Source organism: Methanobrevibacter sp. (genome assembly GCF_051877095.1).
In the GTDB taxonomy this organism is placed as follows: Archaea; Methanobacteriota; Methanobacteria; order Methanobacteriales; family Methanobacteriaceae; genus Methanocatella.
The window spans coordinates 1-56,004 of sequence record NZ_JBJEIO010000002.1 but is presented as its reverse complement, the minus strand read 5'-3'; the positions used below and the strand labels follow the sequence as shown (position 1 = coordinate 56,004).

The 56,004-nt window shown below is 30.4% G+C and carries 76 protein-coding genes and 1 tRNA gene (1 of these 77 only partly in view); 13 read left to right on the top strand and 64 right to left on the bottom strand.

What is annotated here, in order from left to right; translation table 11 throughout:
- Both ACI389_RS01560 and ACI389_RS01555 read left to right on the top strand, forming a co-directional pair.
- Positions 1–850, top strand: the 3' portion of a protein-coding gene (locus tag ACI389_RS01560) for an aldo/keto reductase (RefSeq protein ID WP_439779794.1). It extends 158 nt beyond the left edge of the window; 850 of the gene's 1,008 nt are visible here — the last part of the coding sequence; its start codon lies off the left edge, out of view; its stop codon occupies positions 848–850.
- A gap of 2 nt (positions 851–852) precedes the next feature.
- Positions 853–1,665, top strand: coding sequence for a class I SAM-dependent methyltransferase (locus ACI389_RS01555; RefSeq protein ID WP_439779793.1), 813 nt, complete (start codon positions 853–855; stop codon positions 1,663–1,665).
- Between the two features lie 95 nt (positions 1,666–1,760).
- Here the strand turns inward: ACI389_RS01555 and ACI389_RS01550 are convergent, their stop codons facing one another.
- Both ACI389_RS01550 and hcp read right to left on the bottom strand, forming a co-directional pair.
- Entirely contained in the window at positions 1,761–2,090 is a 330-nt protein-coding gene (locus tag ACI389_RS01550) for a cupin domain-containing protein (RefSeq protein ID WP_439779792.1), read from the bottom strand.
- Between the two features lie 2 nt (positions 2,091–2,092).
- Complete coding sequence (gene hcp, locus ACI389_RS01545; RefSeq protein WP_439779791.1) at positions 2,093–3,400, bottom strand: hydroxylamine reductase; 1,308 nt, start codon at positions 3,398–3,400, stop codon at positions 2,093–2,095.
- Between the two features lie 116 nt (positions 3,401–3,516).
- On the opposite strand from hcp, the gene ACI389_RS01540 reads away from it, so the two are divergent.
- On the top strand, positions 3,517–4,299 hold the full coding sequence (locus tag ACI389_RS01540) for a TrmB family transcriptional regulator (RefSeq protein WP_439779790.1): 783 nt from the start codon (positions 3,517–3,519) through the stop codon (positions 4,297–4,299).
- 245 nt (positions 4,300–4,544) lie between these two features.
- Here the strand turns inward: ACI389_RS01540 and ACI389_RS01535 are convergent, their stop codons facing one another.
- From ACI389_RS01535 to ACI389_RS01440, 20 genes are all read right to left on the bottom strand, one after another.
- Complete coding sequence (locus ACI389_RS01535) at positions 4,545–5,366, bottom strand: nicotianamine synthase family protein (RefSeq protein WP_439779789.1); 822 nt, start codon at positions 5,364–5,366, stop codon at positions 4,545–4,547.
- A gap of 346 nt (positions 5,367–5,712) precedes the next feature.
- Positions 5,713–6,693, bottom strand: a complete 981-nt coding sequence (idsA, locus tag ACI389_RS01530; RefSeq protein ID WP_439779788.1) for a short chain isoprenyl diphosphate synthase IdsA — start codon at positions 6,691–6,693, stop codon at positions 5,713–5,715.
- 11 nt (positions 6,694–6,704) lie between these two features.
- Positions 6,705–8,048 carry an RNase J family beta-CASP ribonuclease gene (locus ACI389_RS01525; RefSeq protein WP_439779787.1) on the bottom strand — a complete coding sequence of 448 codons (1,344 nt, stop codon included), beginning with the start codon at positions 8,046–8,048 and terminating at the stop codon, positions 6,705–6,707.
- A gap of 3 nt (positions 8,049–8,051) precedes the next feature.
- Positions 8,052–9,098 carry a type 2 isopentenyl-diphosphate Delta-isomerase gene (gene fni / locus ACI389_RS01520; protein ID WP_439779786.1) on the bottom strand — a complete coding sequence of 349 codons (1,047 nt, stop codon included), beginning with the start codon at positions 9,096–9,098 and terminating at the stop codon, positions 8,052–8,054.
- Between the two features lies 1 nt (position 9,099).
- A complete protein-coding gene (locus ACI389_RS01515) occupies positions 9,100–9,900 on the bottom strand; it encodes an isopentenyl phosphate kinase (RefSeq protein ID WP_439779785.1) in 801 nt (266 codons plus the stop codon).
- 4 nt (positions 9,901–9,904) lie between these two features.
- Complete coding sequence (mvk, locus tag ACI389_RS01510; protein WP_439779784.1) at positions 9,905–10,867, bottom strand: mevalonate kinase; 963 nt, start codon at positions 10,865–10,867, stop codon at positions 9,905–9,907.
- Between the two features lie 11 nt (positions 10,868–10,878).
- Positions 10,879–11,727, bottom strand: a complete 849-nt coding sequence (locus tag ACI389_RS01505; protein WP_439779783.1) for an MEMO1 family protein — start codon at positions 11,725–11,727, stop codon at positions 10,879–10,881.
- Positions 11,728–11,736: 9 nt separating this feature from the next.
- Positions 11,737–12,339: a 30S ribosomal protein S2 gene (gene rpsB / locus ACI389_RS01500; protein WP_439779782.1), complete on the bottom strand. Its 603-nt coding sequence runs from the start codon at positions 12,337–12,339 to the stop codon at positions 11,737–11,739.
- A 12-nt stretch (positions 12,340–12,351) separates the two neighbouring features.
- Positions 12,352–12,546, bottom strand: coding sequence for a 4Fe-4S dicluster domain-containing protein (locus tag ACI389_RS01495; protein WP_439779781.1), 195 nt, complete (start codon positions 12,544–12,546; stop codon positions 12,352–12,354).
- An 18-nt stretch (positions 12,547–12,564) separates the two neighbouring features.
- Positions 12,565–13,812, bottom strand: coding sequence for a phosphopyruvate hydratase (gene eno, locus ACI389_RS01490; protein ID WP_439779780.1), 1,248 nt, complete (start codon positions 13,810–13,812; stop codon positions 12,565–12,567).
- A 135-nt stretch (positions 13,813–13,947) separates the two neighbouring features.
- Positions 13,948–14,145: a DNA-directed RNA polymerase subunit K gene (locus tag ACI389_RS01485; RefSeq protein ID WP_439779799.1), complete on the bottom strand. Its 198-nt coding sequence runs from the start codon at positions 14,143–14,145 to the stop codon at positions 13,948–13,950.
- A gap of 61 nt (positions 14,146–14,206) precedes the next feature.
- Positions 14,207–14,377, bottom strand: coding sequence for a DNA-directed RNA polymerase subunit N (locus ACI389_RS01480; RefSeq protein ID WP_439779779.1), 171 nt, complete (start codon positions 14,375–14,377; stop codon positions 14,207–14,209).
- A 45-nt stretch (positions 14,378–14,422) separates the two neighbouring features.
- Positions 14,423–14,824, bottom strand: a complete 402-nt coding sequence (locus ACI389_RS01475) for a 30S ribosomal protein S9 (protein ID WP_439779778.1) — start codon at positions 14,822–14,824, stop codon at positions 14,423–14,425.
- Between the two features lie 19 nt (positions 14,825–14,843).
- Complete coding sequence (locus ACI389_RS01470; protein WP_178785419.1) at positions 14,844–15,266, bottom strand: 50S ribosomal protein L13; 423 nt, start codon at positions 15,264–15,266, stop codon at positions 14,844–14,846.
- An 8-nt stretch (positions 15,267–15,274) separates the two neighbouring features.
- Positions 15,275–15,640, bottom strand: coding sequence for a 50S ribosomal protein L18e (locus ACI389_RS01465; protein WP_432644651.1), 366 nt, complete (start codon positions 15,638–15,640; stop codon positions 15,275–15,277).
- Complete coding sequence (locus ACI389_RS01460) at positions 15,640–16,443, bottom strand: DNA-directed RNA polymerase subunit D (RefSeq protein WP_439779777.1); 804 nt, start codon at positions 16,441–16,443, stop codon at positions 15,640–15,642. Before ACI389_RS01460 ends, ACI389_RS01465 begins: the two co-directional genes overlap by 1 nt.
- A 15-nt stretch (positions 16,444–16,458) precedes the next feature.
- Positions 16,459–16,851, bottom strand: a complete 393-nt coding sequence (locus tag ACI389_RS01455) for a 30S ribosomal protein S11 (RefSeq protein WP_305513389.1) — start codon at positions 16,849–16,851, stop codon at positions 16,459–16,461.
- 11 nt (positions 16,852–16,862) lie between these two features.
- Entirely contained in the window at positions 16,863–17,402 is a 540-nt protein-coding gene (locus ACI389_RS01450) for a 30S ribosomal protein S4 (protein WP_432644654.1), read from the bottom strand.
- Positions 17,403–17,466: 64 nt separating this feature from the next.
- Positions 17,467–17,916 (bottom strand): 30S ribosomal protein S13, encoded by a 450-nt coding sequence (locus ACI389_RS01445; RefSeq protein WP_069574669.1) that lies wholly within the window; start codon positions 17,914–17,916, stop codon positions 17,467–17,469.
- A 180-nt stretch (positions 17,917–18,096) separates the two neighbouring features.
- Positions 18,097–18,181 (bottom strand) — tRNA-Ser (locus ACI389_RS01440).
- A gap of 228 nt (positions 18,182–18,409) precedes the next feature.
- Between ACI389_RS01440 and ACI389_RS01435 the strand changes: the two genes are divergently transcribed.
- The gene (locus ACI389_RS01435; protein ID WP_439779776.1) at positions 18,410–18,967 is read left to right on the top strand and encodes a LemA family protein; all 558 of its coding nucleotides are present in this window, start codon (positions 18,410–18,412) and stop codon (positions 18,965–18,967) included.
- 14 nt (positions 18,968–18,981) lie between these two features.
- Complete coding sequence (locus ACI389_RS01430; RefSeq protein WP_439779775.1) at positions 18,982–20,742, top strand: DUF2207 domain-containing protein; 1,761 nt, start codon at positions 18,982–18,984, stop codon at positions 20,740–20,742.
- A 234-nt stretch (positions 20,743–20,976) separates the two neighbouring features.
- Here the strand turns inward: ACI389_RS01430 and ACI389_RS01425 are convergent, their stop codons facing one another.
- From ACI389_RS01425 to ACI389_RS01270, 32 genes are all read right to left on the bottom strand, one after another.
- Positions 20,977–21,942 (bottom strand): RNA-guided pseudouridylation complex pseudouridine synthase subunit Cbf5, encoded by a 966-nt coding sequence (locus ACI389_RS01425; RefSeq protein WP_439779774.1) that lies wholly within the window; start codon positions 21,940–21,942, stop codon positions 20,977–20,979.
- Between the two features lie 78 nt (positions 21,943–22,020).
- Positions 22,021–22,242 (bottom strand): 50S ribosomal protein L14e, encoded by a 222-nt coding sequence (locus ACI389_RS01420; protein WP_439779773.1) that lies wholly within the window; start codon positions 22,240–22,242, stop codon positions 22,021–22,023.
- Positions 22,243–22,764, bottom strand: a complete 522-nt coding sequence (cmk, locus tag ACI389_RS01415; RefSeq protein WP_439779772.1) for a (d)CMP kinase — start codon at positions 22,762–22,764, stop codon at positions 22,243–22,245. It abuts the gene before it with no gap.
- Positions 22,764–23,030, bottom strand: a complete 267-nt coding sequence (locus ACI389_RS01410) for a 50S ribosomal protein L34e (RefSeq protein WP_439779771.1) — start codon at positions 23,028–23,030, stop codon at positions 22,764–22,766. The genes cmk and ACI389_RS01410 overlap by 1 nt, the downstream gene beginning before the upstream one ends.
- A 114-nt stretch (positions 23,031–23,144) precedes the next feature.
- Positions 23,145–23,714, bottom strand: coding sequence for a DUF106 domain-containing protein (locus tag ACI389_RS01405; protein ID WP_439779770.1), 570 nt, complete (start codon positions 23,712–23,714; stop codon positions 23,145–23,147).
- 19 nt (positions 23,715–23,733) lie between these two features.
- Positions 23,734–24,294, bottom strand: coding sequence for an adenylate kinase (locus tag ACI389_RS01400; protein WP_439779769.1), 561 nt, complete (start codon positions 24,292–24,294; stop codon positions 23,734–23,736).
- Between the two features lie 42 nt (positions 24,295–24,336).
- Positions 24,337–25,698 (bottom strand): preprotein translocase subunit SecY, encoded by a 1,362-nt coding sequence (gene secY, locus ACI389_RS01395; RefSeq protein WP_439779768.1) that lies wholly within the window; start codon positions 25,696–25,698, stop codon positions 24,337–24,339.
- A 33-nt stretch (positions 25,699–25,731) separates the two neighbouring features.
- On the bottom strand, positions 25,732–26,169 hold the full coding sequence (locus ACI389_RS01390; protein ID WP_439779767.1) for an uL15m family ribosomal protein: 438 nt from the start codon (positions 26,167–26,169) through the stop codon (positions 25,732–25,734).
- A gap of 15 nt (positions 26,170–26,184) precedes the next feature.
- Positions 26,185–26,643, bottom strand: coding sequence for a 50S ribosomal protein L30 (locus ACI389_RS01385; protein WP_439779766.1), 459 nt, complete (start codon positions 26,641–26,643; stop codon positions 26,185–26,187).
- A gap of 11 nt (positions 26,644–26,654) precedes the next feature.
- Entirely contained in the window at positions 26,655–27,296 is a 642-nt protein-coding gene (rpsE, locus tag ACI389_RS01380) for a 30S ribosomal protein S5 (protein WP_439779765.1), read from the bottom strand.
- Between the two features lie 2 nt (positions 27,297–27,298).
- Positions 27,299–27,880, bottom strand: a complete 582-nt coding sequence (locus ACI389_RS01375; RefSeq protein WP_439779764.1) for a 50S ribosomal protein L18 — start codon at positions 27,878–27,880, stop codon at positions 27,299–27,301.
- A 2-nt stretch (positions 27,881–27,882) separates the two neighbouring features.
- The gene (locus tag ACI389_RS01370; RefSeq protein WP_439779763.1) at positions 27,883–28,338 is read right to left on the bottom strand and encodes a 50S ribosomal protein L19e; all 456 of its coding nucleotides are present in this window, start codon (positions 28,336–28,338) and stop codon (positions 27,883–27,885) included.
- A 129-nt stretch (positions 28,339–28,467) separates the two neighbouring features.
- Positions 28,468–28,797 (bottom strand): 50S ribosomal protein L32e, encoded by a 330-nt coding sequence (locus ACI389_RS01365; protein ID WP_069574683.1) that lies wholly within the window; start codon positions 28,795–28,797, stop codon positions 28,468–28,470.
- A 14-nt stretch (positions 28,798–28,811) separates the two neighbouring features.
- Positions 28,812–29,348, bottom strand: coding sequence for a 50S ribosomal protein L6 (locus ACI389_RS01360; protein ID WP_439779762.1), 537 nt, complete (start codon positions 29,346–29,348; stop codon positions 28,812–28,814).
- Between the two features lie 8 nt (positions 29,349–29,356).
- Positions 29,357–29,749 (bottom strand): 30S ribosomal protein S8, encoded by a 393-nt coding sequence (locus tag ACI389_RS01355; protein WP_439779761.1) that lies wholly within the window; start codon positions 29,747–29,749, stop codon positions 29,357–29,359.
- Positions 29,750–29,760: 11 nt separating this feature from the next.
- Positions 29,761–29,904, bottom strand: coding sequence for a 30S ribosomal protein S14 (locus ACI389_RS01350; RefSeq protein WP_069574686.1), 144 nt, complete (start codon positions 29,902–29,904; stop codon positions 29,761–29,763).
- 9 nt (positions 29,905–29,913) lie between these two features.
- Entirely contained in the window at positions 29,914–30,426 is a 513-nt protein-coding gene (locus ACI389_RS01345) for a 50S ribosomal protein L5 (RefSeq protein WP_439779760.1), read from the bottom strand.
- Complete coding sequence (locus ACI389_RS01340; protein ID WP_439779759.1) at positions 30,423–31,151, bottom strand: 30S ribosomal protein S4e; 729 nt, start codon at positions 31,149–31,151, stop codon at positions 30,423–30,425. The genes ACI389_RS01345 and ACI389_RS01340 overlap by 4 nt, the downstream gene beginning before the upstream one ends.
- 1 nt (position 31,152) lies before the next feature.
- The gene (rplX, locus tag ACI389_RS01335) at positions 31,153–31,503 is read right to left on the bottom strand and encodes a 50S ribosomal protein L24 (protein ID WP_439779758.1); all 351 of its coding nucleotides are present in this window, start codon (positions 31,501–31,503) and stop codon (positions 31,153–31,155) included.
- A gap of 8 nt (positions 31,504–31,511) precedes the next feature.
- Positions 31,512–31,910 (bottom strand): 50S ribosomal protein L14, encoded by a 399-nt coding sequence (locus ACI389_RS01330; protein WP_067043685.1) that lies wholly within the window; start codon positions 31,908–31,910, stop codon positions 31,512–31,514.
- Positions 31,911–31,915: 5 nt separating this feature from the next.
- Entirely contained in the window at positions 31,916–32,233 is a 318-nt protein-coding gene (locus ACI389_RS01325; RefSeq protein WP_439779757.1) for a 30S ribosomal protein S17, read from the bottom strand.
- 11 nt (positions 32,234–32,244) lie between these two features.
- Positions 32,245–32,523, bottom strand: a complete 279-nt coding sequence (gene rnp1, locus ACI389_RS01320) for a ribonuclease P protein component 1 (RefSeq protein ID WP_439779756.1) — start codon at positions 32,521–32,523, stop codon at positions 32,245–32,247.
- Between the two features lie 80 nt (positions 32,524–32,603).
- On the bottom strand, positions 32,604–32,942 hold the full coding sequence (yciH, locus tag ACI389_RS01315; protein ID WP_069574692.1) for a stress response translation initiation inhibitor YciH: 339 nt from the start codon (positions 32,940–32,942) through the stop codon (positions 32,604–32,606).
- Positions 32,943–33,149, bottom strand: a complete 207-nt coding sequence (gene rpmC, locus ACI389_RS01310) for a 50S ribosomal protein L29 (RefSeq protein ID WP_432644677.1) — start codon at positions 33,147–33,149, stop codon at positions 32,943–32,945. It lies immediately after the preceding gene.
- A gap of 34 nt (positions 33,150–33,183) precedes the next feature.
- The gene (locus ACI389_RS01305) at positions 33,184–33,903 is read right to left on the bottom strand and encodes a 30S ribosomal protein S3 (RefSeq protein WP_439779755.1); all 720 of its coding nucleotides are present in this window, start codon (positions 33,901–33,903) and stop codon (positions 33,184–33,186) included.
- Positions 33,903–34,367: a 50S ribosomal protein L22 gene (locus tag ACI389_RS01300; protein WP_439779754.1), complete on the bottom strand. Its 465-nt coding sequence runs from the start codon at positions 34,365–34,367 to the stop codon at positions 33,903–33,905. The genes ACI389_RS01305 and ACI389_RS01300 overlap by 1 nt, the downstream gene beginning before the upstream one ends.
- A gap of 12 nt (positions 34,368–34,379) precedes the next feature.
- Positions 34,380–34,790 carry a 30S ribosomal protein S19 gene (gene rpsS, locus ACI389_RS01295; protein ID WP_439779753.1) on the bottom strand — a complete coding sequence of 137 codons (411 nt, stop codon included), beginning with the start codon at positions 34,788–34,790 and terminating at the stop codon, positions 34,380–34,382.
- A 15-nt stretch (positions 34,791–34,805) separates the two neighbouring features.
- Positions 34,806–35,531 (bottom strand): 50S ribosomal protein L2, encoded by a 726-nt coding sequence (locus tag ACI389_RS01290; RefSeq protein ID WP_439779752.1) that lies wholly within the window; start codon positions 35,529–35,531, stop codon positions 34,806–34,808.
- 12 nt (positions 35,532–35,543) lie between these two features.
- Positions 35,544–35,804, bottom strand: a complete 261-nt coding sequence (locus tag ACI389_RS01285; protein WP_439779751.1) for a 50S ribosomal protein L23 — start codon at positions 35,802–35,804, stop codon at positions 35,544–35,546.
- 22 nt (positions 35,805–35,826) lie between these two features.
- The gene (gene rpl4p / locus ACI389_RS01280; protein WP_439779750.1) at positions 35,827–36,591 is read right to left on the bottom strand and encodes a 50S ribosomal protein L4; all 765 of its coding nucleotides are present in this window, start codon (positions 36,589–36,591) and stop codon (positions 35,827–35,829) included.
- 2 nt (positions 36,592–36,593) lie between these two features.
- Entirely contained in the window at positions 36,594–37,604 is a 1,011-nt protein-coding gene (rpl3p, locus tag ACI389_RS01275) for a 50S ribosomal protein L3 (protein WP_439779749.1), read from the bottom strand.
- A 338-nt stretch (positions 37,605–37,942) separates the two neighbouring features.
- Complete coding sequence (locus ACI389_RS01270; RefSeq protein ID WP_439779748.1) at positions 37,943–38,770, bottom strand: putative RNA uridine N3 methyltransferase; 828 nt, start codon at positions 38,768–38,770, stop codon at positions 37,943–37,945.
- 335 nt (positions 38,771–39,105) lie between these two features.
- On the opposite strand from ACI389_RS01270, the gene ACI389_RS01265 reads away from it, so the two are divergent.
- Positions 39,106–40,581, top strand: a complete 1,476-nt coding sequence (locus tag ACI389_RS01265) for an acetyl-CoA carboxylase biotin carboxylase subunit (RefSeq protein ID WP_439779747.1) — start codon at positions 39,106–39,108, stop codon at positions 40,579–40,581.
- A gap of 27 nt (positions 40,582–40,608) precedes the next feature.
- Positions 40,609–41,526, top strand: coding sequence for a biotin--[acetyl-CoA-carboxylase] ligase (locus ACI389_RS01260; protein WP_439779746.1), 918 nt, complete (start codon positions 40,609–40,611; stop codon positions 41,524–41,526).
- Here ACI389_RS01260 and ACI389_RS01255 read toward each other — a convergent pair.
- From ACI389_RS01255 to ACI389_RS01235, 5 genes are all read right to left on the bottom strand, one after another.
- A complete protein-coding gene (locus ACI389_RS01255; protein WP_439779745.1) occupies positions 41,516–42,670 on the bottom strand; it encodes a TIGR03576 family pyridoxal phosphate-dependent enzyme in 1,155 nt (384 codons plus the stop codon). The two genes, ACI389_RS01260 and ACI389_RS01255, sit on opposite strands and share 11 nt — an antisense overlap.
- Positions 42,671–43,000: a hypothetical protein gene (locus tag ACI389_RS01250; protein ID WP_439779744.1), complete on the bottom strand. Its 330-nt coding sequence runs from the start codon at positions 42,998–43,000 to the stop codon at positions 42,671–42,673. It lies immediately after the preceding gene.
- Positions 43,001–43,078: 78 nt separating this feature from the next.
- The gene (locus tag ACI389_RS01245) at positions 43,079–43,600 is read right to left on the bottom strand and encodes a FumA C-terminus/TtdB family hydratase beta subunit (protein ID WP_294005745.1); all 522 of its coding nucleotides are present in this window, start codon (positions 43,598–43,600) and stop codon (positions 43,079–43,081) included.
- Between the two features lie 243 nt (positions 43,601–43,843).
- Complete coding sequence (locus tag ACI389_RS01240) at positions 43,844–45,106, bottom strand: MATE family efflux transporter (RefSeq protein WP_439779743.1); 1,263 nt, start codon at positions 45,104–45,106, stop codon at positions 43,844–43,846.
- Between the two features lie 349 nt (positions 45,107–45,455).
- Entirely contained in the window at positions 45,456–45,803 is a 348-nt protein-coding gene (locus ACI389_RS01235) for a DNA adenine methylase (RefSeq protein WP_439779742.1), read from the bottom strand.
- Positions 45,804–46,091: 288 nt separating this feature from the next.
- Here ACI389_RS01235 and ACI389_RS01230 point away from each other — a divergent pair, with 288 nt between their 5' ends.
- From ACI389_RS01230 to cas1, 3 genes are read left to right on the top strand one after another with little or no spacing between them, the layout of a single operon-like run.
- Positions 46,092–47,264, top strand: a complete 1,173-nt coding sequence (locus ACI389_RS01230; protein ID WP_439779741.1) for a chloride channel protein — start codon at positions 46,092–46,094, stop codon at positions 47,262–47,264.
- A gap of 38 nt (positions 47,265–47,302) precedes the next feature.
- Entirely contained in the window at positions 47,303–47,578 is a 276-nt protein-coding gene (gene cas2, locus ACI389_RS01225) for a CRISPR-associated endonuclease Cas2 (RefSeq protein ID WP_439779740.1), read from the top strand.
- 1 nt (position 47,579) lies between these two features.
- Positions 47,580–48,575, top strand: coding sequence for a CRISPR-associated endonuclease Cas1 (cas1, locus tag ACI389_RS01220; RefSeq protein ID WP_439779739.1), 996 nt, complete (start codon positions 47,580–47,582; stop codon positions 48,573–48,575).
- Positions 48,576–48,779: 204 nt separating this feature from the next.
- Here cas1 and ACI389_RS01215 read toward each other — a convergent pair whose 3' ends face one another.
- From ACI389_RS01215 to ACI389_RS01205, 3 genes are all read right to left on the bottom strand, one after another.
- Entirely contained in the window at positions 48,780–49,079 is a 300-nt protein-coding gene (locus tag ACI389_RS01215; protein WP_439779738.1) for a hypothetical protein, read from the bottom strand.
- Between the two features lie 85 nt (positions 49,080–49,164).
- The gene (locus tag ACI389_RS01210; RefSeq protein ID WP_439779737.1) at positions 49,165–49,572 is read right to left on the bottom strand and encodes a hypothetical protein; all 408 of its coding nucleotides are present in this window, start codon (positions 49,570–49,572) and stop codon (positions 49,165–49,167) included.
- Between the two features lie 63 nt (positions 49,573–49,635).
- Positions 49,636–49,836, bottom strand: a complete 201-nt coding sequence (locus ACI389_RS01205) for a hypothetical protein (RefSeq protein ID WP_439779736.1) — start codon at positions 49,834–49,836, stop codon at positions 49,636–49,638.
- Between the two features lie 256 nt (positions 49,837–50,092).
- Here ACI389_RS01205 and ACI389_RS01200 point away from each other — a divergent pair, with 256 nt between their 5' ends.
- Positions 50,093–51,199, top strand: a complete 1,107-nt coding sequence (locus tag ACI389_RS01200; protein WP_439779735.1) for a TMEM175 family protein — start codon at positions 50,093–50,095, stop codon at positions 51,197–51,199.
- Between the two features lie 100 nt (positions 51,200–51,299).
- On the opposite strand, the gene ACI389_RS01195 is transcribed toward ACI389_RS01200, so the two are convergent.
- On the bottom strand, positions 51,300–51,593 hold the full coding sequence (locus ACI389_RS01195) for a hypothetical protein (RefSeq protein WP_439779734.1): 294 nt from the start codon (positions 51,591–51,593) through the stop codon (positions 51,300–51,302).
- 228 nt (positions 51,594–51,821) lie between these two features.
- Here ACI389_RS01195 and ACI389_RS01190 point away from each other — a divergent pair, with 228 nt between their 5' ends.
- Both ACI389_RS01190 and ACI389_RS01185 read left to right on the top strand, forming a co-directional pair.
- Positions 51,822–54,518: a hypothetical protein gene (locus ACI389_RS01190; protein WP_439779733.1), complete on the top strand. Its 2,697-nt coding sequence runs from the start codon at positions 51,822–51,824 to the stop codon at positions 54,516–54,518.
- A 269-nt stretch (positions 54,519–54,787) separates the two neighbouring features.
- A complete protein-coding gene (locus tag ACI389_RS01185) occupies positions 54,788–55,021 on the top strand; it encodes a hypothetical protein (protein WP_439779732.1) in 234 nt (77 codons plus the stop codon).
- 176 nt (positions 55,022–55,197) lie between these two features.
- On the opposite strand, the gene ACI389_RS01180 is transcribed toward ACI389_RS01185, so the two are convergent.
- Positions 55,198–55,701, bottom strand: coding sequence for a hypothetical protein (locus tag ACI389_RS01180; protein WP_439779731.1), 504 nt, complete (start codon positions 55,699–55,701; stop codon positions 55,198–55,200).
- Positions 55,702–56,004 lie beyond the last annotated feature (303 nt).

The following is a 56,004-nucleotide window of genomic DNA, read 5'->3' as shown; positions in this document are numbered from 1 at the left end:
AAGCAAACTTGGAAAAGCATTTGAAGATGTTCGTGAAAACATTTATATTGCAACAAAAACTGGAATGGAAACCACAGAAGAATTTTGGAATGATTTAGAAACCTCCCTTAAAGAATTAAAAACTGATTATATCGACTTATACCAATTCCATAATATCTCTTTTTGTCCAAAAGAAGATGATGAATTATATAAAGCAATGATTGAAGCTAAAGAAGAAGGGAAAGTAAGACATATTGGAATTACAACCCATAAGATTACACATGCACATGAGGCACTAGACAGCGGGCTCTATGAAACACTACAATACCCATTTTCATATTTAAGTGGTGCTGAAGAATTAAGTCTTATTGAAAAATGTAAGCAATTAGATGTTGGTTTTATTGCTATGAAAGGAATGGGTGGGGGATTAATTAAAAATTCTAAAGCTAGTTTTGCATATATGAATCAATTTGATAATGTTTTACCAATATGGGGAATCCAAAAACTAGAAGAACTTGATGAATTCTTGTCTTATGATGCTAATACTATTTTGACTGATGATTTAAAAGAGATTATCCAACAAGATAAAAAAGAACTTGGAGTAAACTTCTGTAGAGGTTGTGGATACTGTATGCCTTGTCCAGAAGAAATTAATATTAGTTTATGTTCAAGAATGTCTCTATGGATTAGACGCTTTCCTACTGAACCTAATTTAGATGAAAAAACTCAAGAAATCATGGCAAAAACAAAAGACTGTGCAGAGTGTTATTCTTGTGTTGATAAATGTCCATATGAACTTGATATACCTGAACTTTTAAAAGCAAACTATGAAGATTATCAAAATGTTTTAAATGGAAAAACAAAGGTGTAAATATGAAACAATGTATTAATAATCCAAACGATGTTGATTGGGCTAACTTTTGGGCAGAACGCCTAGAAAATAAAGTAAACAAAGATTGGGATAAAGCTGCGCCTGGCTTTTATAAAAGAACAAAAAAAGATGACTATCAAAATGCATTATTTGAAAAATTAATACTCAATAAAAACGATATTGTTTTGGATGTTGGGTGTGGTGAAGGATCAGTCACTATTCCAATAGCTAAAAAAGTTAAAAAAGTAATAGGAATTGATTCATCCCAAAAAATGCTAGAATATCTTAGAAAAAGAGCTGATGAAAACAATTTAAACAATATTGAAACCATTCTAAAACCAATTGAAGAGATAAGTTATGATGAAATTGGAGAAGTTGATACAATAATTTGCTCAAGGTCACTGAATGGTATTATCCCTATTGAAAATACACTCTTACAACTCAATAAAATTGCAAAAAAATATGTTTTCATAACTGTCTTTGGACCTGAAAACAAAAAGATTGAAAAAGACTTTGAAAAAGAAATTGGAATTAAAACTGAAGATTTCCCTGATTACAACTATTTCTTTAATATATTATTTAATTTAGGAATTTATGCAAATATTGAAAGGTTAAACCTACCTAACTATCGTGAGTATAATAGTATCGAAGAAGCCATTGATAATGGTAAATTTAGACTTGATTTGTATAATGATGAAGAAAAAGAACTTCTAAAAGAATACTTAAAACAAATTCTCACATATGATAAAGAAAGTAAAAAGTATTATAATGTTAAAGACAAAGCAGACTGGATTTTGATTTGGTGGAAAAAATAACATCTATAAAGATGATAATAAATTATTAATTCGTTTAAAGATGAATATGGAAAAATTCATATTACATATTTCCATTTCATCTAAAACTTCCTTTTTTACTCAGATTTAATCATAGTCAAAATCATTTTATATTGACTATTTTCCGCTTGAAGTGCATGTGGCTCATTTGCAGGCATTATAATTATTTCACCTGCTTTTACTGTATTTTTTTTACCAGAAATTGTGATTTCTGCTTCACCATCAATTACTTGAACCATTGCATCAAAAGGAGCAGAATGTTCAGATAATCCTTGACCTTGATCAAAAGCAAAAAAAGTAACAGTACCTAACTCTTTTTTGATTACTTCACGACTAACAACACTATCTTCTTGATAATCCAATAATGATTGGATATCTAATGCTTTAGATTTAATATCTTCATTCATAATTATTCACCCATGATTTTTTTAATGTCTTCTAATGCATTACCTGAAATTGGAGTTAAATTGTAATTTTCTACTAAAACATTTAGGATATCCTCATTACACCATGCAGGGAGTACTGGACCTATCCACATGTCAGTTTTACCAAGGTAAAGCAAAGCCCAAAGTACAGCTGCTGCTTTTTGTTCCATCCAACTTAACACAATTGTTAATGGTAATTCGTTTAATTCCATATCAAATAATTCGCATAAAGCTAATGCAATGTCAACTGCAACAATAGTGTCGTTACATTGACCTACATCCAATAATCTTGGAATTCCTTCAATATCACCTAAATCTAAATCATTGAATTTATATTTTCCACATGCTAAAGTTAAAATAATTGTATCTTTAGGTAAGTTTTCTACGAAATCTCTGTAGTAGTCATTTTGTTTTGTTGCTTTATCACATCCACCTACAACAAAAAATCTTCTTATTTTACCTTCTTCTACTAATTTTTTGATTGCATCAGCATGCTCAACAATAGCTCCTGCACTCCAACCAGTAGTGATAGTAGTTAATTCTTCAGGTTCTAATGATCCTAATGATTTTGCACATTCAATTACTTCAGAAAAATCATAATTTTCAATGGTTTTTACTCCTTCAAGTTTAGCTACATCCATAGTAAACATTCTTTCTTTATATTCATCAAGTGCTGGTAATACACAGTTACTGGTTCCAACAATAGCTGCATTGTATTTTTTAAAGATTGATCTTTGATCATGCCATGCTCCACCTAATTGACCAACTAAATTTTTATATTTATTAAGTCCAGGATATCCATGTGCAGGTAACATTTCAGAGTGAGTATAAACATTAATATCAGTTCCTTCGACTTGTTTTAATAATTCTTCTAATGCTTTTAAGTCATGCCCAGTTACAATGATTGCAGGTCCTTCTTGTGCACCAACTTTTACTTCTACAGGTTTTGGCTCACCATAGGCATCAATATGTGCATCTTTAAGTAATCTCATTACATCAACACTGACTTTACCTGCTTCTAATGCAAGAGCAACTAAATCTTCAGCATCAAAATTAACGTTAGTCAATGTAGTGTATAAACCTTTAGTTAAAAACGCATCAATTTCAGGATTATATTTTCCTAACACATTCGCATTATAATTATATGCACTAATTCCTTTCATAGTGAAGATTAAATTATCTTGTAATCTTGCTATTGTTGGTTTTTTACCACAAACTCCAGATACTGTACATCCAGTACCATGAGCAGTCTGAGAACATTGATAACAAAACATATCTAATTCATTTGCCATAATAATTACCTCTCATATTGTTAGTTAAAAATATCTCCAAAGAATATATAAATATTTTGTCACTTTATAAGTAGTAATAGTAAGTATTATAATTTAAATATCATAATATAACAACTATGGATGAAAATATAACAGTACTTAAAGAAATAGGTCTTACTCTATATGAAGCCAAAGCATACATAACACTCACTTCACTAATCTCATCAAATGCAACAGAAATTTCTAGAAAATCAGGAATTCCCCGAAGCAAAATATATGATGTTCTAAACGGATTAATCGAAAAAAAATACATAGATATTGAAGAAGGAAGGCCCATAACTTATAATGTTAAATCACCTGTTGAAGTATTAACCCTTGAGAAAGAAAGATTAAACTCCAAAATAGATGACACAGTAACCAGACTAACAAACATATACGAAAATGGTATGAGTCAAGTCCAAGCTCCCATTTGGAGAATTTATGGTGTTGATAAAATCATAAACAAAGAATTAGAAATCATAAACCGTGCCAAACATTCAATTAACATGAGAATCGGATTTTTATTTGAAGGTGAAGGAGAAGCATTAGTAAAAGCATTTAAAAAAAGAAGAAATTTAAATGTGAATATTTTATCCGCTCCAACATGTTACATTAACAATGAAACATTTAATATTATTGAATTTTTCAAAAATAATAATATACTTGTTCATAAAGCAGATATTCCCTTTGTAAAAGTATTAATCTGTGATTCCAAAGAAATGATGCATACATATACCAAATTTAGTGAAGATACGCGAACAGTTCTTCCAGAAACTGCAATTGGAATTTGGAATAAATACGAAGACATCTCAAGAAATTATGATGAAAGATTCCTGAACCAACTATCAAAAATCAAAAATAAAAAGAAGAATATTACATAACCTCTTCCTAATCAATTAAAACATTAAATAAATCATGAGTCAAACGATTGTTTAAATTAAATAGAATATTTTTTAGAATTTATCAATACTGAGACAATATTACCTGAAATAGCTACTTATGTATGCCTCTCCACGATTGTACCTAAAATACCATTTATAAAATAATATTATAAAAGAATAATCAATAAATATCTAAAAAAAGTAAAAAAAGCCTATGTATCCATAGACTAGATTATTTAAAAAAACTAAACAATTTTTCTAATTAAAACAGAAGTATTGTTTGTATTACCTGTTGGTAAAATCATTACTTCCTTATGAAATCCTCTTGTATCTTTATCCAAAACAGGAGAATATAAAATTGCTCTCATTCCAGTGTAAGTTCTATAGATAACCGGAGTTTTTTCATCAACATATTGCCAGATATTTGAAAATACTCTATCTTTCGGTTCTGCAAGAGCTGCAACCATTAAAATATCATAATCCAATGATTCAAGTGTAGTTTCATTTCCAACAATGATCTCTATTTCATCTTCAAGACCTAATTTCTTTAAAAGTTTTCTTGAAAGTTCAGCGACATCTTCTTGTTGTTCTATTCCAATACATTTACATCCAAATAATTCATTAAACATCATCAAAGTAATTGGAAGAGGACCTGAACCTAAAAATACAAATGTTTTATCTTCATTGAATTTAGCTAATTGACTTTCATTATTTAATAATCCAACATAACGATCATAAAACTCAAATGATTTTAAGTCTGTGTCCATATCATCAGCTTCTAACATTTCAATTGCTTTTTCAGTTTCAAGTCTTGCACCGACATAAACATAAAATTTTCTTATTAATGTTAAAGCTTTATTCATTTTTTCATCATCAAGAATATGCTTTGCTGAATCAAAATCTATTGTGTTATCATGAGCAATAACTTCAACATCATCTAAAATTTCAATGATTTCATTAATATCAACATTATCTAATGCAGAATCACCATACTTATCTAAATCACCATATGAGGCTAACTTATTAGCAATTTCTTCAATTTTGCCCCAGTATTTATAACAACTCATATTTTCACCTAAATAAAAATTATATTATTATCTTATTAGTTTATCTAAGTTCAAATATTTAAATTTTCACATCATGTTGAAATAATATCAATTTATTTTTATACAAACAATATTACATATACATTTCATCTTTTAAATTTATTAAATTTAACGAGTTTAAATCAAAAAAACATATAAATAATTAAATTATTATTAAAAGTACAATTGAGTAAATAAAAATAACAATAACTAGAAATATAAATTATTTTAATCAAAAATTAAAGGCTATAAATTAAAAAATTATTTAACCTAATTATCTATGTAAAAAATATGAAAATATTAAAAAATAAAAAAAGTGAGAGAAAAATTATGCACTTCTCTCAAGTACAAAATCTGCAATATCAACAAGTACTTGTTTGAATTGAGAATCATCTAATATTTCAAGTGTTACTTTTGCTTGACTAACAGATTCTAATGCTAAATTACGAGCATATTCAATAGCACCACAATTTGTTAAAATATCAATTGCTTCAGCTATATCATCTTCTGAGTTTTCATCATCTTTTAAGATTTCCAGTAATCTACCAGTATCATCACTAGCTAAACCATTAATTGCAATAATAGTCATTTTACCTTTACCAATATCTGACCCAATTGGTTTACCTAATGTTTCTTCATCAGATGCTAAATCAAGATAATCATCTTGAATTTGGAAAGCAAGACCAATTAAACGACCATATTCATACATTGCATTAATGACTTCATCTGATGCTCCACCCATAATAGCTCCAACTTTAGTAGCTGCTGCAATTAGAGCACCAGTTTTTTTGAAAATCATTTCCATATACTCATCTTCAGTAACATCAAATCTTTCCTCAAAACCCATATCCAATGCTTGACCTTCACAAATTTTTACACAAGCATCAGCAACAGTAGCTAAAGATTTATTGTTTTGATCTGAAGTAGTTCCTTCATTTCCAATAATAATTCCAAAAGCTTTTGAAAACAATGTGTCTCCTGCAAGAATTGCTACATCATCACCCCATACATTATGAACTGAAGGCATTCCTCTTCTCATATCATCTTGATCCATAATATCATCATGGATAAGTGAAAATGTGTGGATTAATTCAATAGCTGCAGCAGGTTTTAATGCAGATTCACAAGCTCCACCAACAGCTTCAGCAGCAATTAATGTTAAAGCAGGTCTAAGCATTTTACCACCAGCTCTTGTAAGGTAAACTGATGCTTCTGCAAGATTATTAGGAGTAATTACTGCCAATTCTTCTTCTATTGTTTTTGTAATATCCTTAGAATAATTTCCAAGTATTTTTTTTACATCACTCATATACATACCTCTTAACTTTTAAAAACTTGTGCTTGAGCATTCCTTAAGATATGGACATCATATCCAATTCTGTATCCTTCTTCTTCTGCAAGTTCAGCATAAGCTGCAAGCATGGTTAAATCTCCATGTGCTGGTATAATATGTTGTGGTTTTAACATACGTAAGAATTCTCTGTGGTCTTCTCTTCCAGCATGTCCAGAGACATGAGCATTAGGATAAATTCTTGCACCTTTTAACTTTAATCTTCTTTCCATAATATGTCTGTTTGCAGCATTTGTTGGATTTGGAATAATTGGTGCTGAAATAATTACATTATCTCCTTTTTTAATGTTAAATGGAGTTCTTCCATTAGCAATCCTTGGGAGTAATGCATCAGGTTCACCTTGGTGTCCTGTAGTTACAAGTAAATAGTTAGCCCTATCTTCATCAGCTCTCATTAAAGCTTTATTAATTGCTTTAGGAGATCCGTAGATACTTGCATTTTTAGGTAATTTTAAGATACCTAACTTTTGTGCAATACCACAAAATCTTTCCATAGATCTACCTAAGAAGAATATTTCTCTATGGCTTTTTTTAGCAATATCTGCAATAGCTTGCACACGCTCAACGTGAGATGAAAATGTAGTAACTATCATACCAGTTTTTTCTTGAAGAGGTCCTCTCATTACATCTTCTAAGATATTTCTAGCAACACGTTCAGAATGAGTTTTAACTTCATTATAATTAGTAGCGTTAGTAGTTTCTACAATTAAAGCAAGTACTCCTTCCCTACCTAATTCTCTTAATCTCTTATAATCAGGTGGTGGAGATACTTTTTGATGATTATCAAACTTAAAATCCAAAGCATAAACAATGAGTCCTTCCGGAGTATGTAAAACTGGAAATACTGCTTGTGGAATACTGTGAGTTGATTGAACAAACTCTAAAGTAATATCCTTTGAAAGTTTTAATTTACTACCAGCATTTAAAGGTCTAATTGGATTATTTACTTTAAATTTACGTTCTCCTTTAATTTGTTTCTCAATTAAAGCCGCAGTATATGGAGTTCCAATTAACGGTGCATCATATCTATGTGCCAATTTAGCAACAGCACCAATATGATCTAAGTGACCGTGTGAAAAGATTATTCCTTTAACTTTACCATCAACATCTTTCATTAATGTATCATCAGGAATAACTCCTCTTTCAATTAAATCTAGACTATGCATTCTATCAATATCAGTATCTTCATGCATACTAATTCTATCCAAATGAATACCCATATCAAAAATGATGACATCTTCACCAATTTTAACAGCAGTCATGTTCTTCCCAACTTCTTGGTATCCTCCAATAGCGATTACTTCAACGCTCATGTTCTATCTCCTTGAATAATTTTTTGTGTTAATACCTCTTTCATTAAGCCACTCCCTTGTTTTTCCACGAATAACTAGCTTAGATTCTTTTAATTCTTCAATATTGCTGGCACCCACTAAAAACATTGCAATTCTTAATGAATCATTAAATCTTGAAATAAATTTGTTTAATTGTTCCTGTGAAGTAGCATTTTTTAAGAATGGTAAAGCCATACCTACAGCATCTGCTCCAAGGGCAATTGCTTTTGCTGCTTCAAGACCATTGCGAATTCCACCAGATGAAATTAATGAAACATTAACAGCACTAGCAACTTCAGCCGTACTAACTGCAGTTGGAATTCCCCAATCCCAAAATATTTCACCTAAATATCTATCTTCGGCTCGGTATGTTTCAACAGCAGCCCAACTAGTTCCTCCAGCACCCTCAATATCAATAAAATCAACACCAGCATCAACTAATACTCCTGCAGATTCTGCTGAAATACCACAACCAGTTTCTTTTGCAACGATAGGAATATCAACAGAACTTGTAATCTGACTAATTAAATCAAAATATCCTCTTGCATCCAAATCACCTTCAGGTTGTATTGATTCCTGAAGAGGATTTAAATGAATTGCTAAAATATCCGCATCCAATATTTCAACTGCTTTTTCAGCTAAATCCAATTGAGGTGCACCAATATTACCAACAAGTAAACAGTTAGGCGCATTTTCACGAACAACCGTATAAGTATCCTCAAGTTCAGGATGTTCACATGCTGCTCTTTGAGATCCAACACCTAATGCAATATTATTATTCTCAGCTGTAATAGCTAATTGCTTATTAATTTCTTTTGCAGCAGGGTGTCCTCCAGTAATAGCTGTAATAAATAAAGGTGAATCTAATTTTTTACCAAAAGCAGAAGTGGATAAATCAATTTCCTGTTTGTCAATTTCCGGTAAAACATTATGGATTAATTCAATGTCCTCAAAACCAGTAGTTTTATTTTTAAATGAAACATCATAATTTTCACAAATCAATAAATGCTCTAATTTTCTATCTGAAATCATGTTAATTTCCCCTTGAAATTACAGTTCCTTTTACATCTTCATTTTCTAATACTCTAAAAATATTATTCTCAACTTCAGCATTTATTATTTTGGATTCAATTCCTAAATCCGCCAAATATAACAATTCTTTAATTTTTCCAACCATTCCACCTGTAACATCTATATTTGTAGTTCCTTCTAATGTTTCTAAATCTTCAAGAGAAGAGAACTTATCAAAAAATACAGCGTCATCATGTGTTTTTGGATTTTTGTTATATACACCATCAACATCAGTTCCAAGAATTACTTGGTCAGGGTTTAGATTCCTTGCTAAATATTGGATTAATTGATCACCAGAAATAACACAAATTTCTAGTTCATCATCCAATACAACATCACCATATATTACTGGAATAAATCCTTTTTTTAAATAATTTTTAAATGAATCTAAGTTACCATGAGTTATTCTTTTATTAGTAGCTGTCATAAAACTTGAAGCTGGAATTGCAACAACAGGTAAACCTTGTTCAATAAAGGCTTCACAAACATGCATATTCAATTTTTTAACAGCATTCTGAGTTTCACAAAATCCTATCCTTTTTTGCGGATACTCAGAGTTATCAAATACTTCACCAATTTTATATTTTTTAGCAGGAGGATGTCCAAATGATCCAGCACCATGGACAATAATTAATTCTTTTGGAGAATTATTTAAAGAAGATTTAATCTCTAAAGCAATTCTTTCAAGACTCTTAAAATTAACTTCACTTTTAGAAGAGTCCTTATTAGTTAAACTACTTCCCCCAATTTTTAAAATAATCATGAAATCACTTATAAACCCTTGAAGACACTCCTCTTCTAGTAAATTTAACTTTTAGAATATTATCATCACGAGCAATAGCATTTGCAACTTCCTCAACTTTACCCGGACAAAGTGCAATAATACTTCCTCCACCACCAGCACCAGTAGTTTTAGAACCTATAGCTCCAGCTTCTCTTGCATTATACACCATACGAGATAATTCTAATGTATTAACACCAATAGCATCTAAAAATCCATGATTAATATTCATTAATTCACCAACTTTATTATAATCCTTTTTCAAAATAGCTTGTTTTGCATAATTAGTTAAATTACCCATTGCAGTAATTGTAGGATTAATAATTTTTGGATTCCTATTTTTTAAATTTTTAACATCTTTAACCATTTTTCCAGTATTTCCATGCTTAGTAGTATACCCTACAACCAAAGGAGCATTAAAGTTTACTTTAAAATGTTCAACTTTTTTATTTCTGGATAAATAAACAAGTCCACCATAAGTAGAAACTAATGTATCAAGAGGACTAGCTATACCCTGAACTGCCTGCTCTACCATATGAGCTTCATGTGCTAAAGATTTTTTATTAAAACGAATATTATGATATCTATATAATGCAGCAAGTGTAGCTACAGTAACTGCTGCTGATGATCCAAGTCCCGAACCAATAGGGACATTTGATGATAATGTTATATCGATTGGAGAGTGGTCATGTACTCTGTAAAGAGCTTCTAAAATATATCTAATAATACCTGGTTTTCCCCTTGTTAAAACATATTTCTTTTCTTTTAAAAGTAACTCTGCTTCAAAACCTATATCTAAAGCTCTAAAAATAGATTTATCCGATTCAGACTCTTTAATTGTAACATATGCCCTTTTATTAAGTGCCCCCGCAATTGCAGGTTCATCATAAACAACTGAATGTTCACCAAATAAAATAGTTTTTGCCGGAGCAGAAGCTTTTGCAATCATGAAAAAACACCTTATTTAAATACTCCTGAAGCATATCCCACAACAGAATTAAAATCACCAGTAACATCACCACTAGTTTGATATGCTAATATTTCACAAGATTTTTTCCCACATCTTTTAGAAAGTGAAATATTGGTCATTACAGGACCATAACCACACATTGTAATATTATACTGAACAACTTCTTCAAATAATTTGAATTCATTCATTTCTTCAATATCTTCTAAAACAAAACCATCAACCTTATTAGCTTTTTCCTGATTATTAAAATGAGATAAATCAGTACTTGCAATAACACAATAAGATTTATCTAAATTATTCCCCGCTTCAAAAATAGCATTAGCTAAATCATTTGAAGTAGTAAAAGTTTGTGTTCCCATAGTAATTGGAACAATTTTAAAATCAGAAGAAAAATATTGAAGGAAAGGTAGTTGGACTTCTATGCTATGTTCATGAACATGAGCACTAAAATCTGAACTTGCAATATCTGAAATAGAAATTATTTCATCTGCAAATTCACTGTCAACTTCCACATTCCCTAAAGGTGTTATCCATTCACCTTCATTAAAAACAGAAATTTCACTACCAAAACCCGTATGATTTGGACTTATAATAATAAAAACTTCAGGAAAACCATTTTTAACAATATCACAATAGCTATAAGAAGCTATTGTACCAGAATATTGATAACCTGCGTGTGGAACAATAACATTAATAGGATAATTTTTGCCCTCAAACTTAATTAACTTAGGCAATAAACCAACGCCAGATTCATCTAAAAAACAACTCTCAATTAGCCTTTTTAGATCTTCAGCATTATTCGGATAAAATGATCCAGCTACAGCAGGTTTTCTTAACATTTAACTCACTTAAAATTTAAGTTCAAAGTCAGTAGAATCAATATCTAATTCACCATCTTCAGGAATTTCTCCCCTTTCTCTTAAAATTTGTCTTGCAAGTAACCAGTAAACTAAAGCAATAGCTTTTCTACCTTTGTTGTTAACAGGTACTGCAATATCAACAAAACTGAGTAAGTTTTCAGTATCACATAATGCAACAACAAGAATACCATTTTGTTTAGATTCTAAAACTGCTTGTGCATCAGATCTTGGGTCAGTTACAACAATAACTTTTGGTTCAATAAATTTAGCATAATTTGGATTAGTCAAAGTACCAGGGATGAATCTACCAGGAATAGTTTTTGCACCAGTAATTTCTCCGAATTTTTTAACAGGAGCTTGACCATATTGTCTGGTAGCTACTACTAAAATATCTTCTGGATCATATTTTGCTAAAAGTTTTGCAATTTGTCTGATTCTTTCATCAGTTTTTTGAATATCTAATACGTATAAACCATCAGATCTTACTCTGAATATATATTTTTCCATATCACTGGTTTTTTGTTGAGTACCAATATGTAAACCAGCTGCTAAATAATTATCTAAATCAATTAAAAGTTCATCATTTGCCATTTTATCACCTATTTAAAAATCATCTTCAATTTTAACACAATCATTTGGACATACATCCATACATACTTCACAATAACTACATTCTTCAGGATTGACAATTTCAATTTTGTCTCCTTTAAGAACTAATACTTCCATAGGGCAGACGTCAGAACATTCTGCACAGTCTGCACCATCACATTTATCATAATCAATAGTTACTTTAGCCATAATTATTCTCCCCCAAAACTATTTAAATTTACTCATAGTTGAATTTGGAAGTTCCTCTTCAATACGAATTAGTTCATTTAATTTAGCTATTCTTTCCCCACCAATAGCTCCAGTTTTAATCAATGGAGATGAAAAACCAACTGCTAAATGAGCAATAGTTTCATCAGTAGTTTCACCAGACCTATGTGACACAACAGGGATTATATTATTTTCTTTAGCTAATTTGACAGTAGCATAAGTTTCAGATAAAGAACCAATTTGATTAGGTTTGATAATGATAGCATTCGCAGCATTCATCTTAATACCTTTGGCTAATAATTCCTTATTTGTTACAAATAAATCATCACCACAAATAAGACATTTATCTCCAACTTTCGCAGTCAATTGAGAAAACCCTCCAAAGTCGGATTCATTAAATGGATCTTCTACATAAAACATATTGTAAGTATCAATAATATCTTTTACGAAATCAATTTGATCTCCAGTATCTCTTTTAATACCATCTTGAGCATAAATATATTTTTGCTCATCTGCATTCCATAATTCAGATGCAGCCATATCAAGAGAAGGTCTAATTTCAATACCTAATTCATCCCCTACTTCTTCACAAGCCCGAGCTTGAATTTCTAAAGCAGCATCATTTGAAATATTAGGTACCCAACCACCTTCATCACCTTTACCTCCAGTAAAGTTTGAATCCTTAGTTTGAATTAAATCTTTTATTCTTTTATGAACAGAAGCATTTGCAAAAATTGCATCACCAATATTAGTAGCTCCAACAGGAACAACTAAAAATTCTTGAATATCTGGTGCATTAATACCTGCATGTACTCCACCATTCATCATATTCCCTAAAGGAAAAGGTAATTCATTTACTAAATTCCCACCAATGTATTTAAATAATGGCATGTTATAAGATGCAGCTGCAGCTTTAGATACTGCCATTGATATAGCAACAGTAGTATTACCTCCAATAGCAGATAAATCATTTGTTCCATCAACTTCCTTTAATACTTCATCAATAGCTGCTAAATCATCAGCATCCATCCCGATAAGTTCAGAAGCGATTAAATCTTCCATTTCACTAACAACCTCATCGATTCCACCTTTAGGATATGGTACTACTTCTCCTGAACCAGTACTTGCTCCACTAGGTGCAGCGGCTCTACCCTTACTATTCCAAGTAATTACATCTACTTCAATAGTAGGATTACCTCTGCTGTCCAAAATCTTTCGAACTTGGACATCCTCTATTATACTAACCAAAAAAAACACCTCAGTGCCAATTAATTTATTACCAACTAACCTATACTCCGAAAAAATCAGTAAGTTAATTTATAGAGTTATATTGGTATTTTTTATTTTTTTTAAATAAATATTAGGAATAAATAGATACACTATTTATTCATATCTGATAACATCTAATGGTAAAACTCCAGCTTTAAGTTCTTCGTAAGCTATATCAATAGGGTCTAAAGAATCTTTAATTTCAACTAGAGGTTTAGCACCCATTGATATTTGAATTGCTCTAGCTCCGAGAAGTCTAGCTCTTTCAAACCTTGTTAATCTTTTTTCAACATCCATGAATATTACTTCCATTTTAGGCATATATTTTACCAAGATTATATTTTATTAAAAAAATATCCCTACACATGTAAAATTATTCCCATGTCTCAACATGAGAAATTAACATTCTTCTACAACAATATCTAGTTAAACCTAAATCATCTAAAACATCTTTAGATTTCTCACCATCAGCAACTCTTTTGTTATATTCATCAAATACTGCTGATACAGGTTTTCCACAACTTAAACACCTAATAGGAATCATTATATCATCTTTTTAATTTAAATAAAATATAAAAGTACAGAAAAATTATCTGTAACTTTTTTGTTTACGAGCTCTTGCACCAGGACCACCGTATTTTTTAGGTTCGGAACGTCTTGGGTCACCAACTAACATAGTTCTGTCGTATTGAATGAATTTATCTTTTAAATCCATATCTTGTGACCATTGAACAAGTCCTTTTGCAATAACCATACGTGCAGCTTCAGCTTGACCCATTACTCCTCCACCAATAACATGAATATTAATATCCACTTCATTAGCCAAGTCGCCAGCTAAGGTTAATGGTTCTTGTAATTTTAAGTTAGCAAGCTCTGGAGAATAAAGTTCTAAAGGAACTCTGTTAATTCTAACTTTACCAGTTCCTTCACGAACAGTACCTCTTGCGATAGCTGTTTTACGTTTTCCACTAGTATGAATAACTTTAACCATAATTACACATCCATTTTATCTAAAAGGTAGCTCCTAAAAGTTTGGAGATTTCTCCTAATTCTATACCTTTTTTAATGTTTTTGTATTCTGCTTCAGGAACTGCTGTGAGTTCTGCATCTGCATATTCAGCAGGTACGCCAACGAATGCTTTTAATCCTTTGAATGCAGTTTTACCTTTAGATTTTTTGAAAGGTAACATACCTCTTACAGTTCTTCTAAAAATATCATCTGGTCTTCTAGGATATTTAGGACCTAAATCACGAGGGTTAGAGATACTTGCCCTGTCAACTCTTTGTTTATATTTAGCATAAGCCCAATCCTTATTACCAGTCAACATGATTTTTTCAGCATTAATAATAATTACTTCTTCGCCTTCTAAAAGATTTTTACTAGTTACACTAGCTAATCTTCCTAAAACGCATCCTTCTCCATCAATAATCATAATAACACCTATTCCATAATCCTAATGTTTGATCCTTTAGGATTAGATTCGATTATTTCATCAATTGCGATGCATTCTCCACCAGCACTTTCGATTTTTTCTTGTGCTTTAGCTGAGAATTTTAATGCTACAACATCTACTTTTTCTGTTAAATTACCATTTGATAAAACTTTACCTGGTACTAAAATAGTTTCACCAGCTTCAGCATGTCTTGCAATATCAGACAAATTTACTTCAGCGGTTCTTCTATTAGACCTTTCAAGCCTTTGTGCAACATCTTTCCAGATAGCTACATCTTCGTTTCTTGATTGTTCATAAAGTTTATTAATAAGTTCAATAAGGTTAGGATTAGTTTTTATAATCTTTTTAGCCATTATTTACTTCCTCCTTCTTCACTAAATCTGATAAACTTATCTGCTTTTTCACCTAATACTTCACAAGCTTTTAATAAAACTTCTTTAGGAGGCATTGATCCATCAGTTTCTATTCTAAATATGAAATCATTTTCACGATACCCTACATTAATGTATCCATTAGTTGAAGCTCTTACACAACTCTTACACATAGAACAGTTTTCAATGTCTAAAACCTTAATCTTTTTAGATCTTTTATCAGATTTTAAAACACCTCTAGGACATGCAGATGCACAATCATAATCAATTTCCAAATCATCATTGAAAGTAATTTCAGGATATTGTTTATAAGCACAAACAGTAGTTGGCATCCATTTTGCATGATCTTTTCCGTATCCAACTTTCGCAACAGCTTCAATATTAAGTTTCTCATTAGCTTTAAGTTTTACTAAAGGAATGGTATCGTATACTGGTTTAATTTTTGAGTCTGAAGATATTAAATCCTTTGAATAAACTACTTTAGGTCCTTCTTCATTTAAAGTGAAAATAATCCCATTAGTGTACTCTTCCCAATCATCATCTTCCGGCAAAGATAATCCTTCAAGAGCATCAAAATCAGAAACTAAAGGAGTTAAACCAAGTCTATGAGCAAGTACCTCATTAAACATAGCAGAATCATTTCTAATGATATTTACATCTTCGATAGCTATTTTTGGAACATTAACCATAGCGCATCTTCTAATTGCATTAACAAAAGGTACTTCTGCATCACGAACAATGAATACAATTTCATCATCCTTTTGACTTTTAACTTCTATCTCCATATTAAACCCTTCCATCTAAACTCTTCTTCCTCTTTTACCACCAGGTCTTCCAGTACCATCGTGAGGAATAGGAGTAATATCTTCTATTTTTCCTATTTTAATTCCAGCTCTTGCTAAAGCACGAATAGTTGCTTGTGCACCAGGACCTGGACTTCTAGGTCCATTTCCACCAGGAGCTCTTACCTTAATATGTAAACCAACGAATCCTTTTTCTTTTGCATCATCAGCAATTCTATTTGCTGCAGCCATAGCTGCGAAAGGTGAAGCTTGTTGTCTATCTGCACGTACAACTTTTCCACCAGACCATTGGGAAATAGTTTCAGCACCAGTAATATCTGTTACAGTAATAATAGTGTTATTGAATGATGAGTAAATATTAGCTATACCCCATTTTTCATCTTTTGCCATAATTACACCCTCTATTCCTCAGTATTAACTTTGTCAGCTTTATTATTGTTGTACTCTTCAATTTGTTTAGCTACAGGTGAAGAACGGTAAAATCCAATATCATCTTCTTGACCTTTTAAAACAACATAACTTGGTGAATTAATTTTCTTACCATTTAAAGCTATGTGTCCATGTACAACAAACATTCTTGCTTCTTTAGGAGTACGAGCTAAACCTTTATTATATACAATAGTTTGTAATCTTCTTCTTAAGATATCTTCTACATTTAAATCTAAGATTTCTTCAAGAGCAGCACCTTCAGGCAAAATACCAGTTCTAGCTAAGTGTCCTAATAATTCTAATTTTTCATCTTGCATTTGATCAGTAGCAAAACCGAGTAAATATCTTGCTTCCCTACTGTATCTTCTGACTAAAGTATCAGCTTTCCAAATTTCTTTTTTATTTTTTAAACCGTATTTAGCCATTAATTTATTTTCATTTTTAATTCTTTCCGCATTCCAAGGATGTGGTGGTGTATTATACTTTTTCCTTGATTTTCTAGGTTGTCCCATTAAAACATCTCCTTTATAAAATTGAATTTAAAATATTAAATTTCTTAAAAAAAAAGTTCCATGTCTATCCGCGTGAACGTTTTACACCAACTGAAGAACTTTTTCTGAAAGTAGATTTTGTTCTTTGACCTCTAACAGGTAAACCAACTTCGTGTCTTCTACCTTTGTAACTTCTGGTCTTTTTCATTCTGTTTAAATCATCTCTTAAAGTCATATCAAGATCAGATTCAATTAAGTGAATGTCATCACCAGTTTCATAGTCTTCCCTACGGTTTAACATCCATCTAGGAATATCAAATTTTTGAGGGTTTTCTAAAATTTCTTCAATTCTTAAAACATCTTCGTCAGCGATGTATCCAATTTTAGCATCTAAATCTAAGTCCAAAGTACGGCACATAGTTTTAGATAAAGAGATTCCTACACCTTTAATTTCAGTTAAAGCTTGTTCAATGGTTTTATTACCATTTACGTCCTTTCTTGAAATACGCACTAAATGCTTAAAATCGTCTTCCATCAAATAACCTCCATTTATAGAGCGAACCTACGAGACGTGAATTATAGATTCGAATGTTTTGATTAACAAAACACAGTTCTTTCAACAGTATAAACTTAGTTAACAATAACTAAGAGTGCAAAAATATCAGTCTAACAAGTATTTTATAAAGTTAAAAAAATATAGTTAAAAACTAATAAACGCCGAGACTGGGATTTGAACCCAGGAGGGCGAAATGCCCACGAGATTTCCAGTCTCGCGCCTTACCAGGCTAGACTATCTCGGCATAAAATAGTCAGCAAAATACTTGCAAATCGTATTACCTAGAATGATACGATAGTAAATTATATCTATATTCACATATATAAATGTATTGTTTTTTGACAGTAAATTCCCAATAAAAATTAATTTGTGCAATATTTGCATAATAGATAATAATGATTTCCTCATTAATAAAGGTTAAACAAAAAGAAATTATATATATAATATATAAAAAAGTAAAACTAGTGATATTATGGATTGGATAATGATAATAGTAACAGTAATAATAGTAATATTTATTGTAGGAACATTAATTCACATGTACAACAATCTTGTTGGACTTAGAAACCGTGTGAAAAACAGTTATTCCCAAATAGATGTACAACTCAAAAGAAGAAATGACTTAATACCTAACCTTATTGAAACAGTCAAAGGTTATGCTACTCATGAAAAAGAAGTACTCGAAGAAGTAACAAAAGCAAGAACTAACATTATGAATGCATCTTCCATTGAAGAAACCAGCACTGCAGATAATCAATTGACTGGTGCATTAAAATCACTCTTTGCCGTTGCTGAAAATTACCCTGACTTAAAAGCAAATACTAATTTCCAGCAATTACAAACTGAACTAAGTGAAACTGAAGATAAAATTTCTTACGCAAGACAATTCTACAATGATGTTGTCTTAAAATACAACAATACTTGTCAACAGTTCCCAAGTAGCATCCTTGCAAAAATATTTGGTTTTAAAATAGAAGAGTTCTTTGAAGCATCTGAAGCAGAAAAAGTAGTTCCAGAAGTTAAATTTTAATAAAATTGATTTATATGAATGTTAAAAGAGCATTTTATATAATTCTACTTTTCTTAATATTATTTTCAACAGTGACAATGGTATCAGCTGATGACGATGATAAAAGTTACAGCATTGATCATGCATTCATTGAACTGACCGTTGGAAATGATGGTCTACTACATGTAGATGAAAAGTATAATTATTCATTTAATGGGGAATTTAATGGAGTTTATAGAAACATTCCATTAAAATCTGGAGAAAGTATTGAAAACATTAGAATATCAGCAGATGGTGCTTATCCTGTTTTAGAAGAAAGTGACACCAATGGCAATAAACATTTGAAAATATACTTATATGCAGATGCTGCACATACAAAAAAGATAAAAGATTGTGATGTAACAATACATATAACTTATGATATGGTTGGCGTTGTAACTCTTTTTAATGATGTTGGTGGACTCCACTATAAACTATGGGGCGAACAGTGGGATGTTAGTGTTGAAGAACTGACAACAGTTGTGAATTTACCTGGAGACAAAGACAATCAATATTATCTAAATCCCCAAGAATACAACAAAACCTCAGCAATAAACGGGACTACCATAACCTCTGAAAGCACATCCATCCCAAAAGGAGAATCATATGAATTAGTTGCTTTAATGCCTATTGATGACTTTAATGATGCGCCCTATGCAAAACATGTAAATAAAGATGGTCGTGAGATGACCTTGAAAAATTTAGAGGAAAGTATTAACGAACATAACTTTTGGAATACAGCATATCTAATCTTAGGATTGTTAACTATCTTAAGTCCTATTTGTGCAATAATAATATATATCAGGTATGGTAGAGAACCTGAAGTGACATATGATAGAATTTATGAAAGAGATTTACCCACAAATGATCCGCCAGAAGTCGTTAATGCATTTGTCGAAAATAAAGGATATATTGGAACACCAAATATAAAAGGATTTGAAGCTTCCATAATGAATATTATTGATAAAAAAGCAATAAAATTAAACACTCATGAGAATATAGATAATGACCTTAAAGAGTTAATTCTAACATTCAATTCTAAAGACGGATTAAGTAAAAGTGAACAGATTATTTTTGATACACTGAAACATTTTTCAACAGACAATACTTTAAACCTTTCATCGTTTAGAAAAATATTATCATCAGAAACAAATGCCCAATGGTTTATTGATAAATTCAATGAATGGAAAAAGTCTGTTGAAGATGAAATTGATAAAGACAGATTCTTTAATGATACTGGTGCTATTTTAATTAAAATCCTGGCGGTGGTAGGAATAGTATTTGGCACAATACTAATAATTCTCGGAAATATGACAAACCTCGCAAGTGGAATCTATTCTCTAATGGGAGGAATATTCCTAGTAATATTTTCAGCAATACTCCTCCCTGCTAACGATGATGTTTTTGGAAAATGGACTGAAGAAGGTAGATTATATACATTAAAATGGGAAAATCTTAAAAAATTTCTTAAAGACAATAGTTTAATTAAAGAACACCCACCAGAATCAATAGTTATTTGGAAGAAGTACTTAATTTATGGTGCTGCTCTTGGAATAGCAGATAATGTCTACAAGTCCATGAAACTGCAAGTCCCAAATATGTCAGAATATGATGACGGAGTATTCATGTATCATTATTATGGAGGATATGATATGATATATTCTGCATACAATACTGGTATAAGCACTACATCTGATTCCAGTGACTTCGGTACCGGCGGAGGAGGATCAGGAGGTGGAGGTGGAGGAGCATTCTAACTTCTCCATTTCTATTATTTTATATAAAATTATTATTTTAATACAAAATGGTTTTGTTAAACCATACCAATTTTTTTAAAAAAAAGAAACAAAAAATAATTCTCTAAATATACATTAGACAAAATAATTTTTATCTATTGTTTGTAGGATATTAATCATTAAATAATCCAGCACCAAAATAAAGCAATCCCTTAATTAATTAAGAAATTTTAGAATTTTAATAGAAGAAAAAAATTATTTCCAAAATCTCGGATAAGTATCAGGTTTCATAAATACCTTAGAAACAGTAACTGCAAAACCGGAATCTGCTTCTAAAATTTCATTAGAAGTCAACAATGAACGACCCGCACCAATTAACTCCCCTTTAAGAGTTTCAATTGTTACAATATCATTCTTTTGAATATTATCTGCCAATTCTGCAATACCACCACAAGCTAAATCCGCACCATGACAAATCGCATCTACTGCTGAATCCTTAACCCTGATTTTTGGCAAGTAATCTGCTGCCCTTTCCATCGGCATTATAGTATTACGTAAAAATGATTCATCACCATCTTCAATATAAAAATGATATGCATCAGTTACATCCTGTAATGTTACTAAATTATTTTTTTCATTAAATGAACCTACTTGAGTCCTTCTAAGTTCTGCCATATGAGCTCCAACACCCAAAGCTTCTCCAATATTATGACAATAAGTTCTAACGTAAGTTCCTGCTTCACATCCTATTCTAAATAAAACATCTCTACCTTCAATTTCATAGATAGTTGCATAATAAACATTACGTGTCCTTAATTCACGTTTTACAGCAGATTTTACAGGTGGAAGTTGATAAATTTTGCCTATAAACTCATTAAATACTTCACGAATTCTTTTTTCTGCAACATCCTGATGTAATTTTAATAAACAAACATATTCCTTAGGAGCAGTTAATAATAATTGAATGGCTCTTGTAGCATCATTTAAACCAACAGGTAAAATTCCAGTTACCTTAGGATCAAGTGTACCACCATGACCCGATTTTTCTAATGGTAAAATTCTTTTAACCCAAGAATCAATTTCATGAGAAGTCGGACCAGATGGCTTATCTAAATTGATTACACCTTTAGAAATATATTCAGAAATCTCTCTTTCCTCCGGTTTACATCCAAAATCCGGAGAAGTAAAACTTTTAGACTTGATTACCATATTAAACTTCATGAAAAAACCCTTGAACAATAAATAAAAAAAATAGTTAAATAAAAAAAGATATGAATAAATTTAATTATTCATTTAAATTTATAAGTCAGCTAAAGCTACTTTGATAGATTCTGCATCACCAGAAACATCGATGGAATCTGCAGTTGGTTCTAAGTGAGCAATGTTACATCTTCTGTTTCTTACAGCTTCACCAATTACTTCTACAAAGTTTTCATCAATAATTTCAACAATTGCACATTTTTTACCTGCTTCTCTACCAGCAGTTTTAACACATACTCTACCTACTTCGATTGATGCCATTTATATCACCTTTAATGTTGTTGTAATGATTTCTGATATACTTTCTGGATCAAAGCTATCAGTATTTATAATTAAATCATAGATTTCCATATTATTAATATCAATATTATGGATTTCCTTGTATCTTAAAGCTTCACTTTCTTCACGAATAATAATTTCGCTTTTAGCTACATCTACAGATTTATCTTCTCTTTGAGCTATTCTTTTAGATCTAACATCAAATGGTGTCATTAAACAAATTCTTAAATCAGCATTTTCAACAAAAAATGCAGATAATCTCCCTTCGAGAATTAAATTATCTGAAGATTTAGCCTTTTCAGCTTGTCGCTTATCAATTTCTTTATCAATTTCATCATTACCTTCAGCAAATTCACTGAATTCAAGAACACTCATTCCTCTTTCAGCAGCCATCTCTCTAAAGATGAAACCTGCAGAAATATAAGGAACATTTAACTTTTCACTTAGCACTTCAGCAAGTGTAGTTGTTCCAGTTCCAGCTAATCCGCCGATTGTAATTATCATTATTTCCTAGCCTCGTTTTTGAAATGTTTACGAGCACAAGCTGAGCATAAGTACCCACCGTATGGACGACTAGGTCTTTTAGCTGTTTTTGATAATTTTCTAATTTCATATGGACGTCCACGAGGAACACCATGTAATATTGCACCACATTCAGCACAAACATGCTTAGATGGTTTTTTCTTTTTGTATCTTAAAACATTTTCTCCACCAGGAGTGTTTTTACGAACTCTTTTATATGATCTTGATCTAAACCTATTAGCAGGCATTTAATCACCTATAATAATTTTAATAATTTAATAATTGTGTAATAGCGTATTCAAAATAGAATACTATAATATATATTTCTCATTATTAATAAAGGTATAGTTTTTTAGAGTTATTCAGAACCCTTGTTTGAATCCTAAGAATTTTCTTAAAATTTGACTCATACCAAATGTACAAATCATATACCACAATAACCAACCAATTCCATATGGAATTGTAGCTTGACCACCATAGAAAATACTACCAACAAAATGCCAAAGAGGAGTCAAAGTAACCCAATAAACAGTGGATGGCAATATAATTACCAAATCATGAATTGCAGATGTTCTCATCCAAAAGAATATTAAAATAATAGGAACAAAAGTAACAATCACTGGTTTAAACTGTTCAGACATCATTGCAGTATTCTCTTTCATCATTTCCGCTTGTTTAGCCTGAAGTTCAGCCATTTTTTTACCGTCACCTCTTTTTTGAGCATCTCTAAGCTCTTTATTAAACTCTTGCATTTTTGCTTGTTTTTCATTTAAAGCATCTTGGTCAACTAAATACTTATTAGCAATAGTTGTAATTAAAGATACAATAAATGCAATAATCAATACAGTTAAAGCAGGATTGCTTGGGTTTGGATCCATAGCAAGAATTGGATTGAAAATTGTATTCAAAGCATCATAAATAATCTCAAACATATTATACCTCAATAATAATTTATAACTCTAAAACATCAACTAATTTTGAAACAGAAGAATTTAAATGATTATCATGGTTTTCAACTATTTTAACAGTAGCACCAGTTAAAGTAGCATAAGCCATGGAAGTTGCTCTGTTCATTTCTTGATGTAATTTAATTTCTTTAGCTTTTTGAACATCTCTTTGACGAGATTCATCATTTAATCTTCTATAAATAATTTCATCAGCATTAGCTTCAATTAAAATAAAAAGATCTGGTTGTAATTGTTCTAAAACCCAAATTGGAAGTCCTGGTAAAAATCCAGCAGGTGTATTAATAGTACAATGAGTATCTACAATAACATTATCATTTTCAGATCTTTGTTTTATTTCTTTTGCTGCTTTAGCTTGAATTTCTTTTTGTGTTTCAGCTGGTAATTTTCTTAAAGAATCCCTATCTTCAACAATATTTTCCTTAATTGCAATTTCAGTCATTATGTCTCCATAGTTTAAATGCACATAATCAACTTGTTCTAAAGCTTTATTAAGTAAAGTTGTACTTCCAGAACCAGGAATACCAGTTAATACTACTAATTTCAATTTAATCCCCCACATATCGTTAAAAGAAAAAAAGGAGAAATATTAATCTCCTCCTAAAACTTTCCTAAGAACAGGATTTGCAGACATAAGTTGTTCTTGAGCCATTTCCTCATAAAGTTTATGAAGAATACCTACAGTAAGTAAAACACCAGTACCTCCACCTAAAGCACCAGTTAAATCTGCAAGGAAAGCAATAAGTCCTACATAAATACCACTAATAATAGTTAGTGCAGGAATATACTTTTTCAAAATTTTATATAATTGACGTTTACTACTTCTGAATCCAGGTATTTGAATACCTGATTTATATAGTTGCTCAGAAATCTTTTTAGCATTTAATCCACTAATCTCTACCCATAAGTATGAGAATACTATACAACAAGCCAAGAAGAATAATGCATATACAAGAACATGAATTGGTTCTGTGACAAACATGGATAAATTAGGTGTGGATAACAACCAAGCAATACCATCAACAGCTTTACCATTTTCAAGATGTCCTAAAATTGGGACTCCAACTTTTTGGAAAATATTTGCAAACAAAGTAACATTCACAAGTAATGCACTTGTTAAAATTACGGGCATATTACTTGAGTAAACAAATTTCAATGGATATTTACCAACAGATCCTCTAATCCTACCATGACCTTTAACTTGACCATGAGAAATAGGAATTTCTACTTTCATTGCTTCACCATATAAAACAACTATGAATACAATGATAGTTGCTAATAATGGAACTAAAATAGATAGATCTATAGTACCGCCAGCAGCGAGTTGGATGAATTTAGGAATAATCCCTGCAAATAATCCATCTGCACCATTTAAGAAACTGAAAGTACCTACAATAATAGCTTGACATACACCTGCTGCGATGAACAAACCAATACCACTACCAAATCCCCATTTTGAAACAACTTCATCAAGGTAAATAATTACTAATGCACCAACAACAAGTTGAGCAATTAATATTAAAGTATAAGAACCATCAATTGGTAATAAGTTACCAGTTAATACTAAAACAGCTGCTTCAAAGACTGTAAAAACAATAGAAAGAATTTTTTGAGTAGCTTGGAAATGAGATTTATCCTTATGAGAAGATAAATCCAAATCCAAAATGTTTGAACCAACTAATAATTGTAAAACAATAGACGCAGTAACAATCGGACCAATACCTAAAGTAAGAATAGAACCGAAGCTTCCTGCCATAACTGCTCTCAACTGAGCAAATGAATCAATAGCTCCAGGAGCTAACCCATATAATGGGATTTCAGTCAATATAAAATATAAAACTAAAACAAGAGCAGTCCATTTAAGCTTTTCATTAAAATCTTCTCTGTGAACAGGAGATTTAACTTCAGGAATTATTCTAAAGACCGGCTCTAAAAATTCTAGTGATGACATTTTTTTCCTCTAATAATATAAAAGAGAAAAAAGCTATAATTCTATAGCTTCTCCTCCTAATTCTTCAATTTTTTCAACAGCAGATGCTGAAAATTGAGGAGCTGAAATTTTGAAAGTTTTGGTAATTTTACCTTTACCTAAAACTTTGTCGTAACCTAATTCAGTTACATCAATCACAATAGCATCACCATCTTGAGATGCTTTACCATTTGCAATTAACTTATCAGCTTGTTCTTCTAAATAATTTAAATTAACAGCATTAATTTTATTAATCATTTTTTGAGGTCTTTTGAAACCGTGTTTACCAAAGTGGTTAGGGTCGTGGATTACAGTCCAGGTCCAATGTTGTTTACCCATACCTGCTTTTCCTTTTCCACCTTTGTTACCTGCACCTCTACGTTTTTTAGTACAGCCTCCACCGTTGGATCTAGAACCTCTTTGTTTGTTAATTTTACGTTTTGTTCTAATCATAAATACACACCCGGTTTAAAGCATTTTCTTTGCGAGTTCTTTAATATTTTCTCCCCTGTAACCTAAGGATCCACCTTCTTGTACAGATAAACGAATATCTTCATATCCTTTTCTAGGAGGGTGTAAACGGAATACAGGTTTAATTCCAACATCAGCTAATTTAACTTTAGATTCAATTACAGCTTGAGCTAAATCAGCGATATCTTTGTAATCAGTATTTTCAGCAACATATTCATCAGTGACTTTTACATTACCTGGGAGTCTTCCTCTTTTAGTGATGATAGCAGATAAAGTTTCTGCATCAATTTCACCCCAAGTGATGTAATCCTTAGATTTTTGAAGCATACCTTCAAAACTAGGATTTTCTTCAACGAGTACTGCATGGCTGATTCTGTTAAGTCTTAACATATCTAAGGTGTCAGCAATATTCTGAATAACACCAGTAGTTCCTCTAACTCTAATAACTAAAAACATATAATCACCATTTAGTAGTTAACGCCCATTTTTTTGAGGTCTTTTTGACTTGCTTTTACATTACTTAATTCTTTTAAAGCAGCAAATACTGCATTAGCGAAGTTTACAGTAGTTTGAGTTTGTCCGAAAGATTGAGACCATACATCATGAATACCAGCAAGTTTCAAGATAGTTTTACCAACATCACCAATCACTAAACCTACTCCTGCAGGTGCAGGGATTAAGTTTACACTTACACTACTGGTTTTACCTTGTACTTTAAATGGTACGGTGTGTTCTCTTCCACATACACAACCCCAATCTCCACAACCTCTTCTAATTTTAATAAGATTGTATTTAGCGTTGTCTACAGCTTTTCTAATAGCAGGACCAACCTCTTTAGCTTTACCTTGGCCTAATCCTACATAACCATTTTTGTTACCTACAGCAACAATTACTCTGAAATTAACTTTTCTACCAGATTTATGCATCCTTTGAACTAAGTTAACATCCATTACTTCTTCTTCTAAATCAGGAATTAAGGCATCAACTATTTCTAATTCCATAATTGGAAGACCTTTTTCAAAGATTTCATCGATATCAGTAATGGTTCCATCTTTAACTAATTTACCCAATTTAGTTTTAGGTTCCCACTCATCAATATTAAAACTCATAGTTATTCCTCTGCCTCATCAATATTCTTAATAGTTTCTTCAAAGTTTGCAGGTAAATCTTTAGGATCAAGACCTCTTTCAAAATACTTTGAGAATTTTTTAGCAACTTCTTCGGAGTCTAAAGATTCAGCATATGCAGCAACATGTCCTCCATTAATACGGTCATCATCTGGGAAAATAGAATCACCGTGAGGAACTTCTAAACCTGCATCAATAGCACCTTTAAGAGCTGCGAAGATTTTTGATCCTTTAATTGGAGATTTTAAACCAATGTCTAAAATTGCATCTTCAACACCTTGAGCTAAAGCTCTTTTAGCACAAAGATAACCAGTTAAGTAAAATGCACTAATGTTACTAGTGTGTCCTAAGTAACCATATTTAGCTAATTGTTTACTTACAGCTGAAGCAACAGTTAAATCTCCTTCAGGAGCATAATTAATAACTTGAACAGTAGCTTGAGCGTTAGAAACTCTAACAACTAAACGAGCTTTGTCATAGCTGACTAATTTCATTCTTGCTGCGTAATTAGTTTTACCTTCTCTTCTTCTTCTGAAAGCTACTTTATAATTAGTTCCTTGTGCCATGTTTACTCATCTCCTTTAATTAAATCATGGTCACGGGCATAGTTTCTCATGTAAGATTTACTTCTGAATGCGCCACCCTTAGCCATTTTGTATAATTTACGGTAGGTAGTAACATCAATTATTTCATCTTCACGCATTTCTTTAAGATCTTTTCTCAAAGCTCTAATAGTAGTCATCCAAGCTTTTTTCTTAGGATTACGAGCTTTTTTAGCTCCTTTAATACTACCTCTACCTTTTCTTTTTCCTTTTGCTTTTTGTTCTTTAATTTTTTTAGATCTGTAGCTACTAATACCTTTTTGAGGTTTTGCTTTAATAGCACCATCATTAATTAACTGCTTTACTCCTTCCCTAGTAATTGCCATAGATACTTCTTCTAATCTTTCTGGATCAATCCAAACACGATTAAGACCTACTTTGAGTATACTAGCAGCTAATCTTTTTTGAGTTGTAAGATTCATATATATAATCCTCCATACAGCATAGCTGTTAAATTTAGATATAATCTAAATTCCCTTATTTTAATTTAATTTAATAACCATTTCAATTCATAAAAACCCGGAATTGACTGGCCTATAATTATGATTTATTTATTTATTTAAAACTTTAATACCAAGTTCTAATGCTTTTGCGAGCATTAAATCTTTTTTCCTTTTCCCGATAGAAGCACTTATTCTTGCAGCTTCAGTAGCTGGGTCTAAGTCTTCTAATTCTTGCATATTATGAACAAGAACATCTTTGAATCCTGAAGGGTGTAAATCCCTAATAGCTCTAGGGGTTCTGTAACCAATTGCTGGCATGTCAGGTTTACCAGCTTCATATCTTCTCATTTTACTGGTTTTACCTCTAGGGCGTCTCCATTTGATTCCAAGTTTTTTATAACGAGCATATTCTTGTCTTTTAAATCTTTTATTAGCCATTTAAATCACCAAATTTATTCTTTGCTAATTAAGTATATTCCATCTTGGAATACTCTAGGATCTCTTCCTTTAATCTTAGTTGCTTGTTCTAAGTTAGCCATAGTTTGACCAACATGTTCCTTATTAACACCAGTAATTGTTACCTCATCACCTTTAACTGCTACTTTAGCAGAACCTACAATTTTAGCAGTCCTTGGGTGTCTTTCCCCAAGGAAGTTGTCAATTACAACAGTATCTTTTTGAACTTTTACAGTCATTGGAAAGTGAGCGAATACAATTTTCATATGGTAAGTAAAACCATCAGTTACACCAACAATCATATTGTTAATGTGTGCTCTTGTAGTTCCAATCATTGCTTTATCTTTCTTTTTAGGGAATGCTGTTTCTAAAATAACAACATCATCTTCTTCCTTAATACTTACATTAGGATAAGTAAATTTTCTGGAGTCTTCCCCATTAGGTCCTTTTACAGAGACCTCATTATTTTCAATTATAACTTCAACGCCTTCAGGGATTTCAATTTCTTCCCTTATAGCTGCAGCTACTACCATTTTATCACCTAATACATGTAAGCCAACAAACGTCCACCAATTCCTCTTTCTTTAGCCTCATTGTGAGTCATAATTCCTTGAGGAGTAGTGACAATTAAAATACCAAAGTTTTTTGCTGGCAAATATCTTTTTTCAAATCTTTCAAATTCATCTTTTTTAACAGCATGACGAGGTTTGATAACACCACATTTGTTAATGTTACCGATTAATTCAACATTGAATTTACCTGCCCTATTGTCATCAACATATTCAAAATTACCAATATAATTCTCTTTTTGCATTGTGCTTAAAACTTGTCCAATTAATTTGGAAGCAGGAGAAATAACACAAGAATCATTTACTTGTAATTCATTATTTCTAATATTAGTTAAAGCATCAGCAAGAGGATCCATAAGACTCATAGTAATTACCTCTAATTATATTTTTTAAATCCAATTTTAGGAGCAATTTCCCTAAAACATTGTCTGCATAAGTTTAATCCATATCTACTAATCATAGCAGAGTGATCTCCACAACGACTACATTTTTTAGCAGCTTTTCCGTATTTTCTTGGCAAAATATCACCTTATTCAGTTATATAATTAACTTTAAAGTTTTCTTCCATAAATTTCATAGTTTCTTCTTTAGAAATTCTATGTTTTTGAGGAACTTTCTTTTGTTGGATTTTTCTTTTAGATATTCTATAACCTGGTTTTTCAAAGGTAATAGAAACATTCATACCAAAAATACCAATATCTGGATTATATCTCATACCTGGAATGTCAATATGTTCTTTAATACCAAAAGAAAGGTTTCCTTGTGCATCAAATTGAGTAGGTCTAATATTTCTATTAATACCATCTAAAACCATATTAATAGCTTTTTCTGCTTTTTCCCCACGTAAAGTCAATTTACATGCGATAGGTTGTTTTTTCCTAATTCCCCATTCTGGGTTAGTAACTTTGGAAAAAGTTTTAACAGGAGTTTGATCGAACATACTTTCTAAAAGAGTAATAGCACGAGATAATTTTTCACCTGCTTCACCAACACCGATACTTACAGTAGCTTTTTCGATACGTACTTCATTCATTGGGTTCATTTATTAACCTCCAATAAATCGATTACTGGTGCATCATTACCAACTACAAATGCATATTCTTTTAAAGTTAAGAATTCATCTTTAGCACTATTTTCAATAATAATAGTGTTAGGGTTAGTAGATTTATTTTCAATAATTTCAGATACAGTACCTAATTCACCTGTGTGTTTACCACCAGTAACAAGAACAGTAGCTCCTTTTTCTAATGAATATACATCAACAATTTCTTGTTCAGGTACTTTTAAACAAATTACATCTCCAACAGAGTAAGCATCTTCTTCAATGATAACATTTTTACCATCATGAAGATTTAATTGAGTTTTTCCACCTTTAATAGTGGTTTTATTAACAATTTTAGATAATTTAGCACTTGCGTCTTCGATTAATTTTAATTGTAATCTTCCTTTTCTATCTAAAAGAACTCTATAAGATTCCTCAGTTTTTGGAATATCAATAACATCCATAAATCCTACTGGGAATTTATAATCTTTAACAACAATTCCATTAATTAAAACATTACCAGAGTTGATAATCCTTTTTGCTTCTCTAGCATTATCAGCTAATTTTAAAACATCTCTGATAACTAAAGTTAATGGAATAGAATTGTTAATGGAGTGAGAACCTGCGGAAGGTTTTACAGTCCAAGTATCTTCTTTAGGATGAATAGGCCAAGATTTAGGTGCTTTATATCTTTTAAGATGTTTTCTAGATCCCATTTTAGCCATATTAATTATCTCCTTTATTTTTAATTCTTCTATCGTCTTTTAAATCTGCTTCAATAATCACTAAGTTAGATGGATCAACTGGAAGGAAAGTAGCAGTTCCATCAGGTTTTGATAAAGTAACTTCATTAATAGTAACTTTGTAAGAATTGTAATCTACAGTGAGAACTTCTCCTTCATGTCCTTTGAAGTCTCCACGAACAACTCTAACTTTGTCTCCGGTTCTGACTGGTAAAGATTTTTTACCTACTTTTTCCCTTAAATCTTTACTTACAGAAGCACTTAAGTATTTACCACGTGCGTGAGCAGGAGCAGTATAACGAGCTTTTCTTTGTTTTCTTGGTTGAATTGACATTTTTTCACCTATACTAAAATATTAGCCGCACTACCTACACTCGGCCATCTATCAGCTGCTTCTTTAGCAACAGGACCTCTAATTTCAGATCCTTTTAAAATTCCTTCTGGAGTAATAATGACAGCAGCATTATCTTCAAATTTAACACGAAGACCATCAGCACGTCTATATTCCTTTTTTTGTCTAACTACAACTGCGTTGACAACTTCTCTTCTCATGTCAGCAGTTCCTTTTTTAACAGAAGCAACAACTAAGTCTCCAACACCAGCAACATCGAGTCTTCTTCTTACACCTTTAAATCCTTTTACGGAAATAATTTCGATTTCACGAGCACCAGTATTGTCAACACATTGGAGAGTTGCTCCAATTGGTAATGCTTTAGTTACACTTGAGGTTAATGGTTTCATAATATTTACTCTCCTTTAACTTCAACTAAAACAAAATGTTTAGTTTTACTTAATGGTCTACATTCTGCAATTTTTACAGAATCACCAACATTCACATTTAAGCAATCTGGTTTGTGAACATTGATTTTAGATTTCCTTTTTTCATATCTTTCATATTTTTTAATGAATTTATAGTAACTACGTTCAACAGTAATAGTCCTTTCTGCTTTGTCACTTACAACAATTCCTTCAAGAACTTGACCCCTTACAGATAAAGTTCCGTGAAAAGGGCAATTAGGATCATTACATGTAGTTTCTGGTTCTTGAACGTTAAGCCCAACCATATTATCACCATTTATATTTTTTTAAATCTTTTTTTTATTCTATCTTCAGGACGAATGGACAAAATATTACCATCAATTTTAACTTTTTCCCCATTCGGAAGTTCAAACACGAAAAATGTTCCATTTTTAGGAATCATTTTTTCGCTGTTATCTTCTTCTTCAATACTAATGGTATTTTTTGTCTCATCAATAACTGTTCCTTTTAAATTAAGAGAAGGATTATTCGGATTCATAACATGAACTTTTAATCCTATGAATTCATGATGAACTAAATTCTTTGAAGTAATCATGGAATCATCTCTTAATATAATATTTACAATAATTATGCAGAATTACAATAATTAATTGAAAAACATATCGAATAGATGAATTATCTCCTTTTCTTATTATTTTTCTTAGATTCACGAATTTCAATAGTATCAGATGAGAAACCCATATCAGATAAAACTTTTTTAACTTTAACTTTGTGATCTCCTTGGAGTTCTATTTGACCATTTTTAGCAGTTCCTCCACAAGCACATTTTGCTTTGAGGGTTTTTGTGAGTTCTCTTATATCAATATCGTGTTCATCTATACCTTCGATAATAGTCATGAGTTTCCCAAATCTTCTTCTAACAGTGAAAACTTTTAAAGATTGAACTTCACGTGCAATTTCTTCACAAACACAAAGTTCTTCAGGAAGCCCACATACATCACAAATTTTTGACATTTAATTCTCCTTTTGTTTTTCGTTCATTATTGTAAGAACACGAGCAATAGTTCTTTTTAATTCTCTAATTTTACCAGGGTTTTCATTTACCCCAGCTGCTGCACTTTTAGAAACGTTTTTGGATAATTCAGCTCTGAGTTCAACTAATTTATCTTGAATCTCATCAACTTCCATGTCCCAAATTTCTTTACTTCTTAAAATTGCCATTGTTCCAACTCTTTTAAGATAATTAAATTGAAATTTAACTATCATCTTCCTCTACTTCTTCAATAGATTCTTCTTCAACAACTTCTTCTAATTCATCGAGATCTTCAACTTCTTCAATGATTTCTTCTTCGATAACTTCATCATCATCTTCGATAATCATTGTAGGGGGAAGAATTTCAACTGAATCAGGTAATACAGTTTCAGGAGGCATAATTCTTACATAAATACCTAAAACACCAGGTTTTAATTGAGCAGTAGCAAAACCTTCTTCAACTAATCTGATTGAAGGTTCACCACATTTTTTAATGTATCCTTCAACAAATTTAGCTACAGCAGATCTAGAACCTCTGATTTTACCAGAAATAGTTACTTCTACACCTTGAGCCCCTGCACCCATGATTCTACGGATAGTTGAGTAAGCAACTCTTCTAAAGTGCATACCTCTTTCTAACATGTTAGCTATTTTGTAAGCCATAATTTTAGGGTTAAGTTCAGGAACTTCAACTTCTTTAACTTCAATTTGAGGATTATCTAATCCAAATTCAGATTTGAGAGTGTTGGTAATAGCTCTTACATTTTTACCTCCTCTACCAATAACCATACCTGGTCTTTCTGCGTAGACAACAACCATGGTCCCTAAAGGAGTAATTTGAACATCCATACCACCGTATCCAGCTCTTTCAAGTTCTTTTTCTAAGTATTCATCAATTCTAGTCCTTCTAAGGCCCTCTGTGACAAAATCTTTTTCTATCATTAGTTAGCCTCCTGTAATACAATTTGAATATGAGTAGTAGGGGTATTGAATGGAGTCATTCTACCGAATGCTCTTGGGATATATCCAGGAATTACAACACCTTTGTGACTAGATATATGTTCAATGACTAATTTTTCAGTGTCCATACCTTTGTACTCTGCATTAGCTTCTGCGTTTTCTAAAACTTTTAAAATTTGTTCAGCTGCTTTTACAGGATATCTACCAGAAGACCATCCTTTGAGTCCTTTTCTGTGACCAACTTTTCTGTTGTGTCTTTTAAAAGGAACTGCTTTTTTCATCTCAATAACATCTTCTAAGTAGGTTTTAGCTTTAGCTACTTCCATTCCTCTAATTGCGCTGCAAATCTCAACACTGTGTTTTGGAGAAATCTTAAGAGATTTTGCCATAGCACGTGCAGTTTTTGCCTCATCAACTTTTTCATTATAAGCATATTTGTTAGCCATGTTTTAATCTCCTTATTTAAGTGGTACAAACATGGATGATCTGGTAGCACCCATACCTGGGTCTCCGTGTTGAACTCTTTTCCTTGTTGGTGCGTATTCACCAAAGTAATGACCAATCATTTCTGGTTCAATAGTGACTTCAACGAAATTTTGACCATCGTAAATACCGAAAGTGGTTCCAACCATTTCAGGTATAACAATCATGTCTCTACAATGGGTCCTAATAACAACAGGACGACCATCTTTAGTTCCTTCTTTATTTAATTTTCTCATTTTATCCAAAACAATTTGTTGTCTTGGTAAGAATCCTCTTTTTAAAGATCTTCTTTGTCTTGCAGGGAATAATTCCATTACTTCTTCTAAAGACATTTGTTGAAGTTCTTCAAGAGTATAACCTTTATATTTAAATATTTTTCTTGCCAATGAAACACCCTCTATCTATCTTTTTAAACCTGTTCTCTTAGCTGCAATTGAACCAACTTTTCTTCCTGGTGGTGCATGTCTTGAAACAGTAGTTGGACGACCAGGATGTTGTCTGTTACCTCCACCGTGAGGGTGATCAACAGCGTTCATTGCTACACCTCTAACAGTCATGAATTTCTTACCTTTAGCTTTATAAGCATGCCATTTTTTACCAGCTTTAAGGAATGGTTTATCTTTTCTACCTCCACCAGCAACTACACCGATACTTGCACGGCAGTTAGGGTTTAAGTATTTTAATTCACCAGATGGTAATTCAACAACAGCTTGATTTGCATCATGAGTAACAACTGAAGCATAAGTTCCAGAAGATCTTACAAAACGTCCACCGTCACCAGGGGTGTTTTCAATATCATAAATTGGAGTACCTTCAGGAATTTCAGCAAGTGGTAATGTGTTACCGAATTTAATAGGAGCAGAAATACCGCATTCAATTTCATCATTGATTTGAATACTTTCAGGTGCTAAGATGTATTTCTTTTCACCATTTTCGAATTTTACTTCTGCGATAGGAGCGGTTCTTGCTGGATCATGTAAAATATCAATAACTTTACCTTTGATACTACCTTCTTTTTCTAATGCATCGTAAGATCGGTATCTAATTTTATCTTTGAAACGATGAGAAGCAACACGGTGAGCAGGAGTTCCTCTTCCTCTTCTTTGATGTATTAATCGTTTTCCCATTCAAATTCCTCCTTAGAATACACCTATTCTGACAGCAAGTTCTTCTGCCATTTCTTCTTCAACAAGTTTAATGTATGCTACTTTTACACCACGAGTAGTAATGTGAGTATTAACTCTAGCTACTTTTTCTTCGTATAATTCCTCGAAAGCCCTTTTAATTTGACCTTTATTAGCTTCACGATTTACAACAAAACTAATTTCATTATTTTGATCAATTAAATTCATGGTTTTTTCAGTAACATGAGGTTTAATAATAATTGAGTAAGCATTCATAATAATCACCTATTTTTCCAAATTATTGGAATAAACCTCCTAATTTTTCAACTGCTGATTTAGTGTAAATAGTAAGTCTTCCTGCATGGGTACCTGGTGCTAATAATTCAGCATTTAAGTTTTCAGCAGCAACCACATCGACACCAGCATGGTTTCTTGCACCTAAATGAATACCTTTATCTTCACCAACGACTACGAGAGGTCCTTTTACTTTTTTGTATTTTCTTCCTCTAGTTTTACCTCTACCAGCTCTGATTCTTTTTCCTTCTTTAGCACGTACGACATCATCGTAAACACCTAAGTTTTGGAAAATTTCACGAGTTTGTTTAGCAGTTTTTACAGCTTCAATATCATCTTCAACAATAATAGGAACTTGTTCTAAATCTGCAACTTTGTGACCTCTATTTTCAACAATTTCTTTATTAGTAGTTGCTGCAATAGCTGATCTAATTGCAAGTCTTCTTTCTTTTATGTTGATTTTTTCATGATGATTTTTTTCAGCTCTAGTAGGATGTGCTTGTCTACCACCAATTGCCATTGGTACAAATGCTGCTTTAGAACCGTTTTTAATCCTAGGTACTCTAGCAGTTCCTCTACCGGAACCCCATCCTTTAGCAGAAGTTCTTTTACCTGCCATTGGATCGTTACCCCATGGTTGTACTCTTGCAGATTGTGCAGAAAGTACAGCTCTTTTAATTAAATCTGGTCTGTACACTTCATCAAAAATAGCTGGAAGTTCAATTTCTTCTTTAACTTCCCCATTAATAGAATAAACATTAACTTTCATGATTATGCCCCTTGTTTAGATTTAGTACTAATATAATTAATTTGAGGGATATCCTCAGCCTTATTATTAGGTCTAATAGGTTGTCTTAAGATTACTAATCTTTTAGAAGGTCCTGGGAGGGATCCTTTAACTAAAACATAATCATTTTTAACAAGACCGTACTTTATAAATCCACCGTCAGGATTGATTTGGTCAACTTCATCTGCTGATGCGATTTTTAAAATCCTTTTGTTGAATTCAGTTCTTTTATGGTATCCCATTTGACCTGCTTGAGCTACAGTCCACATGGTTCTTCTAGGAGTCCAAGGTCCGATAGAACCTACGTGTCTACCTTTACCTGCTCTTACAGCTTTACCATATTGAATTCTAATTCCCCATCTTTTAACTACACCTTGGAATCCTTTTCCTTTGGTAGTTGCGATAGCATCAACAAATTCTCCTTCATTGAAGATTTCACTAGCTTTTACTTCATTACCTAATAATTCTAATGCAGTGTTTAATTTTTCTTCAGGATTTGCTCCTCCAATACCACATTCAAATATATCTGGTTTTTTCTTAGGTACGCTAGTTACTTTTGGATTTGTGTGTACTAATACCTTAATTTCTTCTGTGTTTTCTAATGCACCTTGTATTTTTGCAATAGCTTTAGATTTATCGTATTCTTTAGGAAGAGAAATTTTCCTTGAAAGTTCTTTATCTAAATTGTCTGCAAGAACCTCGGTGATTACTTTCAATCCACGAGAAGTTTTTTCATAAGCTCTAATTCCCATTACTACGACTGGAGGTACTTCCAATACGGTTACTGGAGTGAAAACATCCATACCATTGGTTGGAGAGTTTTTATCGGAATCAGTCATTAAAACATGAGTCATACCGACTTTATAACCTGCAAGGCCGAGTAATTTTGGTTCATCAATTTGAGGCCAAGATTTTACTCTAGGGGTTTCTTTAGCTGCTCTTTTCCTTGGACTAAAAGCAACAGACCCTTTTCTTGGCTGGTGATGTCTTACCATTTAATTTAACCTCCTTATTAATATTTTTCCTTATTTTTTAAATTATTTTAATTTTTGTACTTTAATAGCCAATTTAATGACTATTAATGAGTTTTGACAAGATTATAATATTATAATCCTATCGAGTTAATAAATAGCTGCAAGCAAGCTCACAACTAGATAAATATTAAATTTTAATATACTCTATTGAGTTAAATTCAATTGGAGCACAATAAAGAATATATTTAATGTATAAATAATTCTGTGCTAAGATTATTTTTAGAAAGTCCTAAAAATATCCATGTATAAAAAGTTGAGCAAGTTATTTATTAGAGTGTAAAACTAATAAATTACGAGAATTAAAATCTCATACAATTGAATAAAGAAAGTGTAGCAAGAACAGCCTCTTCGCTTCTAACAGTTTCAGTTCCTTGTCCTGGAATAGTATTCACTTTGAATAAATCCCAGTTTGGACTTGAAACATCCTCTTGGATTGAAGAATATGGGCCACCAAATAAAATAGCAATACTTTTAGATTCATCCAATTTTGGTTTTAATTCATCAAAAATAGAATTAATATAATCTCCATATCTTGTAGTTTCAACAACAAGATTAGGTTTAATTAATTTTAAGCTATTTTTAAGACTCTTAGTAGAAGATATAACATTATATCCCCAGTAAATGTCATCTGGTTTATCAGGTGTGACTATTACTTCTTTCTTAGCAATTTTAGTAATCTTAAAGTCAAAAATTCTTTTAACAGAAAGTTGCTCTTTACAGAATGCAAGTTTCTCCATACCTATGTCCACATAAGTTCCTTTCTTATTTCTCTTAACAGTGAAACCTTGCCTATAATCACCCACGTCTGGTTGATTATTAACAGGATGATGCGGAGTTCTAAGCGGTGGAAGAATACCAACATGCTTTAATTCAGATCTTATAGGAAATGCTTTTTTCCTCAAATATTGAGGAGTATTCATATAATTCAAAATTTCAGCAATAAATTCTCCATCTATTTCCCCATCTTCGTTTTTAACATTGTCATCATTATAAATAACAACATTATCTGCTTGAAAAATAGCTAAAGCTCTACCTAAAATACCTACTTTATAAGTACGAATTTTAAGATCTTTAGACTCAGAAAGAAATGAGTTTGGAATAAATACAGATAGCTCATCTTTATACATTACTTTAATATATATAAAATAAAGTATATAAAGATTTCCCTACATCCATATACTACTAACTAATTTTACACATTTACAAGATATTATATCAGTTATAATATCCGTAGCTTCTTTTTATGCTACCAACTTTTTTATACTCAGAGAATATATTAATATAAAATATGTATAAAGTAGTATATAAAGATGTTGCTTTTTTACATTAAAAATAGGAAAAAACTCAATGAAATAAAAATTTAAATTCCTAAAACATATTTCAACAAATCTATTACAAAGATTTAATATATTAAGTTATTAATATATTATATTATTATAAAAAAATTACTTTGAGGTTTCAAATGTTTGAAAAAGTATTAGTTGCAAATAGAGGAGAAATTGCAATAAGAGTTATGCGAGCATGTCGTGAACTTGACATTAAAAGTGTATCAATATACTCTGATGCTGATAAAACTTCTCTTTATACAAATTATGCAGATGAAAGTTACCCATTAGGAAATCCTTCACCTGCAAAATCTTACTTAAATATTGAAAAAATTATAAACATTGCACTTGAATCTGGTGCTGATGCAATTCACCCAGGATATGGATTTTTAGCTGAAAATCCAAAATTCGGTGAAGAATGTGAAAAAAATGGCATTAAACTCATTGGACCAAGTGGAGATGTAATTAATAAAATGGGAGATAAAATCACTTCCAAAGCTCTTATGAAAAAAGCAGGAGTTCCGGTAATTGAAGGTACACCTGAAGGTGTCACTGATATCGAAGAAGCTAAAGAAATAGCTCGCCAAATTGGATACCCTGTAATTGTAAAGGCTTCCGCAGGTGGTGGAGGTATTGGTATGCGTGCAGTTTACGAAGAAGATGAACTTGTACGTGCAATCGAATCCACCCAATCTGTTGCATCAACTAACTTTGGAGATTCCACAGTATTTATAGAAAAATATCTTGAAAAACCACGTCACATTGAATTCCAACTTCTAGCAGATGAACATGGAAATGTAATCCACGTTGGCGATCGTGAATGTTCAATCCAGAGAAGACATCAAAAACTTTTAGAAGAAGCACCATCCCCAATTATGACTGAAGAGTTAAGGGAAGAAATGGGAGGAAGTGCAGTTAAAGCTGCTGAATATATCGGATATACAAGCGCAGGTACTGTTGAATTCTTATACGATAATGGACAATACTACTTCCTTGAAATGAATACACGTATTCAGGTAGAACACCCAATTACCGAGCTTGTTACTAATACTGACTTAATAAAGCAACAAATTTTAATAGCTAACGGTGATGAATTAAGTTATGACCAAAAAGACATTAAAGTAACAGGACATGCTATCGAATGCCGTATTAATGCTGAAGATCCACTTAATGATTTTGCACCAAATCCTGGTAAAATTACAGGTTACAGATCCCCTGGAGGTCCAGGTGTACGTTTAGATAGTGGAGTATACATGAATTATACAATTCCAACATTTTATGATTCAATGATTTCTAAATTAATTACTTACGGTCGTGACAGAAACGATGCAATTAACAGAATGAAAAGGGCATTAAGCGAATATATTATCTTAGGTATTAAAACAACAATACCATTCCATAAAGCTATCTTAAGAAACCCTAACTTTATTTCAGGTGATTTGAACACTCACTTTATTGATACTTATAAAAAAGGTATTGAAGCCGAAATGGAAAATGTTATTGCAGAAGACCTTGAGTATGTTAATAAATTAAAATCAACATTTATGCCAGCTAAAAAAATAGCTGCAATATCTGCAGCAGTAGGATCATATCAAAACATGGCAAAAAAATAATATGCAAAAATAAACTAGGGATTTTTTATGAAAGAAGAAATAATAAACTTATTAAAAAAGGAAGGTAAACTTTCTAATGAGACCATTGATGAAATAAAACAAGTAGATGTCAATGATTTCACAAATATAGTTGAAGAAATTGGAAAAGAAAAAACAGAATACATTAAAGCTGATGAAATTTCAAAAGATTTGAATACTAAATACATCGGGAAAAACCTATATGTATTCAAAGAAGTCCAATCAACCAATACTATAGCTAAATTCTTATCAGCAAACGGTGCTCCGGATGGTAGTGTTATAATTTCTGAAAGACAAACAGCAGCAAAAGGAAGATCTGGAAAATCATGGGAATCCCCACTAGGTGGTGTATGGTTATCAATAGTTCTAAATCCTCATGTTGACCATTCAAAACTTCCATTAATAACATTAGCTACTGGAGTTGCAGTTGCAAAAACTCTTGAAAAAATCGGAATTGAAAATCCAGAAATCAAATGGCCAAATGACATATTCATTAATGGTAAAAAAACTTGTGGTATCTTAACTGAAGCTATTGCAAAATTCAACACCATTGAAAATGTTATTGTCGGTGTTGGTATCGATGTAAATGTTGATATTGATAATTTCCCAGAAACTTTAAAAGAAGGAAGTACCACAATTGAAAAAGAACTTGGTGAGCGAATAAGTGAAAGTTATTTAATTAAAACCTTTTTAGAAGAATTTGAAAACATTAGTGATTTATTCGATAATGAAGGCTTTGAAGCAATCCTAAAAGAATGGAGAAAACGTTCTTACTCTATTGGAAAAATTGTAGAAGTTAGAGAACCATTCAATAAATATTACGATGGATACGTAATAGGCATTAATAGAGAAGGAGCACTAATTGTTGAAAAAATTGATGGAACCTTAGAAAAAGTAATTTCTGGAGAATGTATAATCAAAAATTAAATACAATCTCTCTACATTTTTCTTCATTTGTAATTACTTCTTGTAATTTTTCAAATGAAGATACTATTTTTTTATTTAAATCATTTAAATCTAAATTAATTGCATCACTTGATGATAATTCAAATCTTATTGTAGCAGATGCACCAGGCATTGAAACTGGTGGAATTGTTATTATCCCATAATCTTTTAATAAAATAAATGAAAATACATATGCTAAATCATCATCTGATAAATTATGTGAAACAGTGATTTCATCTCTTAGACCTTCCGGATAAATCATAACTCCAGTAGGTGATTTATTAAAATTACTAAACCTTTCAGATAATAAATCATATAATTCATCTTTTTTTGTGAAACTTTTAATTAAATTTTCTTCTTTAAAATTTTTAATACCATTTACCATTGCAAGAACTGCTGGTGGTTGAGCTTCTAGACCAAATTGATTAACTTTAATCTTAATTTCATCAATTAAATCTTCACGACCTGCCATTAATCCTCCTCTTGGACCTGGCATTAATTTATCTGTACTTGTAATTGCAATATCAGCACCTAAATCACATGCTTTTTCCTGGTCAAATACAACTGTCCTAAGTCTTGCACCAGAAGCATCATCCACCATAACAGGAATACTCTTTTCATGTGCCATTTCAATTACCTTTTTAAATTCATCTTCATCAATTACTTTATGATCCATAGTAGAACCAGTAACCACAACTAATGAAGTATTATCAGGTATTGAAAACTCTTCAAAAACATCAGTTTCAAAATAATTAGCACCGACTAAATTACAACTTCTTGGAATAGATGGATGTGCTGGAAGCTCAGCAAGATAATGCACTACATTTGAATCTTTACTAACTAAAGATAATATTGTGGCAAGTATGCCTGAAGAAGTCCTATTTACAGCAAGGACTTTTTCCCCACCCATATGTTCTTTTCCAACCTCTTGAATAGCATCTTCAAATATTGCAGGACCAACATAAGTTTCTAAAAGACTTAAATCAGAAGATGATGCGATAAATCCACCTGCTAAGCCAGTTAAATCAAATAAAAAAGAACGTCCTTTTGTTTCAACAAAATTTTTGATTATGCAAAGAGCATTTTCTCTTTTCTTAACTTCATCTAAAGAATTATTAACTATCATCTAATCAGAGTCATCCAATTCTAATTTATAATCATCAAAGAATTCTAATATTGATTTTAATTTTTTCTCATCAATAGGTATAGAAGTATACTCTTGAGTTTCAGGAATTTCATAGTAATATTCAGCTAATAAAATCCTACCTTCAGGAGTAGTAATGAAAGTTATACCATCAGCAAGCTTATCAGGGTTCTTATTATGGAATTCCACATCAAAGGAAACACCTAATTTTTCTGAGAATTTTACTTTTTCTTCACTTTCTCTGTTACACTTTCTAATTTTTGTCATTCTGGATTTTAATTTCTTTTCTGCTAATTCATTAATATCCGCCATAATAACACAACCATAATTTACAATCACTAATTTTATTAAAATATAATATGAAATTAAACTATATATAAATATTTATTTTTAATCATACAAGCTATTACCTTCACTATCCATAGCCACTATAAGAGGTCCAAAATCTTTAACTTTCAAATTCCAGATAGCTTCAGGCATTCCTAAATCCAACCAGTCAACACTTTCAATTTCCTCAACTGCATCCACATATAATGCAGCACAGCCTCCTGTTGCCACCACATAAATCGCATTATTTCTAACTAATGCTTCCCTTACAGTATCATCCATTCCACCTTTACCAATGACAATTTTAGCACCTAAATCTAAAACATCACTTTGATAAGGATTCATTCTCATTGAAGTTGTGGGGCCAACAGCAACCATCTTATAATTCCCATCTTCCTCTGTAACTATAGGACCTGCATGAAACAAAGCAGCACCTGAAATATCCAATGGTGCGCCATTTTCAAGAATTCTTTTGTGAGCCTGATCTCTTGCAGTTAAAATATTACCTGTCAGGTAAACTACATCTCCAGCTTTCAATTCATTTAAATTTTCATCTTTAATTGGAACATTTAATTTTCTTTCCATCAATTCCACCTTTAATAATATATAAATATATAAAATTTTTAGATTTAATAAATTTAATGGATAAAAATAGCAATCTGAAAAATTATGCCCTATAAAAACATTACATAATCGGATATTCTGAACTGAAATTTTAGAAAAGGTAAAAAAGTTCTAGAAATTATATAGATTCTAATGGAATTATATCTATACTATTCTGAGTTATAAAAAAATGCAAAAAATAATATAAAAAAGAATTAAATAGCATCATTTATAATACTTTTGAATCCTTTTTACATAGATATAAGTGAAGATTATTTCAATTACACCACCAACAAAATTAGCTGCAATAATTCCATAATAAACACCAGTTTCTTTTAAACCTATAAATAAAAATATAAAAACTAATGTTAGAATAATCTGTTTAAAGAATGTAAAATAGAGACTGTAATCTCCATGACCAAAACTCTGCAAGATATAGCCTGAAACAATACTCCAACTTGAAAATACAACATATAATGAAAGTAAAACTGTTATAGATATAATTTGGTCATTTAGTCCAGCACCACCAAAGAGCAATGCCAATTGTGGAGAGAAAATAGCTAAAATAATAGCCATTAATACAGAACCTACAAATCCAATAATTTGAGTGAATTTAAATGATTCTAGAATTGTTTCACTTTTACGGGCACCAAATAATGCTCCAAAAATACTAATTGAACCTGTTCCAAATCCAACAGAAATCATAACACCAATACTAATTAATCTCCACACAGTTGTATAAACAGCTACTGCTTCTGTAGTTGCAACCATAACCAGAATTACATTAATAATCATTGAAAACAAAGACATTAAAATCTGTTCCATACTTGCAGGAACACCCACTGAGATAATATCTTTATAAATGGACATGTTTTTATTATAAGTATTTAAATCTAATAATTCTCCTCCTTTTATATATCTCCAATAAATGAAAAGCATTAAAGATATAATATTTGATAAAACTGTAGCTATTGCAGCTCCAGCAACTCCCATATTAAAGGTATAAATAAAAATTGGATCTAGACAGATGTTTAAAATAGCTGCAAGAGCTAATGGAAAATTTGATTTAATTCCTTTATTTTCAGATCTGTAAACACCACTAAAAACATACTGAACAATAACCGAAAATGCTCCTATAATAATCCAAAAACCATAATCATATGCAAGATCTAAAACACTTGCACCACCAATAGCTATTAAAATCGGTTTTAAAAAGGCCAAAAGAATGACCGGGATAATAATACTTATAATAATACTAATAATTAATCCATGAACTCCACTATTTCCAGCTTGTTTTAAATCTCCTTTTCCTATAAAACGAGCCACAGATGAGTTTACTCCTGCTGAAATTCCAATTCCCAAACCAATTATTATAATAAAAATTGGTGTTACAATACCTATTGCCGCAAGTGCATCTGAACCTAAACCACTAACCCACATTGCATCTGCAACATTATTAATCATTGTTAAAAGTAAAGATACAATCATAGGAATACTTAATCCTATGATACTTTTACGAGGATTGTTAATTAAATCAGTTGCACTAATAACAATCCCTCAATATAAAATTCATAATTAAAACCTCCGAATAAATTAAAAAAAGGTTTATTTACATTTTTATGAAAATATAAAAATAGTACGAATACATTAAAACTTGTAGACAGCTATATTGAGATATAGAATAAAACCTATGGAATAACTTAATTGATTAGTATAATAAAAATGTTTCTAAAAAAATAAAATAAAAAATGATTATATTCAAGCTTTTGTTTGCGCATATAATGAATACAAGTTTATAAGATAAACAACTAATATTCCATAAAAGAATAATCTTTTTTTATTTCATGAAAATAGTATAAGATGCCCTAGTGATATGTTCTTCTGAATAATTTTCAAAATCAACGATATCATTATTAAAAGTACTCTTAATATTAAGATAATATTCTTTTCTATCATCTTGATTTCTAGGCACATATTCTTCTTGTAGAATTGATAATTTTTCAATTAATTCTCTATGATTATTTTTAATAACATTATATGTCAAAATAAGTTCTTTATTAATATCAAAAATATAAGATTCTTTAATTTTATAATTATTCATTAAATAGAAAAATAAAGCTCCTCCGCCAATAAATGGTTCTACATATTTATCAATATTTTTAGATTCTTTAATCTCTTGAGGCAATCACTCTTCAATTGTAGAAATTAATTGTTTTTCCCCCAGCCCATTTAAGAAAAGGTTTAGCTTCATGATGTTTTTTACTATTTATAGACATAACTGTTATTCTATCAAATATTATTAATAAATATCATCAAAGCTCAATTGAAAACAAATCCTAATTTTACTCCATGCATCATTTTTATTTTACAATCAAAAAAAAGAATATTCCACCTATTTAATAACTATAAACTAAATAGTATAATTATGATAATATCAAGAAAAAATTTAACCTATTATACCGGATGCTTTTTAATGGGTATGATTTTTGCAGTTATTGTTTGGTTATTTTTGAAATTAATGAAAATTGGAACTGCATTTTTATGGGATTATCTTCCAGGACAATTTGACTTAAAAATTTATCCAATTATAATATGTCTGTTAGGAGGATTAATTTTAGGTTTAATTAAAACCAAATATGGTGAATCTGTCTATGAGATGAATGTAATACTCTCAAATATGAAAAATGGGAAAAAATTGCAAAACGAAAATATACTTTTAATATTTGTTAGTGCATTGATTCCTATAATATTTGGTGGTAGTATTGGACCAGAAGCTGGATTATGTGGAGTTATAGTAACTCTTTGTATATGGTTATCAAAATTCATGACTTTTTTTAAGAAAAATATCTATGATATTTGTGATGTAGGTATTAACTCAGTATTCTCTTTAATATTTGTAGCACCATTATACGGTTTGATAGCTCCAATAGAAAATCAAGAACACAGTGAAAAAAAGACATATAGTAATATTTTCTGTATTTTAGGTGCTCTACTTGTATTTTATATTATCGGAGAATTTTTCGGTGCACCTATCGGTTTTCCTCATGTTGGTGGATATGATATAAGTAACTTTGAGAGAATACTTGGAGTGCCATTAGCAATTATCGGTTCATTATTTGGAATAATATATTTACTCTTTGATAAGTATACTGGAAAAATACTTGGAAAAATGAAATTTAAAAATAATATTCTAATTACATGTTTAATTGGAGGATTAATATTAGGTATTTTCTGTATAATATCACCATTGACTCTGTTTTCTGGTGAAACAAATATGGAATTAATTCTTGAAACTTATGCAGTATATAGTCCAATTATTTTAATTACTATTGGACTTGTAAAATTACTTCTAACTAATATTTGTATTAAAACTGGATGGAAAGGAGGTCATTTCTTCCCAGTGATCTTTTGTGGAATTATAATTGGATGTGGATTTTCATTATTATTTAATTTAGATATGGGATTTAGTGTAGCTGTTATAACTGCTTCAATTCTTGGTGTTTTACTTAAAAAACCATTAGGTGCTGCATTATTACTATTATTATGTTTTGACCCGAGAATAATTCCATGGCTTGTTGTAGCAGCAGTTATTGGTTCTATTATTCCGACCGATTGGATTAATCCAAAAGAAGTTGAGGAATGCTAAGCATTCCTTTTTTATTCATTAAAAATTAAATAATATTCATGTATACTATAGTTATTTTTGAGGTTAATTTCAAAACCAACAAAGAAAAAATTGAAAACATTTTAAGACATTTCGGACTTAGAAAAATTCAAACCAACACATATATTGGAAAATTAAATAATACTGATTTAACTATTTTTAAAAAAGAAATTGAATTGGAAATTCGCAGAAAAGACAGTTTACTAATTCTACCTATTTGTGATAGTTGCTATTCTAAAAAAGAAACATTTGGACGGGAAATAAATTTTAGTGAAAATTTATACAGGGTTTTTTAACATGAATATTTTAATTGAAGGATTCAACAAATCAATTCATAAAAAAGATAATCAACTTGTCATAAAACAAAAAGATACTGTCCTAGATTCCATTAAAGCAGACAAGATATCTAGCATAGTTATAATAGGAAAAGGATATATAACATTTGATGCTCTAACACTAATTTCAAAAAATAACATTAAACTAATCTCCATGGACTATTCCGGCAAATTAAATTATTTAATAGAATCACCAGATTGGAGAAATGTAAAAATTAAAAAACAACAATACTTACTAAGTGAAAATAAAAAAGGCATCAACATATCACGTGAAATAATAAAATCAAAAATGATAAATCAAAAAGCAACATTAACAACACTCAACAAACGCCGTAAAATTAAACAAATCAATGAAATAAAAGATAATATTACTCTTCAAATCAATAAATTGAATTCCATTAAACTAACAAATAATCATGAGAAAGTAAAAATGCAGATAATGGGATGTGAAGGAAAAGCATCAGTTCATTATTGGAATGGGATAAAATTATTAATTCCAAAAGACATAGGATTTGAAAAAAGAACCAAAAAACCAACAGATTTATTAAATTCCATGTTAAACTATGGATATGCTATTTTAGCAACTGAAATAACCAAATCCATATTAATAAATGGGTTAGATCCATATTGCGGTTTCCTCCATTTTGACATGGATAACAGAACAAGCCTAACATATGATTTAATAGAAGATTTCAGACAACAACTCGTAGACAAAACAGTATTAAATCTTATCAATAGAAAACAAGTTACAAATAATGATTTAGATAAAAGAAACAAAAGTATAAAATTAGAAAAAAGAAAACTGATTATTTCAAAAATTCAAGAAAAACTACACTCAACAATAAAATACAATGATGAAGAAGTAACTTACAGCGAAATAATTAATAAACAATCATCAAATTTAGTAAAAACTCTTTTAAATGATGAAAAATTTAAAGGATTTAATTTGCATTGGTGAAGACAACATTAATATTTTTAAGTTATGAATGTTTGTCCTAAAAAACAGATAAAAAAAGATAGTACTTAAATAATTTTTTGAGGACAACAATGCCCTTTTTTAAGGAAAAAATCATGACCCTGAAAAAAAATTTAAAAAAGAAAAATAAATACCTTAAATAACTAAAAGAAGAAAAAATAATAAGAGTTTAAAACGAATATTATCTTAAGTAATATTCAGAACAATGAACTGGAATAATGCTAACATTATTCCCACTAAAGAACATAACATTATTCCTGACAATAAAATTTTCCATGAATTACTAATATGAGTGTTAAATAATATTTTTTGAGCCAATAAATTAGTGAATAATGTTGCTTGCAAAGTCAACATTGCCCCTGTAAGAACAATCATTTGACTATTCTTAGAATCAATCAACTCATTACGAGCTACCTCCTCATCATAAGCATGAATCATTAAGTCAAGTAATAATTTGTCACGTTTTAATGTTTCATCATTAGGCATAGTATCTCCCTCTAAAAAAAAATAAAAGCATGTAAAAAAAAATAATAAAAAAAGTAAAACAAAATATGATAATAAATAACTATTATTAATGTTCCTTTAAATACTCATCAATAGGAACAACCTTCACCACATTATGATTTTCATCTCTAAAAATAATAGATTCAATTAACTGTTTATATTGTGGATAATCCTTAACAAATTGAACCATTTCATCAGTTTTAATATTAATCCTAGCAGAAACTGGGTCGTAAACAGGATCATTCTCGGATAGTTCTTCACGCCTACCTCTAGCACGATACATTTTCTCACGAATATCATCCCTAGGTTCTAAGAATTTAGATCTTTCTTTTTTATAAAATGGATCATTAACATAAAGAGACGCCATAATTCCATCAGGAATAACATCTTCAAAAATAATTAATTCAGCTTGCATATCTGAAGGTAAATTCCGGAGTAATTCTCTGTTCAATTTAGTGAATCTTATGAGTGGCATAAATATTCTCCATTTTAAATATATTTAATTATTTATATATTGTTTTTTGAATATATAAAAAGATTATGGTAATTTCCAAACTTTTTTCTTACTACTCAAATCCTCAACCTTGTCTAAATGTATATTAGGTAAAAATAATGTTTCATAATCTTTAGGAGATGAAGTAATTCCCTCAACATACAGTATTTTAGTTTTTTCAGGGATTAATATATAATTTAATTCATCACCATATTCATCAACTTTGGTGAATTCATGAATTGACATTGATGTAAAACCTTTATCATTATATGTTGTTTTGTTTAAAACGAATATTATCTTAAGTAATATTCAGAACAAAATCAAAAAAATAATTATAATAATATAATAATATAATATATTAAAAAATAATCAACATAAAACCAAACTGTTTAATATAAATCTCATTTTTACAATAATATTGAATATTATTATATTAACTATAAGATTTAGTAAAAAAATAAACAGAAATGTTAAAAATTATACAATAAGGTTTATTATTTTAATGAAAAAAGAGGAAAGATATATGGAAAAGAAAAACAATGACGACATAGATTCAAATAATTTTCTAAAATATATTGAAGATGAAGAATTAAATAAAGATATTCATGAATTGAATCTTGCAAGAAAAAAACTCAGAAAACGTTTACATGAATTAAGAATGGAAAATAATCCAGAATACCAGAATTTATATGAGGATTTCGACAAAAGAAGAAAACTAGTAGATTATGGCATTGACGAATATTCTGGAAAAGCAAATCCAGAAAATCCAGAGCAAAGAGAACACCAACACAATAAAAAACCCAAACAAGAAACTATAAACCAAGAGCAGAAAATATCCAGTTCAGAAAACCCAAATCAAGAATCTAAGATACCAAATACAGAAAACCTAAACGAACACAAAATATCCGAAAACTTAAACCAGAACAGAGATATTCCAGAAAATAGATGGTTAGAATTCTTCAATAGAAATAACACATTAAGAGACAGATTTAGAGATGCATTTAGCCAGAACGTTAGTATAGATCCTGGAAGATTACTTGCACTTACTGATGGAATCTTCGGAATGGTTATGACTCTTCTTGCTTTTGGTATTGAACTACCTGCTACACAAATGAAAACATCACAAGACATTTTTAATTTTATAGTTTCAACATTACCTACAGTAGGTACTGTTCTTGTTAGTTTTATTCTAGTAAGTACCTTTTGGGTATATCATCATGAAGTAATTAAATTAAAAAATATGGACACTATCTATCTATGGTTGAACATTCTATATCTTGCGTCACTATCATTTATTCCATTTACTACATCATTGATGGGTTCATATGGCCAATATTTCCTTATCGAATGTGTGTTTATAATTAACATATTTATTATTACATTATTATTTACTGTATGTGTACATTATGCAAATAATAAGAATTTCCTTGAAGATACAATGGAAAAAAGTCAAAGAAGATATTATCAACATACTTTTGCTATAATAAGTTTATTAACATTTGTTGTGGTCTTAGGTGACTATTTTATTAATTCAGCATTTACCTATCTATTAATATTAACACCATTTATTTTCATAATTACACAATTAAAGCATGACAGTAATAGTTAAATTATTTTAAGAATCCCTCTTAAAATAATTTTATATAAAAATTCTATTTTCCATACTAAATTTATTCAATAAAAAATGGGAAAGTATAAAAACAGCAAACTTATACATTAACCCCATTTTCAGAGTCCTCATCTGTATTTTCTAGTTTTTCTGTAAATGTTTTTGCACTTTTAAGTTTTTCTTGTATTTTAGATAATTCTTCTTCAAGGTCTTTTTTATCCTCTTCCAGAGAACTAATGTATTCTTCAGTTCCACTTGCAAAGTCTTCATATAATTCCAATATTTCTCTTGCAGACAATACAGAATCTTCTTTTAGAAATTTTTTTGTATGTGGTTTTATTCTAATGCTTAATGGTTGTAACCTTTGTTTTTTCCCATTTGTTTCATCATCCATATACGTTTAAAACGAATATTATCTTAAGTAATATTCAGAACTTAATTAGTAAAAAGTCTTAAATATTAAATTATACATATTATACTCATTAAGTTTATGCTTAATAATAGATTTTTATTCAATATTATTTAATAAAATTATATTTTATTCAACAATTTAAAACTCATTTCAATTGTAAAAATATAATATTGTTTTAATTATCTATATAATTTACAAGGAGGTGAAAACGTGTTAAAAAAGAAATTAATCCTCATAGTAAGTATTATTCTATTATTCTCTCTTTGTTTGGTTAGTGTATCTGCTACAGACAGTAGTTTAATCAATGGTACTGATTCATATGGAGATAATCTTCAAAGTTCTAATTTGGACTTAAACAATACTTTAAATATTGCAAGTGATTATAATACTAAACTCAATTCTGAAGATGGCCCCCAAATTATATTAGATAATAATGGCAATGGTGGTAGTTTCAGAGACTTACAAAATTTAATTGATTCCAATACAAATGGAACAATAGATTTAGATAAGGATTATAAATATTCTGAAAATGACAATCTACCTAATGGCATCACAATTAATGGTAAAACTTTAGTTATTAATGGTAATGGACATACATTAGATGGATCAAGTCTTGCCAGAATATTTAATGTAAGTGATTCAATTTTAGAATTAAATGATTTAAAATTAATAAATGGTATGAACAATGAATCTGGAACAGCGATATTTGCCAACAATGCTAAATTAAATATTGATGACTGCAGTTTTAACAACAATACAGTTAATATAAATTTAGTTAACTATACTAAATCCTTCTCTGTTAATGGAGGAACTATTCATCTTTTAGATTCTACAGCAAACATTAATAATTCTAATTTCACTAATTCTAATGTTAACTTCAGTGCTGATAATAAATATAATGAAAACGCTGTAGTTAATGGTGGTGGAATTTTTTCTAAAGATTCTAATCTTAATATCTCAAATTGTCTCTTTAATGATAATCATTTAATCAGCAATTATGCTCATGTAGTATTCTTAGGATCTGCTATCTGTACTGATGGTAATATCAATACAACAATAGTAGATTCAAACTTTACAAATAATAACTGTTCCTATGGGACAATCGACGATTCAACTGAGAACCTAATTGTTGATAATTGTTTATTCAACAATAATTATGCTAATAGAGGAGCCGATATCTATTTAGAAAGTGATGTTTACAATACTACAATATCCAATTCTAGATTTATTAATTCACATTCTGAATCTGATGGTGGTTCAATATGCTCATCTGGTGGTTCTGAAGATGGAAGCATAATGTTTAATAATTGCAGTTTTATTAATACAAGTAGTGGTGCTGATGGTGGAGCATTGTATATAGGTTCTGAAACCAATATTCTAGACTTTAATAACTGTAGTTTTATTAATACTATTGCTTCTAAAGGTGGTGCAATAGAGTATGACGATGGTACTATCTCTAATATTAATAACTGTACCTTTATTAACTGTACTGCATTAAATGGTGGTGGTGCAATATTTAATGAGGGTATTAATGTTAATGTTACTGTCAGATTTTCAAAATTTGTTAATTGTACTGCATCTAGACAAGGTGGTGCTATTTCCCATTCACCATATGGTTATCATTATTTTACTGTAATTAATTCTACATTTTATAATAATACTGCAGAAGAAGCTGGAGCAATATATATCTCTGATGAGGATCTTGGTAGGATATATAATTCCACATTTATTAATAACTCTGCAAGTTCAGAAGCTGGTGCAATCTCTTGTAATAAACAAGGGGAATATAATTACGGTATTGATATTATAGAGGGTAATATATTCATTAACAACACCGCTCCTGAAGCAGGTGCTATATGGATATGTTGCGGCAACATTAGTAACTGTGTTATTATAGATAACCCTGATAATAATAATCATGATGTTGTTAGTAATAGTTATTGGGAAGATGGTGTTAATTTGACCTATAACTGGTGGGGTTCTAATAAAAATCCAATTGACAGATATACTAGTAATAGTGAAAAGGGTATTGTTAATCATAATTGGGTTTTAATGACCTTTGTAAGTAATGAGACAGTTATGTTTGTTGGTAATACATATAATTTGACTGCCGGTTTAACCCAATACACTGATGGTGAAAAAATTAGTAGTTTTAACCAGTATTTACCAATCCGTAATGTAAGTTTCACTGCAAAAACCGGTGCATATGATCCTGAAACCGGTGCTTTGGTGGATAATAAATTAAATACGTTATATTCTAAAAGTACTACAAATAACACATTATATGCTACTATTGATTATCAGACTTTAGAGTTACCTGTATTTGAAGCAAAAATCTTTACAAATAAAACTCCGAACCTTGTTGCTGTTAAATTAGGTGACGAACTTTCATATATTGTTGTAGTTAAAAACATTGGTGATTATAATCTTACTAAAGTCTACTTTAATGAGAATATACCAGAAAATTTAATTTTTATTAGATTTATTGGAGATAACTGGACTATGGATGATAAAAATGTATTTTATTATTCTAATAATTTAGAGCCTAATCAAACTGCCAACATTACATTATACTTTAAAGCAGTGAAAGAAGGTAATCTTACTAACACAATAGTTGTCAATACTCATGAAATTAACAATATTACAATTAATAGTACAGAAGTTCAAGTCATATCAAATAACACCAATAAAACAAATAATACCAATAATACTAATAACACCAATAAAGCAGATAATAATAAGGCAAATAATAACAGTAATATTGGTGATGGTTATTATAATGAAAATGGCTTAAATAACAATAATGCAGCTATTTTTGTTGAAAATAGTCCTGTTACTGGTATTCCTGTACTTGTCTTAATCATTACATTACTCTCTTGTGTATTTATACCTAGAAGAAAAAGCTAATAATTTACTAATGGTGGATTAGCTTAATTTTAGTATTGTACTGGAAAAAATTAGATAGTTACTAATGATTAGTTAATTGGGTATTGTACTGGAAAGAATTGGTGTAATTGTTTATTATTAAGATTAAATATATATTGAACATTAGAAAACAATTAAACACTTTTTAATTAGGATTTTTTAATCCTAATTACTTTTTTTATTTTACTGAAAACTAACTATTTTCAGTATTTTTATATTAACATGGAATTTTTAAATGAAATCAATGCTTTATGATGCTACTTGAATTTTTCCTATTGAAATACATTTTCCTATTGTACGGTGGAGTAAATGATTGGTATACAGTTGGTATTACAGTAATTCTTGGATTAATGCAAACCGTCCCCATGCTATTTGAAGAGAAGAAATCAAGGATAACTGCCAGATTTATTACAAGAATATTTGGTGTATGGGAATGGTTTATTTGGAGATATTGCCGATGGATCATGTATAGTGGAGGAGGATGATTTCATGGCACTTAGTGAGGTTAAAACCCCAATAGTGTTCACCTCAGGAAATCATGATTACTATCTTGGGTTTAAAACGAATATTATCTTAAGTAATATTCAGAACATAGTATCAGTTGCAGAAACTGCACAAATGCTTACAAACAACAATAGTAATGCAAAAACAATTTTATTATTCATACTAATAAATCATCTTTGTAAATTTGTTTATTTAATTGGTCTTCATTGATTTTGAATGTATCAATAAATACTTGAGCTTCGTCTAATGTTTCGAATTTGCCTTTGAAGTATTTGTATTGCTCATCATAACCGCTGTCTTCGACTATTGTCAGATTATCTAAATCAATGAATACATCATATTCGTTCATATCATCCCATTTAAAGATATATGTTTTATATCCTTGAGATGTTGGGTCACTTTCTATTTCTTCAAATAGGGCATCGTTTTGATTACTTTCAACTTCGTCCATGCCGTAATCCCTTTCAGCATAAATTGAACAAACTAAATTTCCATCGGGATAATCATATGAAACTCCTGATCCGAATAAAATATTTTCGGCTCCAGTTTTATCTGTTAAATTATCACTAATGTTAAAAGTTGCTTTATTTGCATAATTAAATTCGTGTGTTTTGATATTGTTGTCGTTACTATCAAAAAAGACCTGCAGATACAGCAGCACCAGACGTAATTACAATTGCAAAAATAGTTAAAATTAGTACTAACTTTCTTTTATTCATAAAAATTTTTCCTCCATTCAATGAATAAGAAAATTTTTATTTTTTTATATATATATATCTTGTGATTAAATTGACTATTTTTTATTATTTTTATTAATTTATAATTTGAATGTACATTTACTTTTGTGGTGTTGTATTATCTAATTTTCAATTATCAAAGTATTTAAGATTATTAGACTCTTTCAAAAATTTTGTTGATTTTCAAAATCCTTTTTGCGGTTGTCATTCCAAATTAGATCTCTGCG

Bases quoted from the DNA above. Each gene is read 5' to 3' on its own strand.
- ACI389_RS01555 (WP_439779793.1), top strand. From the start codon at position 853: ATGAAACAATGTATTAATAATCCAAACGATGTTGATTGGGCTAACTTT.
- ACI389_RS01550 (WP_439779792.1), bottom strand. From the start codon at position 2,090: ATGAATGAAGATATTAAATCTAAAGCATTAGATATCCAATCATTATTG.
- hcp (WP_439779791.1), bottom strand. From the start codon at position 3,400: ATGGCAAATGAATTAGATATGTTTTGTTATCAATGTTCTCAGACTGCT.
- ACI389_RS01540 (WP_439779790.1), top strand. From the start codon at position 3,517: ATGGATGAAAATATAACAGTACTTAAAGAAATAGGTCTTACTCTATAT.
- ACI389_RS01535 (WP_439779789.1), bottom strand. From the start codon at position 5,366: ATGAGTTGTTATAAATACTGGGGCAAAATTGAAGAAATTGCTAATAAG.
- idsA (WP_439779788.1), bottom strand. From the start codon at position 6,693: ATGAGTGATGTAAAAAAAATACTTGGAAATTATTCTAAGGATATTACA.
- ACI389_RS01525 (WP_439779787.1), bottom strand. From the start codon at position 8,048: ATGAGCGTTGAAGTAATCGCTATTGGAGGATACCAAGAAGTTGGGAAG.
- fni (WP_439779786.1), bottom strand. From the start codon at position 9,098: ATGATTTCAGATAGAAAATTAGAGCATTTATTGATTTGTGAAAATTAT.
- ACI389_RS01515 (WP_439779785.1), bottom strand. From the start codon at position 9,900: ATGATTATTTTAAAAATTGGGGGAAGTAGTTTAACTAATAAGGACTCT.
- mvk (WP_439779784.1), bottom strand. From the start codon at position 10,867: ATGATTGCAAAAGCTTCTGCTCCGGCAAAAACTATTTTATTTGGTGAA.
- ACI389_RS01505 (WP_439779783.1), bottom strand. From the start codon at position 11,727: ATGTTAAGAAAACCTGCTGTAGCTGGATCATTTTATCCGAATAATGCT.
- rpsB (WP_439779782.1), bottom strand. From the start codon at position 12,339: ATGGCAAATGATGAACTTTTAATTGATTTAGATAATTATTTAGCAGCT.
- ACI389_RS01495 (WP_439779781.1), bottom strand. From the start codon at position 12,546: ATGGCTAAAGTAACTATTGATTATGATAAATGTGATGGTGCAGACTGT.
- ACI389_RS01485 (WP_439779799.1), bottom strand. From the start codon at position 14,145: ATGGAAGTAATATTCATGGATGTTGAAAAAAGATTAACAAGGTTTGAA.
- ACI389_RS01480 (WP_439779779.1), bottom strand. From the start codon at position 14,377: ATGATTCCTATTAGGTGTTTAAGTTGTGGAAAACCTGTATCAGCAGTA.
- ACI389_RS01475 (WP_439779778.1), bottom strand. From the start codon at position 14,824: ATGGTTAAAGTTATTCATACTAGTGGAAAACGTAAAACAGCTATCGCA.
- ACI389_RS01470 (WP_178785419.1), bottom strand. From the start codon at position 15,266: ATGATTATTGATGGAGAAGGATGCGTTTTAGGAAGATTAGCTAGTGTA.
- ACI389_RS01465 (WP_432644651.1), bottom strand. From the start codon at position 15,640: ATGGCTAAAAAGATTATAAAAACTAATCCTAACCTTATTGAACTTATT.
- ACI389_RS01460 (WP_439779777.1), bottom strand. From the start codon at position 16,443: ATGGAGATAGAAGTTAAAAGTCAAAAGGATGATGAAATTGTATTCATT.
- ACI389_RS01455 (WP_305513389.1), bottom strand. From the start codon at position 16,851: ATGGCAAAAGATGAAAAATGGGGTATAGCTAATATTTACTCATCATTC.
- ACI389_RS01450 (WP_432644654.1), bottom strand. From the start codon at position 17,402: ATGGGACAACCTAGAAAATCAAGGAAAAAGTATAATACACCACCACAT.
- ACI389_RS01445 (WP_069574669.1), bottom strand. From the start codon at position 17,916: ATGGAAGACGATTTTAAGCATTTAGTGCGTATTTCAAGAAAGGACGTA.
- ACI389_RS01435 (WP_439779776.1), top strand. From the start codon at position 18,410: ATGGATTGGATAATGATAATAGTAACAGTAATAATAGTAATATTTATT.
- ACI389_RS01430 (WP_439779775.1), top strand. From the start codon at position 18,982: ATGAATGTTAAAAGAGCATTTTATATAATTCTACTTTTCTTAATATTA.
- ACI389_RS01425 (WP_439779774.1), bottom strand. From the start codon at position 21,942: ATGAAGTTTAATATGGTAATCAAGTCTAAAAGTTTTACTTCTCCGGAT.
- ACI389_RS01420 (WP_439779773.1), bottom strand. From the start codon at position 22,242: ATGGCATCAATCGAAGTAGGTAGAGTATGTGTTAAAACTGCTGGTAGA.
- cmk (WP_439779772.1), bottom strand. From the start codon at position 22,764: ATGATAATTACAATCGGCGGATTAGCTGGAACTGGAACAACTACACTT.
- ACI389_RS01410 (WP_439779771.1), bottom strand. From the start codon at position 23,030: ATGCCTGCTAATAGGTTTAGATCAAGATCATATAAAAGAGTTCGTAAA.
- ACI389_RS01405 (WP_439779770.1), bottom strand. From the start codon at position 23,714: ATGTTTGAGATTATTTATGATGCTTTGAATACAATTTTCAATCCAATT.
- secY (WP_439779768.1), bottom strand. From the start codon at position 25,698: ATGTCATCACTAGAATTTTTAGAGCCGGTCTTTAGAATAATTCCTGAA.
- ACI389_RS01390 (WP_439779767.1), bottom strand. From the start codon at position 26,169: ATGATTAGAACAAAACGTAAAATTAACAAACAAAGAGGTTCTAGATCC.
- ACI389_RS01385 (WP_439779766.1), bottom strand. From the start codon at position 26,643: ATGTTTTTAGTTATTAGAGTTAGAGGAACTACTGGTGTTATTCAGAAT.
- rpsE (WP_439779765.1), bottom strand. From the start codon at position 27,296: ATGAGTTTTAATATTGATGAGTGGGAACCTAAAACTAAATTGGGTAAA.
- ACI389_RS01375 (WP_439779764.1), bottom strand. From the start codon at position 27,880: ATGGCACAAGGAACTAATTATAAAGTAGCTTTCAGAAGAAGAAGAGAA.
- ACI389_RS01370 (WP_439779763.1), bottom strand. From the start codon at position 28,338: ATGAATCTTACAACTCAAAAAAGATTAGCTGCTAGTATACTCAAAGTA.
- ACI389_RS01365 (WP_069574683.1), bottom strand. From the start codon at position 28,797: ATGGCTAATAAAAGATTTAAAAGACAAGAATATGCTCGTTATAAAAAA.
- ACI389_RS01360 (WP_439779762.1), bottom strand. From the start codon at position 29,348: ATGGTAGTAGCTGCAGCTATAAGGGAAGAAATTGAAATCCCTGAAGGC.
- ACI389_RS01355 (WP_439779761.1), bottom strand. From the start codon at position 29,749: ATGAGTCTTATGGATCCTCTTGCTGATGCTTTAACTAATATTAGAAAT.
- ACI389_RS01345 (WP_439779760.1), bottom strand. From the start codon at position 30,426: ATGAACCCAATGAATGAAGTACGTATCGAAAAAGCTACTGTAAGTATC.
- ACI389_RS01340 (WP_439779759.1), bottom strand. From the start codon at position 31,151: ATGGCTAAAATGGGATCTAGAAAACATCTTAAAAGATATAAAGCACCT.
- rplX (WP_439779758.1), bottom strand. From the start codon at position 31,503: ATGTCAATTCAACCAAGAAAACAAAGAAAAGCTCGTTATACTGCTCCT.
- ACI389_RS01330 (WP_067043685.1), bottom strand. From the start codon at position 31,910: ATGAAACCATTAACCTCAAGTGTAACTAAAGCATTACCAATTGGAGCA.
- ACI389_RS01325 (WP_439779757.1), bottom strand. From the start codon at position 32,233: ATGGTTGGGCTTAACGTTCAAGAACCAGAAACTACATGTAATGATCCT.
- rnp1 (WP_439779756.1), bottom strand. From the start codon at position 32,523: ATGATTACTTCAAAGAATTTAGTTCATCATGAATTCATAGGATTAAAA.
- yciH (WP_069574692.1), bottom strand. From the start codon at position 32,942: ATGTCAAAAATTTGTGATGTATGTGGGCTTCCTGAAGAACTTTGTGTT.
- rpmC (WP_432644677.1), bottom strand. From the start codon at position 33,149: ATGGCAATTTTAAGAAGTAAAGAAATTTGGGACATGGAAGTTGATGAG.
- ACI389_RS01305 (WP_439779755.1), bottom strand. From the start codon at position 33,903: ATGATAGAAAAAGATTTTGTCACAGAGGGCCTTAGAAGGACTAGAATT.
- ACI389_RS01300 (WP_439779754.1), bottom strand. From the start codon at position 34,367: ATGGCTAACAAATATGCTTATAATGAAAAAGTTGATGAGGCAAAAACT.
- ACI389_RS01290 (WP_439779752.1), bottom strand. From the start codon at position 35,531: ATGGGAAAACGATTAATACATCAAAGAAGAGGAAGAGGAACTCCTGCT.
- ACI389_RS01285 (WP_439779751.1), bottom strand. From the start codon at position 35,804: ATGAATGCTTACTCAATTATTATTAAACCTCATGTTACTGAAAAAACC.
- rpl4p (WP_439779750.1), bottom strand. From the start codon at position 36,591: ATGAAAGTTAATGTTTATTCTATTAATGGGGAAGTTAAAGAAGAAATT.
- rpl3p (WP_439779749.1), bottom strand. From the start codon at position 37,604: ATGGTAAGACATCACCAGCCAAGAAAAGGGTCTGTTGCTTTTAGTCCA.
- ACI389_RS01270 (WP_439779748.1), bottom strand. From the start codon at position 38,770: ATGTATAAAGATGAGCTATCTGTATTTATTCCAAACTCATTTCTTTCT.
- ACI389_RS01265 (WP_439779747.1), top strand. From the start codon at position 39,106: ATGTTTGAAAAAGTATTAGTTGCAAATAGAGGAGAAATTGCAATAAGA.
- ACI389_RS01260 (WP_439779746.1), top strand. From the start codon at position 40,609: ATGAAAGAAGAAATAATAAACTTATTAAAAAAGGAAGGTAAACTTTCT.
- ACI389_RS01255 (WP_439779745.1), bottom strand. From the start codon at position 42,670: ATGATAGTTAATAATTCTTTAGATGAAGTTAAGAAAAGAGAAAATGCT.
- ACI389_RS01250 (WP_439779744.1), bottom strand. From the start codon at position 43,000: ATGGCGGATATTAATGAATTAGCAGAAAAGAAATTAAAATCCAGAATG.
- ACI389_RS01245 (WP_294005745.1), bottom strand. From the start codon at position 43,600: ATGGAAAGAAAATTAAATGTTCCAATTAAAGATGAAAATTTAAATGAA.
- ACI389_RS01240 (WP_439779743.1), bottom strand. From the start codon at position 45,106: ATGATTGTATCTTTACTTTTAACAATGATTAATAATGTTGCAGATGCA.
- ACI389_RS01230 (WP_439779741.1), top strand. From the start codon at position 46,092: ATGGGTATGATTTTTGCAGTTATTGTTTGGTTATTTTTGAAATTAATG.
- cas2 (WP_439779740.1), top strand. From the start codon at position 47,303: ATGTATACTATAGTTATTTTTGAGGTTAATTTCAAAACCAACAAAGAA.
- cas1 (WP_439779739.1), top strand. From the start codon at position 47,580: ATGAATATTTTAATTGAAGGATTCAACAAATCAATTCATAAAAAAGAT.
- ACI389_RS01215 (WP_439779738.1), bottom strand. From the start codon at position 49,079: ATGCCTAATGATGAAACATTAAAACGTGACAAATTATTACTTGACTTA.
- ACI389_RS01210 (WP_439779737.1), bottom strand. From the start codon at position 49,572: ATGCCACTCATAAGATTCACTAAATTGAACAGAGAATTACTCCGGAAT.
- ACI389_RS01205 (WP_439779736.1), bottom strand. From the start codon at position 49,836: ATGTCAATTCATGAATTCACCAAAGTTGATGAATATGGTGATGAATTA.
- ACI389_RS01200 (WP_439779735.1), top strand. From the start codon at position 50,093: ATGAAAAAAGAGGAAAGATATATGGAAAAGAAAAACAATGACGACATA.
- ACI389_RS01195 (WP_439779734.1), bottom strand. From the start codon at position 51,593: ATGGATGATGAAACAAATGGGAAAAAACAAAGGTTACAACCATTAAGC.
- ACI389_RS01185 (WP_439779732.1), top strand. From the start codon at position 54,788: ATGATGCTACTTGAATTTTTCCTATTGAAATACATTTTCCTATTGTAC.